The organism is Spirillospora sp. NPDC048824 (genome assembly GCF_043198455.1).
Classification (GTDB): Bacteria; Actinomycetota; Actinomycetes; order Streptosporangiales; family Streptosporangiaceae; genus Spirillospora.
Genome location: NZ_JBICUS010000001.1, coordinates 550765 through 607379, shown reverse-complemented (window position 1 = coordinate 607379; position 56615 = coordinate 550765). Strand labels below are relative to the sequence as shown.

Below are 56615 nucleotides of genomic sequence, written 5' to 3'. Positions count from 1 at the left end.
CCGTCCGCGTCCACTACAACAGCAACTACGGCGGCAAGTACCAGGACTTCAAAGCCGGCGCCAAAGGCAACCTCAACTCCAGCCTGAAGAACCAGAACGCCTCCCACAGGTTCCGGAGCTCCACGCCGCCAACCGGGTGCAAGACCGACGGCACGCACAGCAAACTGCCCACGACGATCCTGGTGTACCGGGTGTCCCTCAATCGGGTGGACCGGGTGTCGTTCAAGACCTACGTGAAGAACGTCCTGCCCAACGAGTGGGTGCCGAGCTGGCCGAGAGAGTCGCTCAGGGCCGGGGCCGTGGCCGTCAAGAGCTACGGCTGGTACTGGGCGCTGCACTCGACGCGCAAGACGTCGAGCGGCCAGTGCTTCGACGTCTATGACAACACGTCCAGCCAGGTGTACAAGCCCGGCTCCGCGACGGCGTCCACCAACGACGCGGTGAACGCGACGTGGGGCACCCGGATGACCCGCAGCGGGAAGATCCTGCAGGCCCACTACTGCGCCACGACCACGGCGTGCGGCGCGTGGGTCACCGGGGACTGGATGTCGCAGTACGGCTCTCGCGACAAGGCCAACGCGGGGTGGAGCCACCCCAGGATCCTGAAGGCCTACTACAGCGGGATCGTTCTCTCCTGACCCGGCGAACCGTCCGGATCTGGTTCCCCGCCGTGTCCCGCGCACGGCGGGGAACTACCCCTCGACGATGACCTGGAAATTGACCGGCCGGCTTCCGGGGAAGGCGACCTTTCCCGAAGCGTCCACCATCTTGAACCGCACGTAGCACAGGCCCGGCCTTCTGGGCGTGGTGATGTCGGTACGGATGTCGACCATCTCGCCGGGTCGCGTCTCGTCGATCGGCACGTCCGAGATGGTCTGGCATTGGTCGGCGCGCTGCGGAACGTCGAGGCGACGCAGCGAATATCCCTCCCACGACACTTTCCCGGCGTTCTTGAGCCGCCATATCTTGGTCGTGGTCTTGCCGGCGCCGACGCGCGTGCAGTCGGGGAGCGTGATGTCCGCGATGAACACGGCGGCGTCGCCCTTGTGCGCCGGCGGGGCGGGCGGCGGGTTGGACGCGTGCACCGGGCAGTCGGCCGGGGTCAGCGCGGCCTTCGACCGGCTGCCGGAAGGCTTCAGTCCGTCCTCGCCGGAACCGGAGTCGCGATTGCCGGCGCCCACGATGAGGACCACCGTCCCGATACCGACGGCCCCTGCCACCAGCGCGACCGCGGCCGGGCGGGCCGGCCGGATTCGCCTTCGGCTCCCCGGCGCGGGGATGGCCGGCTGGACATCGTCCGCGATCTCGTCGGACGGAGGCGTCGACGTGGGCACGGATGCCGAGGTCTCGCCGGGTGACAGTGGCGCCGGCGCCGGCGGACCAGCGGCGATGTCCCTGGTGTCGCGTTCTGCGGCGCTCGTGGCGGAGGCTGTGAGTTCACCGGGCGGGCGGGCGCCGGAGCTCGCGGGCTCGGCGGCGTTCGCCGATCTGACCGCCCGGTTCGCCGTCTCCCAGCGTTCGCGGTAGGCGGCCGGGTCCGCGCCGCACGCCTTGACGAACTCGGCGGTGGTACCCCAGCTCGGGAGTCGGTTGCCCTTCGTGGCCTCGTACAACGTCGTGTGCGAGATCGCCCCGGACCGGCCGGACATCTCCCGAAAGGGCGGGTTACCGGCCGATCTGCGCAGGTCTCGCAGAACCATCACGAAGTCCGCGATCGCCTCCGCTTGTGCACGCATCTCGTCCACCGGCTGAAACTAACAGCGCCCATGGTCTCCACTCAAGCCGTACCCGATATCGGCGGACGAGGCGGGGCGAGCGCGGACTTCGGGACCGCGAAACCTTTGACCAGCCGGCCGATTATCCAGGGGGCCTCAGCATATTTCGCGGAGAATTCACCGACTTCGAGTGGGGCGTTCACGTGTGCCCCCAGGTCCGCGGCCCGCCCCGCCGATGCAACACCCGTGAGCCCGGTCGGGTCGACCTCGTGACCGTCGATGGCGAATGAGCGCTCGGGTTCCGGTCAGCTCCCGCCGCACGACGATCGGCTTCTGCACTCAGTCACGGCTCGTGCCGCACTCCAGCCCTGTGCCGCGACGGTCAACTACCCCTACCTCGTATCGGCCTCCCTGCTTCTAAGGCCAGCTCTGTCGTCCTGACTCTGACCTCGCACGTGCTGGTGGATTCGGACGGCATGGGGGTTGCCGTTTCAGCCCTACCCCCGTAGGGTATGCAGCCTCCGCTGATACCCCCCTGGTGTATAGGAAGTGACGATCATGTCTCGTGCAACAGCTCCCCCGGCGTCGCGTCGCTGGTGGGCGCTCGCCCTCATCGCCCTCGCCCAGTTCATGGTGATCATGGACACGTCGATCATCGGGGTGGCCCTCCCCCGCATCCAGGAGGACCTCGGGTTCTCCCAAGAGAACCTGTCGTGGGTGTTCAACGCCTACGTCATCGCTCTGGGCGGCCTGCTGCTGCTCGGCGGCCGCCTGTCGGACCTGTTCGGCGCCCGGAAGATGTTCGGGACCGGCTGGCTCATCCTGCTCGCCGGTTCCGCCATGGCCGGGGCCGCCGGCGACGTGGGCGTCGAACTCGCCGGACGCGCCGTCCAGGGCGCGGGCGCGGCGCTCATCGCACCGGCGGCGCTGACGCTGCTGATGATGCTGTTCGGGTCCGAGCCCCGCGAGCTCACCAAAGCCCTGGCCCTGTACGGCGCCGCCGCCCCCGCCGGCGGAACCGCCGGCGTCTTCCTCGGCGGCGCCATCACCGAGTACGCCTCCTGGCCCTGGGTCTTCTACGTCAACATCCCCATCGCCGTCATCGCGCTGGCCGCCGCGCCGTTCCTCATGCCCGGCGGTGGCAGGGCGCGTGGCTCGGTCGACCTCGTCGGCGCCGTCACCGTCACCCTTGGGCTCGGCACCACCGTGTACGCGATCGTTCGCGCTCCCGAGGTCGGCTGGGGCTCGGTCGAGACCTGGGCGGTGATCGCGGCCGGGATCGTCCTGCTCGCGGCGTTCCTGTGGATCCAGTCCGCGCGCCGCGCACCGCTGATGCCGTTGTCGATCTTCCGTGCACCGAACCTGGGCGCGGCCAACCTGGCCCAGTTGCTGCTCGGCGCCGCGTGGATCCCGATGTGGTTCTTCCTCAACCTCTACCTGCAGCAGGTCCTGGACTACAGCGCCTTCCCGTCCGGAGCCGCCCTGCTGCCGATGACCGTGCTGATCATGATCGGGATGGTCGTCCTGGCCCCGCGCGTCATCAACCGGTTCGGCCCCAAGGCCGTCACCGTCACCGGGCTGGCCGTGCTGGCCATCGGCATGGGCTGGCTGTCACTGATCCGTCCCGACGGCTCGTTCTGGATCGACGTACTGCCCGCCTCGCTGGTCGCCGCGCTGGGCATGTCGCTGGCCTTCATCCCCTCGCTGGGCACGGCGATCTCCGCCGCCCGCCCCGAGGAGGGCGGTCTGGCGTCCGGCATCGTCAACACCGGCTACCAGGTCGGCTCCGCGCTCGGCTTGGCCGCCATGACCGCCATCGCCACCGCCAACGGCGCCGACCGCCTCGGCGACCTGCCCGCACTCACCGACGGCTTCTCCGCCGCCTTCATGGGCGCCGGCCTGATCGCCCTCACCGGAGCCGTCCTGGCCGCCGCCACTCTGCGGTCCGCCCGCCCGGAGCCGAGAACTGCGGCCCCGGCCGAACGGAGCGACGCGCGGGAGACGACCCTCGGACTCTGAGACGAACCACCACCACAAACGAATGACACCGACCTTCGAAGAAATTGCGTGCGGCGCCGCCGAACGTCCCACCCGGCGGCGCCGCCGCTACACCCTGCAGACCGCATCCGAACAGAATCCAAGGCAACGCCATGCGAAATCTGCGCACACTCACCCCCGCCGACGCCGCACCAGGCTGCGGCGCCCGTTGAGCGAGAAACTCTCCCTCGCGGCACAGAAATGGATCGGTTGCGGCACATGCCTGGCGCCCGCCGACGCCGCACGATCGGCCGGCCTGACCGAGACCGACATCGCCCTCGCCCCCAGGGCACCTCGACCGACCTGGTCGGGAATGGCTCCGAGGCTCATGTTGGCCATGGTTCCGGCGATACCGGCGGCCCGGTCCGAGGCGACGAACGTGACGACCTCAACCACTTCATGGAGGCTCGGCAGGCGTTTGCGGTGTGTCCGCTCGGCAACCATGGCCTGGAACTTTCTCGCCCGCTTTGGACTCCCAGCGCCGCCGGCCTGTCCGCACATCATGAGCAGCCGGAGCCGACCAGCCTTCGCTGGCCGTAGTCGTGCTCGGCCAGAGCTGGGACAGGCGCCGGCCCGCCGGGAGCCCGTCGACGGCCGCGTCGGCGTGCGGGTGCGCTCGCGGCGGGCCTGCCACAGCCGCTGCCCGGTCACGCCTTGGTCACGCTGCCCACCAGGGTCGTGCGCTGCCACCGCAGCACGTCGTCATCGTCGGTGGGCCGATCCCGCCCGCTGACCGGCGGTCGCCGATCAGATGTTCGGTTGTACCGGTGAGCGTCCGCCGCCTCTCCACGCCGCCCGGGGCCGCACTCGTGGTTGCGACCAGCCTGTATGCACGCACTGTCATCTCTGGAGCCGTGGATCACGTGCGGCCAGGTAAGACGGGAGCAAGAGATGCCAGACGCGGGGCAGCCGCCGAGAGTTCGACGGCACATCGTGACGGGGGTCGCCGTCCTCGGAACACTCGTCGCGGGGTGCGGCACCAGTGACGCCGGCGGGGACGGGCAGAAGGCTCCGGCCTCACCGAGTCGCCCGGCCACGGTCGCCGCGGTGACCGAGGCGCAGGCGAAGGCCATCTTCGCCCGGCACCAGAAGGTCAACAACAAGGCGAACGCGCAGGTCTCCGACGAGCTGCTGCGCTCCAACGAGACCGGTCCCATGCTCGAAGCCGATCTGGCGGGCAACAAGCGCATCCGCGGTAAGCACGAGGAGAAGATTCCCGCGTTCTTCTACCGGGATCCCCAGTTCTATATCCCGCGCACCACGGGCCCCGCGTGGTTCGCCGTCACGGCGGCGGAGACCGAGAACGGAAACACCGAGCTGCTCGTATTCGTGGATACCGGAGGCGGATCCTACAAGGCGGCCGTCGGCGTGTGGCTGGCGAAGGGCAAGAAGTTCCCGGCGATCGCCCGCAATGCCGACGGCTCGGCGACGGCCGTGACGGACGGGGCCGCCCTCGGAGTCGGCGCCAAGGTCTCCGACTACCTGACTACCGCGGCGCGCGGCAAGCAGTCCGCCACCGGGCTCGTACCCGGCCCGCTCACCTCGCAGCTCGGCAAGAGCTGGGCCAAGACGGTGAGGAGGATCAACGACGGGCTTCGCTGGGCGGGGGGCACGTCCTGGAAGGCTCGCCCCCAACCGGTCTACGCGCTCAAAACGGCCGATGGCGGAACCCTGGTCATGAGCGTCTCCGACCAGTCGCAGACCTATACGGCGCTACGTGAGAATGTCTGGTACCAGCCTGACCAGGTCTACTTCGGGCTGGGGCCCAAGCGCTACTACACGCGTTTCTCGGGTGAACGCCTGTGGCAGTTCGCCACCCACGTCCCGTCCAGTGGCCCCGCGGACGTCCTTGCCCGGTCCACCCACGCGGTATCGGCGTCCGGCTCGTAAGACCTGCTTTGTCGTAGCGGCGGGAAAACCTGTCGGAACCGCCCCCGCGATGCGGCGGTCAGGCGTCGGTGCCGGATATCGAAGTTGCGGCGCCGGCGCAGTTCGCCGCTGAGACCGCACGCTGACTCGTCGTCGCGCGACCTGCCGGCAGGGCACGGGCAGTCCAAGCTGCGCCGGAGCTACGGGAGTCGCGGAGAGGTGAGACCTGTTTTGCCGGGGTGTGTCATCTGGTGCCGGTTGGTCTTGATGACATTTCGACGACAAACGATCAGGGGCCTGATCGGACATTGCTCCGATCAGGCCCCTGACCTGCGAATCCTTGGTGGAGCTGAGGGGATTTGAACCCCTGACCCCCTCGATGCGAACGAGGTGCGCTACCGGACTGCGCCACAGCCCCGAGGACTCCGTAAGGCTAGCAAACATCCGGGGGTGTTCGCGCACCGGTTATTCGCCGACGGCGCGGCGGTCGTCGGCGTATTGGTCGAAGACCTCCTCGGGGGTGAGGAGCTCGATGACCTCGGCCGGTTCGGCCGTTTCGGCGGCGCGGCGGGCCTCGCGGGCCTTGGCGAGGGCGAGGGCGCGGGCGTGTGCGGCGGCCTGGCGGCGGGCGGTGTCCATGCCGACGGCGACGCGGAGGAGCGCCAGGTGGCCCGCCAGGAGGGCGGTCGGGGGCGCGGTGATCCACCAGGGCGCGAGGCCGGACGCGACGACGGCCGAGGTGGTGAGGAGCAGGGCCGTGAGGCCCGTGGTGCGGCGCCGGCGCCGGGCGATGACGGTGGCGCGGCTCGTCCGGCGGTGGGGCCGGGGCTCCGGGATCTCCTCGGGGACCTCTTCGTCGTCTTCGACGAGAATTTCCTCGGAACGTTTGTGGAGGAGCCGGGTGATTCCGGTCGTCTCGATGTCGCGGCGCAGCCACATGGGCACGAGGACGATCGCCCAGACGGCGACGATGGCGAGATAAAGAACGGCGCTGCTCACCGGCCCCACCGCCCCAGGGCACGCTCAACAGGCGAGCCGACATTCGGCGCGCGAACGTGCATTGGGAGCAGGGTCACGCCCCGCACGGTACGAGGGGGTGTCAGAGGTTGACGAGCATAAGGGACGGTGTGTCGCGAGATCGATCTCGGCGTTACTCTCCGTTTGCCTGGGCTTCTCGATCGCAGGATTCTTACAGCGGGAAAGTCACAGCGGACTCAAGTGCGCCGGGGAAATGCCTGTTTGCGCTCGGCCAGCCAGCGTGCGCGCAGGCCACCGGGCACGTCCTCGACGGTCAGGGCGTAGCAGATGTGGTCGCGCCAGGCTCCGTCGATGTGCAGATGGCGGCGGCGAATTCCCTCTTCCCGGAATCCGAGCTTTTCGACGACACGGCGGCTTGCCGCGTTCTCCGGACGGATATTCGCCTCCAGGCGGTGGAGGCCGACGGTGAAGAAACAGTGGTCGACGGCCAGGGCGACCGCGGTGGGAATGACGCCGCGGCCGGCGACCTGCTTGTCGACCCAGTAGCCGATCTGGGCGGAACGGGCCGAGCCCCAGACGACCGCGCCGATGGTGAGCTGCCCGGCGAACTCGCCCTCGTGGGTGACGACCCAGGGCAGGGCGAGGCCTTGGCGGGCCTCGCGGCGCATGGTGTGGACCATGCTGAGGTACGGGCCGAGGCCGCTGCGGAACAGCGGTGTCTCGGGGTTGGTGGGCTCCCAGGGGCGGAGCCAGTCGGCGTTGCGGACCCGCAGTTCACGCCAGACGGCGGCGTCGCGGTGCCGGAGCGGGCGCAGCCCGACAGGACCCTCGGTCAGGGTGGCAGGCCATCCCCGCAAACGTTCCACGGCTCCATGATTCCCTGGTCGGACGTCCGGACGCCATCAATTGTCGCCGAGAAACGGTCACCCGGGCCGTTCCGGGGCCGTTTTCACAGGCGGGCGGCGGTGCTTCGCCATCCGGGCGGCGTGGAGGTCGCCGCTCCTAACCGGCGCCGGGGCGGGGGTGGTCGCCACCCTTGATCTGGTCGAGCGCGTGGGTGAGGACCCGGCCGAGGACGGTCATGCCGTCGCGGACGCCGCCCGTCGAGCCCGGCAGGTTGACGATGAGGGTGCCGCCCGCGACGCCGGCGAGCCCGCGGGACAGGATCGCGGCGGGGACCTTGTCGCGGCCTTCCAGCCGGATGGCCTCCGCGATGCCCGGTATCTCCCATTCGATGATCTGCCGGGTCATCTCGGGGGTCTGGTCGGTCGGGGTGAGGCCGGTCCCGCCGGAGGTGACGACGACGTCGTAGCCGGTGGCGACCGCGTCCCGGAGGGTATCGGCGACCGGTTCCCCGTCCGGGATGACGACCGGGCCGTCCACCTGGCAGCCGAGTTCCGCCAGCATCTCGGCGAGGACGGGGCCGGATCTGTCCGCGTAGACGCCCGCGGCGGCCCGGTTCGACACGGTGACCGCCATCGCCCTGATCATCGGCGCCACACGCCCGTCTTGCCGCCGGTCTTCTCCTCGACCCGCACGTCGGTGATCACGGCGGCGGGGTCGACGGCCTTGACCATGTCGACCAGTGCGAGCGCGGCGACGCTGACGGACGTCAGCGCCTCCATCTCCACGCCGGTGCGGTCGGCGGTGCGGGTGACGACGGTGATCGCGACGCCCTCGTCCCGGATCTCCAGGTCGACGGTGACTCCGTGGAGCGCGATCGGGTGGCACAGCGGGACGAGGTCGGGGACGCGCTTGGCCCCCATGATCCCCGCGATGCGGGCGACGGACAGGGCGTCGCCCTTGGGGATGTCGCCCGCGCGCAGCAGGGCGACGCACTCGGCCGAGAGGTGGACGAGGCCCGTGGCGGTCGCGGTACGGGCCGAGACGTCCTTGGCCGACACGTCGACCATGCGTGCCGCGCCCGCGTCGTCCAGGTGGGTGAATTCGGGGCCTGTGGCACTCAAGACGGCAACCTCATGACGTCGACGTGGGATCCGGCGGGGAGCGCTTCGGCATCCTCCGGCAGAACGATGAGCGCGTTCGCGGACGCGAGCGAGCCGAGCTGGTGCGAGCCCTGCACTTCGGCCGCCGTGACGGAGTAGGAGCCGCGGTGGAACGACAGCCCGCCGCGCAGGAAGTGGCGGAGCCCGGCGGGTGACTTGACGTCTTCGGCCAGGACGGCGCTCACCGTGGGCAGCGGGTCGGGTTCCAGTCCTTGCATGGCGCGCAGGGCGGGACGTACGAACACCTGGAACGACACGTACGCGCTTACCGGGTTGCCGGGGAGGGTGAAGACCGGCGTGTCCTCAAGGAGGCCGAACCCTTGAGGCTTCCCGGGACGCATGCGCACCTTGTGGAAGCCCACAGTGCCCGTGCCGGAAAGTACTTCCTTGACCACGTCCTTGGTGCCCATGGAGACGCCGCCGGTGGTGACGATGGCATCGGCGCGGACGAGCTGGTCTTCGAACATCTCCAGCACCTTGGCGGGCTCGTCCACCACGGTGGCCTGCCGGAAGCCCACCCCGCCCGCCTCGACGACGGCGGCGGTGAGCATGTAGCTGTTGGACTCCCAGATCTGGCCGTGCCCGAGCGGGGAGCCCGGCTCGCGGAGCTCGTCCCCGGTGGCCACGACCACGACACGGGGCCTCGGCCGCACCGTCACCCGGGAGCGTCCCACCGCGGCGATCATGCCGATCTGCGGGGCGCCGAGGCGCGTGCCCGCGTCCACGACGACCTGCCCGGCGACGACGTCCTCGCCCGCGCGGCGGATGTAGTTGCCCGCCGGCGCGGCGCGCGAGACCCGGACGGTGGCGTTGCCGCCGTCCGTCCACTCGACGGGGATCACGGCGTCGGCGCCGGCCGGCAGCGGCGCGCCCGTCATGATCCGGGCGGTCAGGCCGGGTCTGATCGCCGACACGCCGGTGTCGCCCGCGACGATGTCCCCGACGACGGGCAGCGTGACCGGGGCGGACTCGGTGGCCGCCGCGATGTCGGCGGCGACGACCGCGTAGCCGTCCATCGCGGAGTTGTCGAACGGCGGCAGCGGGACGGGCGCGGACACGGGCTCGGCGAGCACCGTCCCCTGCGCCTCCAGCAGCGCCAGGTCGAGCGGCGGCAGCGCCGCGACGCTGCCGAGGATGTCCGTCAGATGCTCATCGACCGATCTCATGCCCACGGCCCCAGTGTGACGTGTCGTCACGAGTCCCCGGAGCCGCCCACGCCGCCGGACGCGTCGTACTCGCGCACGAACTCACGCAGCCACGGGATGAACTCCGGCGCCAGGTCGGGGCGTTCCGAGGCGAACTGGACGACCGTCCGCAGGTATTCGAGCTTGTTGCCCGTGTCGTAGCGGCGTCCCCGGAACTTGACCCCGTAGACGCCGCCGCCCTGGTCGGCGGGCGTGTCGGCGAGGGTGCGCAGGGCGTCGGTCAGCTGGATCTCGCCGCCGCGTCCCGGCGGGGTCTTCTCCAGGACGTCGAACACCGCGGGGTCGCAGACGTACCGGCCGATGATGATCCAGTTGCTCGGCGCCTCCTCGGCGGAGGGCTTCTCGACGAGGTCGGAGATCCGGACGACGTCGTCCTCGCCGGTCGCCTCGATGGCCGCGCACCCGTACGAGGAGACCTGGTCGGGCTCGACCTCCATCAGCGCGACCACGCTGCCGCCGTACCGCCCCCGCACTTCGATCATGCGCCGCAGCAGGTTGTCGCGCGCGTCGATCATGTCGTCGCCGAGCAGCACCGCGAAGGGCTCGTGGCCGACGTGCTGGCGGGCGCAGTGCACCGCGTGCCCGAGCCCGCGTGGCTCGCCCTGCCGCACATAATGCATGATGGCCAGGTCACTGGACGCATGGACGGCGTTGAGGCGCTCGTCGTCGCCCTTGGCGCGCAGTGCCTCCTCCAGCTCGTACGCCCGGTCGAAGTGGTCCTCGATGGACCGCTTGCTGCGGCCGGTGACCATCAGGACGTCGCTGAGACCCGCGTCCACCGCCTCCTCGACGACGTACTGGATCGCAGGTTTGTCGACGATGGGCAGCATTTCCTTGGGAGTCGCCTTGGTGGCGGGCAAGAATCGGGTACCGAGACCGGCCGCCGGGACGACCGCCTTGAGCACAGGTGCAGTGTCGGCCATGTAATGACCCTAGCCACCCACGAGGACGGCAGCGTGCAGGACATCGTTTCGAAGAGCGACCTACGAGCCGAACTGATCGGCAGACGTGCGGCGATGCCGCCCGAAGCCCGCGCGGCGGCCGGGAGATCGATCCGGGACGCGCTGCTGCCGGTCCCCGAGGTCGAGATGGCGGGGACCGTCGCGGCGTACGTCTCGATCGGCACCGAACCGGACACCCGCGGGCTGCTGTTCGCGCTGTGGAAGCGCGGCACCTACGTGCTGCTCCCCCGGCTGCTCCCGGACGGCGATCTCGACTGGGCGTCCTATGAGGGCCCCGACTCGCTCGTCCCAGGGCCGGGCGGATGCCCGGAGCCGTCCGAGCCGCCCCGCGGGCCCGGCGCGGTGGCCAGCGCTGACGTCGTTCTCGTCCCGGCGCTCGCCGCCGACCGCACCGGGATGCGCCTCGGCCGCGGCGGCGGGTCTTACGACCGGGCGCTCGCCCGGGTCGGCCCGGCGATCCTGACCGTGGCGCTGCTGTACGACCAGGAGCTTCTGCAGACCGTGCCGGCCGAACCGCACGACCAGCGCGTCCGCGCGGCCGTGACGCCGTCGCAGGGCCTCGTCCGCCTCGGCTGACGAGCGGGCCGGCGACCCGGGCCGGGCGGGTCGTCCGCGGGGCTCATTAGAGTGAGGAAGGCAAGATCGCGGTAGCGGTCGGGCGGGGGAGGAACGGGAGGTTCCAGATGACGGCGCCGTGGCGGATCCTGTCCCTGCCCCCGATCGACCAGCACGTCGTCCGGCGGCTGTTCGAACCGCTCGGGGACGCCGCGGAGGTGATGTTCCCGCAGGCCAGGGAGCGCGCCGCGATGCTGTCCGCGCTTCCCGGCGCCGACATCGTGATCGCCGACTTCAGCGGACGGCTGGCCATGGACGCCGAAGCCGTACGGGCCGCGCCGCGCCTGGCGTTCGTCCAGATGCCCGCCGTCGGGACGGACAGCATCGACATCGCCGCGCTCACCGCCGCGGACGTGCCCGCGGCGAACGCGGCGGGCTTCAACGCGCGCGGGGTCGCCGAGTGGGCGGTGGGTGCGTCGTTCGCGCTGTGCCGCCATCTCGCCTGGGCCGACCGGGGCGTCCGCGCGGGCGGGTGGCCGCAGATGGAGGTGGTCGCCCGGCGGCCCCGCGAGATCCACACCCAGCGCGTAGGCATCGTCGGATTCGGCGCGATCGGCGCCGAGGCGGCGCGGCTGTTCGCGGCGCTCGGCTGCGCCGTCTCCTACTGGACGAGGCGTCCTCGTCCAGAGGCCGCGGCCAGGTTCAGGGAGCTGGACGACCTGCTGGCCACGTCCGACATCGTCGTCCTCGCCCTGCCGCTGACGGACGAGACCCGCGGGCTGATCGGTCCCGAACGTCTCGCCCTGCTGCCGGACGACGCGCTGCTGGTGAACGTGGCGCGCGGGGGCATCGTGCCGGACGACGCCATCGTCGCGGCCTTGGAGTCGGGACGGCTGGCGGGCGCGGCCCTGGACGTGTTCGACGAGGAGCCCCTTGGAGCGGACCATCCGCTCCGCACCCACGAGGACGTGCTGGTGTCTCCGCACGCGGCCGGGACGTCCGTGCAGTCACAGTTGAACCTCGTGGCGGCCGTGCGCGACAACGTCACCGCGGCCGTCGAGGGACGCGAGGTGCAGAATGTGGTCAACGGTGTGAACCCGCACGTCAGACGGCGATAACGGGGATCCCCGGCATGCCATCCCTCAACCGCAAATATGCGATCGGCCCGTGAATCTGTAGGATTCCTAAACGATCAACTTTGACGACCCCGAAGGGTGGGATGTGCATCTCGACATCTGGCTACTCCTCGGGGCCACGCTCGTACTCAGCGCCATCGTCGCGGTCAGGCTGTCCCATCGGGCCGGCCTGCCGTCCCTCCTGGCGTACATGGGCCTCGGCCTTTTCATCGGCGAGTCCGGCCCCCTCCACATCAACTTCGACGACGTCGAGCTGGCTCATACGCTCGGCTTCGCCGCGCTCGTCCTGATCCTCGCCGAGGGCGGTGTCACCACCAGCTGGCGGCACGTGCGGCCCTCGGTGCCCGCCGCCATCGCGGTGTCCACGATCGGCACGCTGATCAGCATCGTCGTGGTGGCGCTGTCCGCGATGTGGCTGGTCGACATGGACTGGCGGCCGGCGTTCCTGCTCGGCGCCGTGCTCGCCCCGACCGACGCGGCCGCCGTGTTCTCCGTGCTGCGGCGGCTACCGCTGCCGTCCCGGCTGTCCGGGCTGCTGGAGGCCGAGTCCGGCTTCAACGACGCGCCCGTCGTGATCATCGTGATCGCGCTCAGCACCCACACCAGCGCACCCCACCTCGGCGAGCTGTTCGGCCTGATGGTGTACGAGCTGGCCGCCGGCGCCCTCATCGGCATCGGCATCGCCTGGCTCGGTGCGCAGGGGCTGCGCCGCCTCGCGCTGCCCGCCTCCGGCCTCTACCCGATCGCGGTGCTGTCGCTGGCCATCGGCGCCTACGCCGTCGCGTCGCTGCTGCACGCCAGCGGGTTCCTCGCCGTTTACGTCGCCGGTGTCGTCCTCGGCAACGCCCGGCTCCCGCACCGGCCCGCCACCCGCGGCTTCGCCGAGGGCATCGCCTGGCTGGCCCAGATCGGGGTGTTCGTGATGCTGGGCCTGCTGGCCTCCCCCGGCGAACTGCCCGGCCAGATCGTGCCCGCGCTGCTGATCGGGTTCGTGCTGCTGCTGATCGCGCGTCCCGTGTCGATCGTGCTGTCCACGATCGGGTTCAAGATGTCGTGGGGCGAGAAGATGTTCGCGTCCTGGGCCGGGCTGCGCGGCGCCGTCCCGATCGTGCTCGCCACCATCCCGATGGCGCAGGGGGTCGAGTCGTCCGGCCGGATCTTCTCGATCGTCTTCACCATCGTGGTGGTCTTCACTCTGCTCCAGGGGCCCACACTGCCGCTGGCGGCGCGCTGGTGCCGGCTGGAGAGCGACGAGCAGACCCGGGAACTGGACGTGGAGGCGGCGCCGCTGGAGGAATTGCACGCCGACCTGCTGGAGGTCCGGATCCCGGCGGACTCGATGCTGAACGGCGTGGAGATCTTCGAGCTGCGGCTGCCGCCCGGCGCGTCCGTCACGCTCATCGTGCGGAACGGGTCCAGCTTCGTCCCGGAACCCACCACGCCTCTGCAAGCGGGTGACACCCTCCTGGTCGTGACCACCGACGCCGTGCGTGAGGCCACGGAACGCCGTCTGCGCGCGGTCAGCCGGAAGGGCAGGCTGGCCGGCTGGTTCGGTGAGAAGGGCATCTGACCGGTCAGAAGCAGACCAGGCCGGTCAGGAACAGACCAGGGGCGAATCCTGTTTCCGCTACCGGGTAGCATTAGCAGTCGTTCACAGTGAGTGCCAGCCCGGGTTGAGCCGGGCTGAGTCAGCGAGGAGGAACCGTGCCGACGTATCAGTACGTTTGCACCGAGTGCGCCGAGCCTCTGGAGGTCGTGCAGAAGTTCAGCGACGACGCGCTGACCGAATGCCCGGCTTGCCAGGGCAGGCTGCGCAAGGTCTTCTCGGCGGCGGGGATCATCTTCAAGGGGTCGGGCTTCTACCGCACCGACAGCCGCGGTTCCGGCAAGACCTCGACCGCGGGCGTCTCGTCCAACGGCTCCGCCTCGAACGGCGACTCGTCGTCGTCCGACTCCTCCAAGTCGGAGAAGTCGGAGAAGTCTTCGTCGTCTTCCTCCTCGTCCTCTGGTAGCGACTCCTCCTCGTCCTCCGGTACGGCGTCGTCCTCCTCCTCGTCCTCCGAAAAGGTCGCCTGACGCCTTTCGGAGCTCCTCCGGGCCCCGCGCACTGCAAGCCGGGAGATCCGCCGCCCCTCTGGTGCGGCCGGCGGATCTCCCGGCTTTCGCCATGCCCGGGCAGCCGCATGTCCTGCACATCCTCGGTGGCGGTCGCACTGGAAGTACCGCACCGGAGATAATCGGGGATACCCTCCGGTTATTTCCTCCTGGCCATGGTGCGGACTACATCTCAGGTGGTAGCCGCGGTGGCGGCACGTGCCCCAGACGACGTAGCCCAGGTCCAATCTCACGCCGGAGGCGCCGGCGGTGCCATCCGACGACGATCTAGGGGATGAGGGTCGACCGGCAGGCCGGCTCTCTTTTCGGAAAGTGCACAGGAGAGGAACCATGAGCACACAGAGCCCGGCTCCCCCCAGAACGTGGGCGCACCGTCTGGCCGGACTGATCGCCGGCAGGCGCACCAAGTGGGCAGTCCTGGCCCTGTGGGTCGTCCTGCTCGTCGCCCTCGGCCCCCTGGCCGGCAAGCTCGGCGACGTCGAGGAGAACGACGCGGCGTCCTGGCTCCCCGCCGGAGCCGAATCGACCCAGGTCGTCGAACTGGAAGAACAGTTCCGCAAGGACGAGACGATGCTCGCGGTCGTCGTCTACGAACGCGCCGGGGGAATCACCGCCGAGGACCGCGCGAAGGCCGCCTCGGACGTCTCCGCATTGCAGAACCTGCCCGGCGCACAGAAGGTACAGGGCCCGATCCCGTCCGAGGACGGGAAAGCGCTGCAGACCCTCGTGCCCCTCACGGACGAGGACCTGACCGGCGCCGTCGACGGGGCGCGTGAACTCGCCGAGCGCGGACCTCCCGGGCTGGCCTCGCACGTCACCGGCCCCGCCGGAAGCGGCGCCGACCAGTTCGAGGTCTTCGAGACCATCGACGGGTTCCTGCTCATGGCCGCGGGCTCCGTCGTCATCGTCCTTCTGCTCATCATCTACCGCAGCCCGATGCTCTGGTTCGTGCCGGTGCTGAGCGCCCTCTTCGCCCTCGGGCTGGCCCAATCACTGGTGTATCTGCTGGCCAAGTACGGGGACCTCACCGTCAACGGCCAGAGCGCCGGAATCCTGACCGTCCTCGTCTTCGGCGTCGCCACCGACTACGCACTGCTGCTCGTCGCCCGTTATCGGGAGGAACTGCACCGCCACGAGGACCGGCACGAGGCCATGGCCTACGCGCTGCACCGCGCCGGACCCGCCATCATCGCGTCCGCCGCCACCGTCGCGGTCGGCCTGCTGTGCCTGCTGCTCGCCGAGATGAACTCCACCGCGGGCATGGGTCCCGTGGCCGCCGCGGGCGTCCTGACCGCCCTCGCCGCGATGACGACCCTCCTGCCGGCGCTGCTCGTCATCTGCGGACGGTGGCTGTTCTGGCCGCTGATCCCCCGCTACGACGTCAAGTACCTGGAGCCGGAGGCGTACGAGTCGGAGCACGGCATCTGGAGCCGGGTGGCCGGTCTCATCCGCAAGCGCCCGCGCGCGCTCTGGGCCGCCACCATGCTCGGCCTGATCGTCCTCAGCCTCGGCCTGGGCACGCTCAAGGCCGACGGCCTCTCGGACGCGGGGATGTTCACCGGACGCCCCGACTCCGTCCAGGGCACGGAGGCCGTCGCCCGGCACTACCCCGCCGGCTCGGGTTCCCCGGCCGTCGTCATCGGCTCCGCATCGGCGTCCGACAAGATCGCCGAGACCGTCCGCGGTACGTCCGGCGTCGCCCAGATCGGCGCACCGGCCACGGTGAACGGGCTGGTCAAATACGAGGCGACGCTGAAGGACGCGGCGGACGGCGAGGCCGCCCGCGCGACCATCGACCGGCTGCGCGCCGCCGTGCACGACGTCCCGTCCGCGAACGCCAAGGTCGGCGGCATGACCGCGACGTCCCTGGACATCCAGCGGGCCTCGTCCCGCGACAACAAGGTGATCATCCCGATCGTGCTGGCCGTGGTGTTCCTGATCCTCGTCGCACTGCTGCGCGCCCTCATCGCGCCGCTGCTGATGATGGGCACCGTGGTCCTGTCGTTCCTGGCCTCGCTCGGCGCCTGTGCGGTGATCTTCGAGTACGGGTTCGGGTTCGAGGGGACCGACTCCGGCTTCCCGCTGCTGGCCTTCATCTTCCTGGTCGCACTGGGCGTCGACTACAACATCTTCCTGATGCACCGCGTCCGGGAGGAATCGCAGGCCCTCGGCACCCGCCGCGGCATCCAGCGCGGCCTCACCGTCACCGGCGGTGTGATCACCTCGGCGGGCCTGGTCCTGGCGGCCACGTTCGCCTCCATGGTCACGCTGCCGCTGGTGTTCATGGTCGAGATGGGCTTCGCGGTCGCGTTCGGGGTTCTGCTCGACACCCTCATCGTCCGGTCCCTGCTGCTTCCCGCGCTGTCGTACGACATCGGGCGGCGGATCTGGGCGCCGGGCCGCCTCGCCAAGCGCGAGCCGGTCGCCGACCCGCCCAAGGTGCTCGACCCGGTCGGCTGACGCCGCCACCGACCCCGGCTCCGGCCGGGACGGGAAGGGAAGGGGGCCCGGCTTCGGCCGGGCCCCCTTCGGCTCTTCCGGTCCTGTCGGCTCTTCCGGCTTTGGACGCGGAGTTATCCACAATCGGCGGACGGCCTCCCGGGCGCCTGCGCGAGGTGGCTAATGTCGGCGCATGTCCACTCAGCCTTCCGCCGCACCGCCAGCCGCCGAGATCGGGGTCATCGGCGGCTCCGGGTTCTACTCGTTCCTCCACGACGTCGAGGAGGTGCGGGTCGAGACCCCGTACGGCCCTCCCAGCGACCCCATCGCCGTCGGCGAGCTGGCGGGCCGCCGCGTCGCGTTCGTCCCCCGGCACGGCCGCGACCACCGGTTCCCGCCGCACAAGATCCCGTACCGGGCCAACATGTGGGCGCTGCGCTCACTCGGCGTCCGGCAGGTCCTGGCGCCGAGCGCGGTCGGCTCCCTCACCCCCGGCCACGGCCCGGGCACGCTCGCCATCCCCGACCAGCTCGCCGATCGCACGTCCGGGCGCGAGCAGACCTACTACGAGGCGGGCGCCGCCGTGCACGTGTCGTTCTCCGACCCGTACTGCCCGGCGGGCCGCCGCGCCGCCGCGGAGTCCGCGCGGACGGCCGGCTGGGCCCCCGTCGACCGCGGCACCCTCGTCGTCATCGAGGGGCCGCGCTTCTCGACCCGGGCGGAATCGCAGTGGTTCGCCTCCCAGGGCTGGACGCTCATCGGGATGACCGGCCACCCCGAGGCCGTCCTCGCCCGGGAACTCGCCCTCTGCTACACGTCCCTGTGCCTCGTCACAGACCTCGACGCGGGCATCGAGGAGGGTGAGGGCGTCACCATGGAGGAGGTCCTCCGCGTCTTCGGCGAGAACATCGACCGTCTCCGCACACTCGTGGCCGACGTCGTCAAGACGCTGCCCACCGAGCGCGCCTGCCCCTGCCCGGACGTCCTGGAGGGCATGAAGCTCCCCCTGGAGCTGCCGTGAACGCCCGCTTAGCCGGCCTGCGACGGCCGCTCGCGGCACTGCTCGCCGCGGCCGCCGCCGGCCTCGCCTTCATGGCGCTGCGCCCGGCCCCGCCGCCGTCCGTCCGCGTCCTCGCCGCCGCCCGCGACCTCCCGGCCGGAGCCACCCTCGCCCCATCCGACGTGCACCACGTGGACCTGCCGCCCGCCGCCGTCCCGTCCGGCACCCTCCGCTCCGGCACCGGCCGCGTCCTCGCCGCCCCCATGCGCGAAGGCGAACCCCTCACCGACGCCCGCGTCGTCGGCGACGGCCTGCTCCGCGCCTACGGCCCCGGCACGGTCGCCACCCCGGTCCGCATCGCCGACGGCGACGCCGTCCGCCTCCTCCACCCCGGCGACCACATCGACGTCCTGACCGGCCCGGCACCGCCCGCCTTGCCCGACGCCACCGCGGGCCGGCTACGAGGCGACGCCCGGGTAGTGGTGTCATCGGTGTCCGTCATCACCGTCCCCGCACCGAACGAAGCCGGCGGCCGGCAGGGCGCCCTGATAGTCCTCGCGACCGACAGAGCCCAGGCCCTCGCCCTCGCGGCCGCCCCCGCTCCCCTGACCCTGACGATCGCCCCCCGTCAAGGCGACCCCGTCCCCTGACGACCCGGCCGGCAACGAGTCCGCTTGGCATGTCTCGCCAGGTTTCATTACTATCCGTGGCCGTTCCTGCGCTCCCGTTCCCCCGGCGGGCGCACCCCCGATTCCCCGGAGCCGGCATGAGTGGTTTCAAAAAGTTCCTCCTGCGCGGAAACCTCGTCGAACTCGCGGTCGCGTTCGTCGTCGGAGCAGCGTTCGCCAGCCTCGTGAAGGACTTCGCGAGTTCCTTCATCACACCGCTGATCGCGTTGATCGGCGGCGAGCCCGACTACACGGCCCTGGCCGTGACGATCAACGGCACCAAGTTCCCTTATGGAATCTTCGTGACCTCGGCGATCGCGTTCGTCATCACGGCGGCGATCGTCTACTTCCTCGTGGTGCTGCCGACGGCCAAGCTGATCGAGCGCATGGACCGGGGTAAGGAGGCCACCGAGCACGAGTGCCCGCAGTGCCTCAGCGACATCCCCGTGAAGGCCCGCCGCTGCCGCTACTGCACCGCCGAGGTCGTCCCCGCCACCGAGGTCCCCTACCAGGGCGGCTCCGCCTAGCCTCGGTACGCCCGTGCCGTGTGTCGCCCTCGGGCGATGTCCGAAGGCGACACCCCGCGCGCAGACGGCCATGGAAGGGGCGATTCGGTCCGGGTCATTCGTTCTCGGTGCCGAACTCCCAGTGCCACGGCTCGAACGGGCTGCTGTAGGCCCACGCCGGGTGGATCCATCCGAACTTCCCTGCGTTGGCCTCCATCCAGTTGAACTGGACGGAGCCCGAGCGCTGAATGCCGCCGCAGAGGTCGAGCGCCTGGCCCTTGCCGTGGTTGCTCGTCCCGGGGACGGCCGCGAAACCGGGCCTCCGCGCGTAGACCGAGTGCTGCTCCGACAGGCTCCGGTACGCGTCCGTGACGCACATGTCGCGGCCGAACCGGCGCTTGTACGACGCGTTCAGCTTGTAGAAGCCCAGTGCCGCGTCCGCCCGCAGCTTGTGCCCCTTCTGCGGCAGGGCACAGAGATACTTCGCCGGGATCAGCCCGTTGGGGAACTGCTTGGCGTCGGCGGCGAGGCTCTCGTCGCATTTGAGCTGCAGACGCTTCAGCCTGCTCACCGCCAGCTTGTCGAGCATCGTGTTGAGCTGCTCGGTGAGCTGCGCCGACTTGCTCTTCAACCCGTCCACCTCCTGCTGGAGGCGGGTCTGCTCGACCGCGTTGCGCGACTGCAGTTCCTGGGCGGTCGACGCGAGCCGTTTCCGCCGCGACTGCAGGTCGTCGGCACGGTCCACAAGCGCCTGCTGCGACCTGGCGAGCAACGTCACGTCCGCCGTCGAACGAAGCGCCTGGCTCGGATCGCCCCCACCGAAGATCGCCATGGACCCGACGGATCCGCTCTGCTTGTACGACGAGTTCGCCAGCCTGGCCAGCGGCTCCCGGATCTTGTTCAGCTCCGCCTCGGCCACCGCGAGGTCCTTCAGGGTGCCCCGCAGCTTGACCTGCGAGGCGTCCAGATCCTTCTTCCGGCCCTTCATCTGCTTCGTGGCCTTCTCCAGCTCGTCGCGAGCCTTCGACGCCTCACGGCGCAACGACTCCAGGGTGTCCCCTTCGGCCGCGCCTGCGGCGCCAAGCGGTGAGAGCGTCGTCATCACCAGGAAGACCGCGGTCAGCGCCGCCGACCGGGGGTAAGGCACGGTGGTTTTCCTCCTGATGCCCAAATACGGAACAGCGGCAGAACGGTACTACACGTTCTACGATGACCTGTGCGTAATCGGTTCAGCGGCCACGGTGACCGTCACGATCATCGCGCTGCTCGCACCACCGGCGCATCCACCAGACGTCCTCCCACCCCGGCGGGCACGGCCTCCTGGTCGACGGCGACGGCGACGGCGACGTGGGGCGCCTCGTCCGCCGCGGTGTGGCCCTGGGAGCGGGCGCCCGCCTCGGCGCCTTCGTCGCCGCCTGCGGCTCCTGCTCGGGCGGTATGTACTTCCCGTACGTCGGCTCTCCCGCGGGGGCGGGCGCCACCTTCTGCGCGGAGGTCCCCACCGTCCCCGGAAGGTCCCCCGGCGGCTCTTCACGCGACCCGAACACGATCAACGTGACCAGCACGACGGGCACCACGACGGCACCGGCGGCGACGCCGATCCATTTGCCCCGGGACGAACTCTCGTCCACCTCGTCTTCGGCGGCCTTGCCACCCGGCTGCCCGCGATGCCGACCCGTCACGGCACCGAAGCGTACCCACAGCGGCCCCAGCAGGCCTAGGGCCCCAGGGCGCCACATAAGAGGGAGCGGGCAACGCGCCCCTTCCCCTACCCTGTAGGTGCCGTCCGCTACGCTCTTGCCGCGAGCGACGACATGCCTCCGTAGCTCAGGGGATAGAGCACCGCTCTCCTAAAGCGGGTGCCGCAGGTTCGAATCCTGCCGGAGGCGCACAGCATCCAAGGCGTCTTCGCCGGCCCGGTTTCCAGCGATCCGATGGCAGGAGGACCGAGGGTCAGGTGTCAGATCATGTGCTCGCCGGCCGCTACCGCCTGGGGGAACGGCTCGGCAGCGGGGGAATGGGCACGGTGTGGGCCGCCGTGGACGTGACGCTGCGCCGCACCGTGGCGATCAAGGAGATCGTCTTCCCGGACGTTCTCACGGCGGAGGAGCGCCGGGTGGCGACCGGCCGGGCACAGCGAGAGGCGCGGGCTGCGGCGCTGATCGACCACCCCGGCGTCATCACCGTGCACGACGTGGTGATCGAGGACGAGCGGCCGTGGATCGTCATGGAGTTGGTGAGCGGCGCGTCCCTTGAGGAGGTGCTCCTGCGGGACGGCCCGCGCCCGCCCCCGGTGGCCGCGCAGATCGGCCTGGAGGTGCTGGACGCGCTTGAGGCCGCACACGCCAAGGGCATCGTGCACCGGGACGTCAAGCCCAGCAACGTGCTGCTCGCCGAGGACGGCCGGGTCGTCCTGACCGACTTCGGCATCGCGAGAATCGACGCCGACCCGGCCCTCACTCGCACCGGGACGTTCGTCGGTTCCCCCGGGTACATCGCCCCGGAGCGGCTGCGGGAGCAGCCGGGCGGTCCCGAGTCCGACCTCTGGTCACTGGCCGCCACCCTCTATACGGCGGTTGAAGGAAGGCCGCCGTTCAGGCGGGACAGTCCGATGGCGGTCCTGGGGGCCGTTCTGGCGGAGGAGCCGGCGCCGCCTCGGCAGGCCGGGTCCCTTGCGCCGCTGCTGTGGTATCTGCTGCGAAAGGACCCGTCCGCGCGGCCGAAGACCGAGGACGTGCGGCGGGTTCTGCGGAATGTGTCCGCGGGGAGGCCGTCGGGGCTGCCCGGCCCGGCTCCGGTCCCGTGGCCCGCTCCCCCGCGGAGAGGGCCCCGGTGGGTGGCGGTTCCCATCGCGGCGGGCGTCGCCGTGGTCACGGTCGGCGCCGTGGCCGTCGGAGCCGTGGCCCTCAACGCCTCCGACGGCGAGGCCCGGGTGACGCCCGAGTCGGCGTCGGCGTCCACCCCTCGGGCGGCGCCTTCCGCGTCGCCGTCCCCGAGTACGTCCGCCCTGCTCGACCTGTGCGGTCTGCTCACCCGGCAGCAGGTGAGCCGGCTGCTGGCCAAGGGCGAGCCCCGGGTCGAGGAGGACGAGGAGTCCTGCGGATGGGCCGCCTCCAAACGCGGATTCCTGATCAGCGACCTCGGCCGCACCACCGGGCGACCGCCTCCGCAGTCGCCCGCCGAGGCGCACAACACGTACGTGAGCACCAAGAACGCGGCCACACCCGGGATCCATTACTGGGGATGGCCCGAGATCAACGTTGACCATGTGAAGGCGCGGGAGACCCGGGCGCGCAAAATCGCCGGGATAGGCGACGAAGCCTTCACCTACACGTCCACGGGTCTGTCGAAGCCCATGGACATATCCGCCGTCGTGCTCCGGGTGAAGAGCACGGTGCTGAGGATCGAGCATTTCTACGAGCGCGGCACCGCGTCCCCGGGTGAGGCCCGCGAAGCGGCACGCTGGGTCGCGCGGGCGGCGGCGAGGTCATGACCGCGCCGCCCCGGACGCTCGCCGGACGGTACACGCTCGTCCGGCGCCTCGGTGAGGGCGGCATGGGCGTGGTGTGGCGTGCCCGCGACGACCTGCTCGGCCGGGACGTGGCGGTCAAGGAGCTTCTGCTCCCCGAACGTCTGAGCCCCGAGCAGCGCGACCTGGCGGCCCAGCGCGCCCTGCGCGAGGCGAGGGCGGCCGCCCTGCTCCGGCACAGGTCGATCGTCACCGTGCACGATGTCGTCGTCGAGGACGGCGGGCCGTGCATCGTCATGGACCTGCTTCCCGGCCGTTCCCTGGACGCGGTGCTCGCCGACGACGGCCCCCTGCCGCCCGATCTGGTGGCGCGCATCGGCTTGGAGATCCTCGGGGCGCTCCGTGCCGCCCACGCCGAAGGGGTCCTGCACAGGGACGTCAAGCCCGCCAACATCTTCCTGCGCGAGGATGGGGCCGCCGTCCTCACCGACTTCGGCATCGCCGCGCTGGAGGGCGAGGCGACGCTGACGCGGCCGGGCTCGCTGATCGGGTCCCCGGCCTATATGGCGCCCGAACGGGTGCGGTACGACTTCGGCGGTGCCGCGTCCGATCTCTGGTCCCTGGGCGCGACGCTCTACGCCCTGACCGAGGGCCGTCCGCCTTTCGCCCGGGGCTCATTGATGGGCACGCTCGGGGCCGTCCTCGCCGACGAGCCGGATCCGCCCCGCGCCGCCGGGCCGCTGGGCCCGCTGCTGGAGCGGCTGCTGGCCAAGGATCCGGCGGCGCGTCTCAGCGCGGAAGCGGCCGAGGCGTACCTGCGCGCCCTGGTGACGGGCGAGCGGACCGTTCCTCCTCCGGCGGCGCTGCCGCCGTCGCCGCGTCTCGCCCATACCGGACGTCCCACCATTCCCGCGCGGTCTCCGAGGACCGGCCGTGCCTGGATCCTCGCCGCCGTCGCCGTCGCCGTGGCGACGGTCGTCGTCATCGGGACCGTCGTGGTCATCGCCACCCGCGATCCGGCCGACCCGCCACCTCCGGTGTCCCGGGCGGAGCCGTCCTCCCGCGCGGCCGAACCGGCCCCTTTCGCGACCGCGCCCTCCCCGTGCGGTCTCATCAGCGCGGAGCAGGCGGGCAGGCTGGTACGCACCTTCCACAATCACGGCGACCAGAGTCCCGACTCGTCCACGGGACGGCCGAGCCGGGACTGCGTCTGGCAGACCTCCGCGCTCGCGGAGGGAGACGAGCGGCTCAGGCTCACGCTCCGCACCGCGACGAGCACGGCCGCGGCCCGCGGCCTGCTCGCCGAGGAGCGGGCCAAGGCCACCGGACGGGTCACGCCGCTCCCCGACCTCGGCGAGGCCGCCTACGCCGCGCCCGGCCCGGTCGGCGATTCCGTGGTCCTCTTCCGTGTCGGCAACCTGGTCGCCGAGATCCAGTACGGCACCGGCCGCGACGGGCAGGACGAACTCGCCCGCCAGGCGGCACGATGGGCCCGCGCATCCCTCGAACGCTCCTAGCCGCTGCAACGACCCGGGTGCCCGGACCGGGAACCCGTGTGAGCCGGAGCGCGACGAGTCGACCCGCGCCCGGGGGGCGGCCGGGCGCGGGTCGAGGTTCGCGGTCCGTCGGGTGCCGGGTTCCTCAGCAGGTCAGGTTGCCGCCGGTGGGCACGCCGAGGATCTGAGTGAACCTCTGGTAGGCGTTCACGCGGCTCTGCACCTGGGCCGGGTTCCGTCCGTCAGTCGCCGCCCGTGTCGGCGAACGCGGGGAAGGAGCCCATGGCCGCGGTCAGGCCGCTGTAGGTGTAGAAGGAGTTGCGGCTCGGGAACATCTGCTGGAACTGCGCCTGGCTCACCACGAAGCCGCCGGGATCGCCGGGGTCTCCCGGGTCGCCGGGCCCGTCGCAGGTGTGCGGGTCCCAGAACCAGTGGCTGATGACGGGGTCGTAGCCGGGGTTCTCATGTACCGCGATGTAGTGGTTGCCGTCGGTGTACCGGACGATGCTGCCCACCGGGTACCACTGCCCGGCCACCCAGTCGGGGGCGTTGCAGGCCGCCGCGGCGGTCGCCGGTGCCGCCGGGATGACGAACAGCGTCGTCATCGCGAGAAGTGCGGCGCCGAGGAGCGTCAGGACGCGCCGCCGCATCACCTGACCTCCAGGTCGATGCAGGCGTAGAACGCGTTGGCGGTGTCGGCGATGTTCCAGATCGCCAGTACCTTCTGGCGGCCGCTGACTCCGCCGAGGTCGACGGTGTGGGACACGCTGGAGGGGGGCTGCTGGTCGTGGCCGTCGACCACCGCGACGCGCCGGCCGCCGACGTAGTACTCGTAGTTGAGCGTGCGGTGCCGGGCGGTGAACGTCCAGGTGAAGGTCACCGTGTTGCCGACGGAGGCGGCCCGCCAGCCCTTGCCGTCATCGTCGAGTTCGCGGAAGCGCGCGTTCCCGCCGCTGCAGCTGCGCAGGCCCTTCGGACCTTCGACGCTCTGCGGCTCCCACCGGATGGCGCCGCACTGGACGACGCCCGCCGCACACTGGGCCTGCCGGCTCATCGGCGCGGAGACGTAGCCGTGGGCGTAGGCGGTGGACGCCGGCAGGATCACGGCGACGAGGGGTGCGACGATGGCCACGCTAACCCCGCGTCCGGAAGCGGACAAGACCCCCGAGTTGATCACTGATTTCACCGTGATATGACCAGCGCAGGCCGGAAACCGAACCACCCGCCGAGCCGGACAAGTTCGTCACTGTTTCGGGTGAACAGACGTGGCGACTGGCAATTCATGCCAATCGGAGTCGGTTCCCCGGAGCCGGTGTAATTGCGGAATGATGGACGATCTCCGCCGTCCGGAGGGAACAAGTGTGATGTCGAACGAACCGCGACCGGAGATCGACACGAGCGTGCCGCACTCGGCGCGGATCTGGGATTACTGGCTCGGCGGCAAGGACAACTACCCCGTTGACCGCGAAGCCGGTGACGCCGTCCTGCGGGTGCTGCCGGGGATCGCCGTTTCCGCCAAACAGGACCGGGCCTTCCTCGGCCGCGCGGTGCGATTCCTTGTCTCGCAGGGAGTGCGGCAGTTCCTCGATCTCGGGACGGGTCTGCCCACGGTCGACAACACCCACGAGGTCGCGCAGCGCGTCGCCCCGTCGTCCCGGATCGTCTACGTCGACAATGACCCGCTGGTCCTCGCACACGCCCGGGCCCTGCTGCAAAGCGCTCCCGATGGTGCCTGCGACTACATCGAGGCCGACATCCGCGACACGGAGACGGTCCTGGCCGGTGCGGCCGGCACGCTGGACTTCGACCGTCCGATCGGGCTGATGCTGCTCGGGGTCCTGAACCACATCCTCGACGACGACGAGGCGCAGCGACTCGTCGCGGACCTGGTGCGCGGGCTCGCCCCGGGCAGCCACCTGGTCATCTCCCACACCTGCGACGCCACGACCGACGAGCTGGACGGCGAGGCGATGCGGCAGGCGGTGCGGGAGGTCATGGACCGAGGCGGGACGCCGATCTGCGCCCGGTCCCCGGAACGGATCGAGAGGCTCTTCGCGGGGACGCGCCTTGTGGAGCCCGGGGTGGTGTCGTGCTCGCGATGGCGTCCCGACCCTTCGCCCTGGACCGAGCCGGAGGTCCCGCACTTCAGCGGCGTCGGCGTCGTCGGCGACTCCTGAGACACCGGCCGTATCGGGTTTCGCTTCCGGCACGGCAGAATGGGGCTGTGGCGAAGAAGTGTCCTTGCGGTGCCGGCTCCCGGTATCGGGATTGTTGCGGACGGCTGCATCGGGGTGAGGCGCGGGCGGAGACGGCCGCGGAGTTGATGCGGTCGCGGTTCAGCGCTTTCGCGGAGCGGGACGAGGCGTATCTGCTGAAGAGCTGGCATCCCGCGACGCGGCCTGAACGGGTCGGTTTCGACGCCATGACGCGGTGGACGCGGCTGGAAATCGTCCGGGAGGAAGGCGGCGGGCCCGGGGACGGCAAGGGGACGGTCGAGTTCCGCGCCCATTACCTGGAGGGTTCGGCGCCTGGGGAATTGCACGAGGTCAGCCGGTTCGTCAGGCATGACGGCGACTGGGTTTACGTCCGGGGCAAGGTGAGCTGACATTCCGGCCGGTCGCATGGCCGCGGCACGTTCGGGAATGGCCGGCGGTCACGACGCCGGTGCCGTCCTCAGCCGCCATCCGCAGCGGGCGAGGAGGGTCAGCAGCAGGACGGGAGCGACGAACACGGCGAATGTCCCGCGCGCTCGGCCGCCCCGCGCCCGCCGACCCGCGCACGGCGGCCGGGGAGATCATCGCGTCGGCGGCGTCCGACCCGGGGGCCCGGGCCGCCGACGCCGCGTTCAACGTCCTGCTCACCGAAGAGGGCCTGGACGCCTGGTCACGCGCCTAAGCCTGGCGCCACTCCGGTACCGCGCCGGCCTCGTGCAGGCAGAAGTCGGGTGCGCCCTCCAGCGCCTTCTCCTCCCCGCCCGGCGTGTACGTGACGATCAGCCGCAGCGGTCGCCACGTCGTGTTGTGCGTGGAATGCCAGACGCCCTTGGGAATATGGACGGCGTCGCCCTCGCGGATCGCGAAGGGCCTGCCGTCGTCCACCATCTGCGTCGCCTCACCGGAGATCACGTAGATGACCTCCTCGGCGTTCGGATGGTTGTGCCGCGCGTGCCCCTGACCGGGGTTGACGATCACCTCGCCCAGCGTGCTGCTCGCACCGGGCACCGACGACGGCGTGACGAACCATTTGATCGACCCCCAGTCGAAGGTCATCGTCGTGACGTCTCCGGGGTTCACCAGCATCAGATCTCCAGATTCTTGAAGGCGGCCACCTGCTGAGTGATGGCCCGCTCGGTCGGCAGCCGCTCGACCGAGGAGGCCCCGAAGAAGCCCACGACGCCCTCGGTCCGCGAGAGCACGTAGGCGGCGTCGTCCGGTTCGGCGATCGGGCCGCCGTGGCAGAGGACGAGGACGTCCGGGCGGACGGCGAAGGCGGCGTCCCGCATGGCCTGCACCCGCTCGACCGCCTCGTCCAGCGTCAGGGCGGTGCCCGCGCCGATGCTGCCCTTGGTGGTGAGCCCGACGTGCGGGACGAGGACGTCGGCGCCCGCCTCCGCCATCGCCCGCGCCTGGTCCTCGTCGAACACGTACGGGGCGGTGACCATGTCGCGCTCGTGCGCGAGCCGTACCATCTCGACTTCCAGGTCGTAGCCCATGCCGGTCTCTTCGATGTTCTGCCGGAACACCCCGTCGTACAACCCGACCGTCGGGAAGTTCTGGACGCCCGCGAACCCCATGGCCTTGAGCCGGTCGAGGAAGACCGGCATCACCCGGAACGGGTCGGTGCCGCACACCCCGGCCAGCACGGCCGTGTCCTTCACGACGGGCAGCACCTCGGAGGCCATCTCCACCACGATCTGGTTCGCGTCCCCGTACGGGAGCAGCCCGGCGAGCGACCCGCGTCCCGCCATCCGGTAGCGCCCCGAGTTGTAGATGATGATCAGATCGACACCGCCGGCCTCCGCGCATTTGGCGGACAGCCCGGTGCCCGCACCCGCGCCGATGACGGGCTTGCCCTCCGCGACGGCACGCCGCAGCCGCTCCAGGACGGTCCCCCGCTTCATTCCGCTCCCCCCGAGATCATCTGGTGCAGCCGGCCGGCCATCGCGCGGCCGAACGACGGGTCGTTGATGTTCACGTCGAGCCTTTCGGTCTCCACCGCGCCCTCCATGGCCGCGAAGCACGCCTCGTCCGCGGCCGGGTCGTGGAAGGGCATCCCCGGCGCGTCCAGCGCCGACACACCCCCGAGCGGGAGGAACAGGACGGTCGGCCCGGTCGCCTCGGCCAGTTTGGCCGCCACCAGCCGTCCCAGCTCCGCCATCTCCTCACGTGTCGTCCGCATCAGCGTCACGGTCGGGTTGTGGACGTAGAGGTTGCGGCCCTCGAACCGCTCGGGGACGGTCTCACGCGGCCCGAAGTTGACCATGTCCAGCGCCCCCGGCGCCACGACCTGCGGAACCCCATGCCGTCCGGCCGCCGTGAGCCGCTCGGGCCCGGCCGACAGGACACCGCCGACGAGGTCGTCCGCCAGCTCGGTCGTGGTCAGATCGAGCACCCCCGCCAGCAGCCCGCTCTCCACAAGCCCCTCAAGGGCCTGGCCCCCGGCCCCGGTCGCGTGGAACACGAGGACCTCGTAGCCGAGCTCGTCCAGCCGCTCCCGCGCCGCGTCCACCGCCGGCGTCGTCACCCCGAACATCGAGGCCGCGACGAGAGGACGCTCGTCCACCTCCGGCGCGGACCGCGCGGCCTCGTGGGCCTTCGCCATCCCGGCCGCCGCTGCCGCCGCGTTCCCGAGGATCAGCCGCGACACCCGGTTCACGCCCGCGATGTCGACGACGCTGTACATCATCGTGACGTCCTTCGCGCCCACGTACGGCGTCACGTCCCCGGACGCCATCGTGGACACGATCAGCTTCGGCAGCCCGATCGGCAGATCCCGGACGGCCCGCGCCGCGATCGACGACCCGCCGCTCCCGCCGACGGCGAGCACGGCGTCCACCCGTTCCAGCCCGGCGACCACGGCCGCCGCGCCCTCACCCATCGCCGTGACGGCCGCACCCCGGTCCCCCGCGTCCCGCAACGCCGCAAGCGACGCGCCCCCGGCCTCCGCGACCCGCTCGGCACCTACATCGGCCTCCACATCGGACGCCCCGACCCCCACGTCGACCAGCACCACATCGCAGCCCAGCTCCCGCACCCGATCACGAAGCCACACATACTCGGCCCCCTTGGTATCGAGCGTCCCCACCAACACCACAGTCGCCATGGAAGACGCATTCCCCACCACCCCACCCCGCAACCGGCACCGGACGGGACGAAGCGGAAGGGGTGGCGCAGCCGGGATTGGGGGGCATCTCAACCGGCGGCGCCACCCCGGCTCTAGGGAGACCCAGCTGAGTTCCGCGTCCTGGCCGCCAGGATGGCCCGGCCGAGTTGTTCCGGGCATCGGGCCCCGACGAGCAGGCGGCCGTCGACAAGCGCCCACCATTCCCGCGTGTGATGGCCGAACCACGCGATGACGCCGTGCCGCTGCGCGAGCGCTCGGGCTGTGTCCTCCCGGATCGGCCGCACGTCAATCACCGCGGTGTCCTCCAGCGGTCCCAGGCTCACGACTCGGCGCTCCAGGTGAGTTCCGCCCACGTGGTCTGGCCGTCCTCGGTGACGTCGTGGCCGATCTTGTCGGCGGTGTGGTAGACGATCAGCAGGCCGCGTCCGTGGTCGTCCTCGTCCGGCGGGACGCCGGGGAGCGGCTGCCAATCGCCGGCCCCGGCGTCGCGGACGGTGATGCGCGCGTGACCGGGCTCGACCTCGACGGTGACGGTGACCTCACCGCCGTCACCGGACGCTGTGTGCCGCAGGGAGTTGCCGACCAGTTCGGAGGCGATGAGCTCGGCGTCGCGCCCGCGAGGGCTGTCGGCGAGCATTCCGCGGACGAAGGCCCTGGCCGCTGGCACCATGCAGGGGCGGCCGGGATAAGTCTGGCTCCACTTCATGGCACCTCCTACGGACGGTGATCGCACTGTCACAGAAAAGCTGTGCGCACAGCTTGCAAGCGGTGCGCACAGCTTGTCAAGCTGTGTCCGAACATTGGCACCCGGCAATCGGAGACACCGTGCCCCAGCCCGCCTATCAGCGCATCGCCGATGATCTACGGAGCCAGATCATCGGCGGGCGGCTCTCAGCAGGCGACAAGGTCCCCTCGCGCGCTCGGCTCCGCGAGCAGTACGACGTCTCCGACCAGGTCGCGATCCAGGCCGTGCGGCTCCTGATCTCCGAAGGCTTCCTGGAGGCCCGCTCGGGATCGGGCACCTACGTCAGGCGCAAGCCCACGCTGAAGCGTCTTGCCCGTTCCTGGTACGGCGAGAGCGGCCGCACCAGTTCCCCGTTCCGCACGGAGATGGCCAGTCAGGGCCGGGCCGGCGACTGGCGGGTCTCGTCACAGACCGCCGCGGCGAGCCCACCGGTCGCGGAGCGGCTCGGCATCGCGGCGGGCGACCCCGTGATGGAGAGCCGGTACATCTTCCTCGCCGACGACGAGCCGGTGATGCTGTCCACGTCGTGGGAGCCGCTGGAGATCACACAGGGCACGCCGGTGATGTTCCCGGAGGAGGGCCCGCACGCGGGCGCCGGGGTCGTCGCGCGGATGCGGGAGATCGGCCGGCACATCGAGACCGCACAGGAAGTCGTCACCGCCCGCCCGGTCCTGGCGGCCGAGGCGGACCGGCTCGGCGAGGCGCTCGGGTCGGTGGTCATGGTGATCACACGGACCTACGCCACGGCGGACCGGCCGGTCGAGACCGCGGACATCGTGGTACCGGTCGACCGTTATGAGTTGGCGTACGTCATTCCTGTCGAGTGACCGGTGGCCGGCGTCGGCCGGGGGTTGGGACGGGGGTTTCGGTGATGACGCCGTCCTCCAGGGTGAGGACTCGGTCGGCTTCGGTGAGGAGGGCCTGGTCGTGGGTGGCGACCAGGACGGTGACGCCTTCGCCGGAGACGACCGCGCGGAGGAGGGGCATGATCGTGGCGGCGGTTTCGGAGTCGAGTTGGCCGGTGGGCTCGTCGGCGAGGAGCAGACGGGGGCGGTTGGCGAGGGCGCGGGCGATCGCCACGCGCTGGCGCTGGCCGCCGGAGAGTTCGTAGGGGCGCTGGGCCGCGTGGTCGGCGAGGCCGACCAGGGAGAGCAGGACGCGGACGCGCTCGTCGCGTTCGGCAGGGGCCGTGCGGACGAGGCGGAGCGGCACCTCGACGTTCTCGGCGGCGGACAGGACGGGGATCAGGCCGTGGGACTGGAAGACGAAGCCGATATCGTCGCGGCGGAGGGCGAGGAGGTCGTTCTCGGGGAGTGTCCCGACGTCGCGGCCGTTGACGCGGACGGCGCCGCCGTCGGGGGTGTCCAGGCCGCCGATCAGGTTGAGGAGGGTCGTCTTGCCCGAGCCGGAGCGGCCCTTGATGGCGACGAGTTCGCCGGGGGCGACCTCGAAGCTCGCGCCGCGCAGGGCCGGGACCTCGACCCTGCCGGTGCGGTAGGTGCGGGTGAGCGCCTCGACGGCGACCATCGGCTCGGTCACGCGGTCTCCTCCCGGTCCGGCCAGACGCCGACGTGGTCGTTCTCCAGGTTGAGCCGCACGCGGTCGCGCATGTCGAGGGCCTCGGTGAACGCCGCGGGGAGCTGGACGCGGCCGGCGCGGTCGAGGACGGCGTACTCCTCGGCGGTCCGGGCCCCGTCGCCGCCGGAGCGGCGGCGGACCTCGCTGCTGGTGCGGCCGTCGCGGATGCCGACCGTCCGGTCGACGTGCTCGGAGATCTGCGCGTCGTGGGTGACGACGACGGTGGTGGTGCCGAGTTCCTCGTTGACCTGGCGGAGCGCGGCGAAGACCTCGGAGGCCGTGGTGGTGTCGAGTTCGCCGGTGGGTTCGTCGGCGAGGACGACGCGGGGTTCGTTGGCGACGGCGACGGCGATCGCGATGCGCTGCTGCTGACCGCCGGACAGCTCGTCGGGACGGCGGCCCGCGCAGTCGCCGACGCCGAGCATGCCGAGCAGTTCGGCGGCGCGGGTGGCGCGTGCGCGGCGGGAGCGTCCGGCGAACCGCATCGGCAGTTCGACGTTCTGCGCGGCGGTCAGGTACGGGAGGAGGTTGCGGGACGTCTGCTGCCAGATGAACCCGACCTGCTCGCGCCGGAACGTCAGCCGTTCCTTGGACGCCATCGTGAGCAGGTCGGAGCCGGCGACGCGGGCGACGCCGGCGGTGGGCACGTCCAGGCCGGACAGGATGTTCAGCAGCGTCGACTTGCCCGAACCGGACGCGCCGACGATGGCGACCAGCTCGCCGGGGTCGACGAGCAGGTCGAGGCCCTGGAGGGCGACGACCTCGACACCGTCGGTCTTGTAGATGCGCACGAGGTTGTCGCAGACGATGTGGGCGCCCTCGCCGTAGACGGGGCCGCGTTCGGCGGCGCGGCGTTCCAGTTCGGCGAGGTCGGGTGCGTCGGTCATTATTCCCCCGTTCTCAGGGCGGTTCCGGGGCGGGTGTCGAAGGCGCGGTCGACGGCGACGGCAGCGGCGGCGGCGAGCAGCAGGGCCGCGGCGAGGCCGAGCAGCGCCGGGACGCCGGGGACGTGGGCCGTGGCGGCGAAGCCCCCGGTGTAGGGGCGCAGGTCGACGACGGGGCCGGTGATCTCGGGCAGCAGGAGGCCGAGCGCCCATCCGGCCCCGACCGCGCAGAGGAGCACGGGCGCGATCTCGACGAGCGCGAGGCCGCGGCTCTGCCGCCGGCTCAGTCCAAGGGCGCGGAGGCGGGCGACGGTGCGGCCCCGGGCGCGGGCGCCGACGACGAGGACGAGCAGCACGGCGAGGAGTCCGTAGGCGCCGCCGATGAGCGCGCCGTCCCGGAACGTGCCGTGGACGACGGACACCAGCGGCTTGCCGGTCATGCCGTCCAGCACGTCCTCCCGCATCCGGATGTCGCGGCCGGGGGCGGCGGCGCGCAGGGCTTCGGCGTCCGGGTCGTGCCCGGCGACGAAGACCTCGGACGGGAAGCCCTCCGCGTCGGCGAGCAGCTTGTACGGGACGACGACGAACGCGGAGCCGGCGTCCAGCCCGGGGAAGCGTTCGATCCGGCCGGACGGCGTGACGCGCAGCGGTGCGAGGCCGGGGCGGCTCAGTGTCACGGCCCCCGAACCGAGAAGGCGGGAGGCGGACGCGGAGACCCACACCCCGGACGAGTCCGGAATGCCGGGCACATCGGGGGCGAGCTCGCGGTAGGCGTCCAGGTCCACGCCGACCACGGTCATCGGCGCCGGGTTCGCCTGGGACGTCACGGTCGTGACGACCCGCACCGGGACCGCCCCGGTCACACCGCGCACCGCGCGGATGCGGTCGAGCGCGGGGGCGTCCAGCGGCCCGGCTTCGATGAAGGCGTCGGCGCCCACCTCGGACCAGGACGCGCGTTCCTGCCCGTCCCGCAGCCCGGTGTCGACGGTCGCGGCGAAACCCGCGACGGCTGTGGCGATCAGCAGGACGACCAGCGGCAGCGTCCCGATGAGGTTCTGCCGGGCGGCGCGGGCGAGGCCGAGGAACGCGACGGCCCCGCGACGCCGGCGCAGGGACGGCCCGGCGGCGCGCAGCAGGTACGGGTAGCCGCGCAGGACGAGCACGCCGAGCGCCGCGCCGAGCAGCACCGGCACGGCGGCGATCAGCGGGTCGGTCCCGGCGGACCCGCCGCGGCGGCGCAGCAGCACGGCGCCGATCACGGCGAGGGCCACCAGGAGGAGGTCGAGGACGAGCCGCCGCCGGGACGGCCGTGCCGCGGCGACGTCGTCCCGCCGGTCCGCCGTCGATTCGAGGCCGCCGCCGCGTTCCCGCGCGAGCATCGCGGCGGACAAGGCCAGGACCGCGGCGACCGGCACGGCGGTCGCGTACACCGATGCCGTCTGCGGCGGCCCCGCGTCCAGCAGCCGTCCCGCCGCATGGCCGAGCCCGGCGGACGGGACGACGGCGAGCGCGGTCAGCCCGCAGGCGGGGGCGGCGAGCTGCCGCAGCGCGGCGCCGCGTGCCCGCATCGTCCCGAGGACGGGCCTGAGCCGGTCGCCGAGCAGCCCGGCGGCCAGCAGCAGCACCCCGGCGGCGACGGCGGCGAGCCCGCCGAGCGCCAGCCCGAGAACGGACCGGGCGGTGTGGAGCCGGTCCGAGTATCCCCGCAGCCGCCCGTCCAGGACGGTCACCACCTGGCAGGAGAACAGGCCGGGGCGGCCCTGCACCGCGGACCGGTAGGCGTCCAGGTCGGCCGCCATGGCGGTGACGGCGGCGGAGTCGACGGCGTCGCGGCGGATCGGGAAGCGCCAGCTGTAGGTGAGCCGCCGGTCCGGGTCGCGGGTGAGCATCGTGTAGCCGCCGACGTCCATCAGGGCGGTGCCCAGATCGGCCTGGACGCCGTCGCCGACCGACGCCTTCGTCGCCCGCAGCATGCTGGGGCGCGCCCGCCAGTACGGATCGGCGGCGTTGACCGGTTCGTACAGGCCGGAGATCCGGACCCGCACAGGCCGGGGCACGTCCCTCTCGCCGAGGGAGAGCCGGTCGCCGGGCTTGTAGCCCATCGCGTCGGCGTACTTCCTGGCGACGATGACCTGGATCTCGGTGTCCTCGCCGCCCGTGCCGGACGGCCGGTTGACCGGCGGGCCGCCGGCGACGAGGCGGATGCGCTCGACGGTGCCCTCGGCCCAGCTGAGGTAGAGCAGCCGCGGAGCCGGCGCGTCCCCCGCGATCGACATGCGGCCGGAGGTGACGGACGGCTCCGGTTCGCCGGCGACGCCGCGCAGGGACGCCGGAAGCAGATCCTGCCAGGCGAGGGAGCCGGCCGTCATCGCCGCCATGTTGGGGATCAGCCGCGCCGCCGTGTCGCCTCCGGAAGTGCCCTCCACGCGCACGTCCGCGCCGGTGCCCACCGCGGCGGCGGCGGCGCGGTCGTACCCGGCGGCGACCCTGGCCGGCAGGACGACGGCGAGCAGCGCGGACACCGCCGTCAGCACGGCCAGCGCCACGAGCGGCGCCCACTGCGCGCGGGCCAGCCGCACGACCGGACCCCTCATCGCTCCTCCCCCGCACGCAGGCCGGCGCCGAGGTCCCGGCGGCGCAGCACCCGGATCACCGGCGCCAGCACAAGGCCGAGCACCACCGCCACCCCGGCGAGCATGCCGAGCACCACGGGCCACCGGACGACGAGTCCGGCGGGCGGGTACGGCTGTGCGGCCTGCACGTTCAGCACCACGTGCGGGACCACCAGCCGCGCCACGACCAGCCCGAGGACCGTCCCGCCCAGCAGGCCGAGCACGACCAGGTACGCCTGCTCGATCGCGAGCATCCCGGCGACCTGCCGGGGATGGACGCCGAGCGCCCGCAGCACCGCGAACTCGCGGGACCGCTCGCCGGCCGTCACCGCCGCGTTCACCACGAACGCGATGACGGCGAACGCGAGCGCCGCGCCGAATCCCAGGACCAGCGCCCCCTGGAGCGCGGCGCCGAGCGGCGCGTCCCGCATCCGCGAGCGCAGCGCGACGCGGTCCCCGGCGACCTCGCCCCAGGCGGGGTGGCCGTTGAGGGCGCGGACGGCGGGGGCGGTGCGGCCGGCCCGCACCGAGGCCCACCACTCCCCGGGCGCGATGCTTCCGGTGTTCGACCCGCCGACGGCGAGCCGGGTCTGGGTGAGCGTCGGCAGGTCCACCAGGACGCCCGGCGTGCCGGGAGGCACGCTCGGCAGTGCGGGCGCCACTCCCACGACCTTGACGGGCTGGTCGCCGTCGACGGTGCTCAGCGTGACGGTGCCGCCCACGCCGGTCTTGGCCAGGCGTGCCGTCTCGCCGGTGATGACGCCCGGCACGGCCGGCAGGAGCTCGGTGTTCCGGACGCCGTGGGACGGCGGCGTGGACGTCCCGAGCACCGCGTCGACCTCCCCGAGCGGGGCACTGCTCGTGCCCCACCCGATGTCCTCCAGCTTGGGCGCGGGGATGGAAAGCCTCCCGAGCGTGCCCTCGGCGTCCTTCATGGTCGGTGCGGTCCGCGCCGTCGGGTCCGGCGGGAAGGCGAACGCGTCCCATCGGGAACCGGCCGGGCGGGCCGCCTCCCCGGTGCCATCGCCCCGCACCCGCAGGATCTCCAGTTCGAGCGGCCCCGCGATGGGGTTGTCGTCGTAGGAGTAGTGGACGCTCCGTACCGCCAGCGGGTAGGACAGCGCGCCGCCCGGCCCGGCAAGGTCGTCCAGTGCGAGGGTGTGCTCGGCGCCGTCGGGGGCGAGGCCGGGAAGGGTCACCCTGCGGGCCAGCCCCTGCCCGTCCACGACCGTCACGGCGATCTTGTAGGCCGGGCCGTCCGGTGGCCGCAGGTCACCCGGCGCCGGTCCGGCGCGGCTGAGCCGCAGGTCGAACAGCAGCCGCTCCGGCCGTCCCGGGACGGTCAGGACCGGCGCGGGAGGACGCAGCCGGGCCAGCTCGTCCAGCCGCAATTCCCGCCGCAGGTCCGGCTGGACGCGCAGCAGCGGGCCGAGCGCCTCCGCGTCCGCGCCGAGCACGACCGACGGCCGCGTGCCGAGGTCGGCGTCCGCGCGCAGCACCGGTGTCGCGGCCGTGACGCCGGGCAGTGCGGCGAACCGCCCGCCCTGCCCGAGCGGCGCCGGGCCTCCGTCGCGCGCGGAGGGGACGAGCCGCAGGTCGGCGCCGCTCTGGAAGTCGGCCTGGTCGATGTGGGATCGGCGCCAGGTCGCCATCGTCGTCACCGAGAGGATCCCGACCGCCATCGCCATGACCAGCAGCAGCACCGGCCCGGTGTAGCGCAGGCGCCGGCGCCCGACCTGCCGGGTGCCGAGGACGGGCGCCAGCCCCCGCCCCCGTGTCGCGACCCGTTCGGCGGCGCGCGACAGCAGCGGCACCGCCCGGAGCAGCAGTACCCCGCCGGCGAGCAGCGCCAGCGCCGGGCCGGACACGATGAACGGGTCCACACCGCCGGGACCGCCGCCCGGACCGCCGCCCGCGCCGTCCACCCCGTACCGGGTGAGCTGCCAGATCGCAAGGCCGGCGACGAGGAGCAGCGCCAGGTCGACGCCCGATCCGAGCGCGCCGCCCCGCGCCGGGCGGCCGATGCCGGCCTGCGCCTCCACGAACGTGCGGTTCGCGCCGCGCAGGGTCGGGACGGTCAGCACGACCGCGCAGGCCAGTGCCGTCAGCACCGAGACGGTCCACAGCGACGCGGACGGCCCCGAGTCCAGCCGCAGCCCCGACGCGCGCACCGCCGGGGCGAACCCGGCGAGCCGCAGCAGGGGCCCGGCCAGCAGCGGGCCGAGCAGCGCGGCGGGCAGGACGATCAGCAGCCCCTCGGCGAGGCCGGCGGCGGCGAGCTGCCGCATTCCCATGCCGCGGGTCCGCAGCAGCGCGACCTCGCCGCGCCGGTGGTCGGCCAGCAGCCGGGCGACCAGCAGCCACGCGCACCCGGCCAGCAGGACGAGCTGGATCACCGGGATGAGCATGGTGGAGCGGGCGACCTGGACGGCGTCGCGCAGCTGCCCGGCCAGGTCCGGCAGCTTCGTCACGACGGCGAACTGCGTCCCGTCTCCGGCCTTCCGGAATGTCTCCTCGCCGGCGGCCACCCGGTCGGCGAGCGGCCCGAGGTCGCCGGTGCCCACGTCGCGCAGGTCGGGCATGACGGTGAAGCGGACGTCGGAGCCGGTGCCGGTGAAGCGTTCCGCGAACACCTCGGGACGCACCACGAGCGGCCCGTACGTCGTGTAGTCGAGGCGTTGGACGCCGGTCGTGATGAGCCGGTCGCCCTGCCAGAAGTAGTGCGCGGGGTCCGGAACGTCGAACAGCCCGACGACCCGGACTTTCACGACCGACTCCTTGTCGACGCGTCCCGTCAGGGTGAAGGCGTCGTCCACGCCGACGTGCATGGCGCCGGCCGCGGCACGCGGCAGGACCGCCTCCACCTCACCGGAACCCGGGGCGGGACCCGGGGCGGCGCCGGGCCAGCGTCCTTCGGTGAGGCGCGCGTGCTTCTCGATCCCGGTGTGGGTCGCGAACGCGGTCAGCTCGGGATGGTCGCCGTCCTCCTGCCCCGGCATCGTGTACGAGTCGCTGCGCGCGCTCATGGAGACCGACAGCGGCACGTCTCCGTAGATCCTGCCGAGCGCGCGGCCGACCTGGTCCCGCACGTCACCGAGCCCACCGGGGCGGACGTGCGTGCCGATCGTCGTCCCGGCCGTCTCGAACGTCGCCTCGGCGAGGGTGCGCCGCACCCCTTCGCGGGTCACCGGCCCGGTGTAGCCGGCCAGGGCCGCGAGGACGGTGGTGGCGAACAGCGCGGTCGCGCCGGCGGCCAGCACCAGCGTCCGGTCGCCGGCCATCCGCCCGATGATGAACCCCCGCCGCCCCATGGCGCTGATGATCATCTGTGTGCGGTGCGTGTCACAAGGGGTCGCAATGATTCTTTGACAAATCGCGACAATCTCGCAATCCGCGACAAATCACTTGGCGGCGGCGCGCCAGATCGAGACGCCTTCCGGCGGGGCGCCCTCCGCGCGCCGCAGAATCTCCTCCGGGTCGAGGGCGGCCCCGGCGTCGAAGGCGTCCCCCGCGTCACCGATCCGCCCGGTGGCGCGGTCGATGTCGTCCTGCTCGGCCGGGCCGGGCGGCAGCCCCGCCTCCTCGCGGATGGCGGCCGCCTTCCCGAGCGTCTCCGCCGCGTCCCGGCGGCGTCCGGCCAGGCCGAACGCGCCCGCCAGCCCCTCCAGCGAGAACGCCAGGTCGCGCGGCGCCTCCAGCCGGATCGCGACGGCCAGCGCGTCCCGCTGGTAGGCGAGGGCCTTCACCGCGTCGCCGCGCGCCTCCGCCGCATACCCGAGCCCGGTCAGGACGAGCGGCAGGTAGAGCGGCGGGAACTCCTCCGGGGAGGAGGCCGCCAGCATGCGCCGCAGCCGGTCCTCCGCGTCGTCGAGGCGTCCTTCGCGACGCGCCACCAGACCGAGGCCGAGGTCGGCGAACGCCACGGCCTGCGCGAACCCCTGCTCCACGGCCACCCGGTGCGCGCGGCCGAACAGCCGCCGGGCGGACGCGTAGTCGCGCCGCAGGTGGGCGACCCAGCCCCGCCACGCCATCCGCACCGCCACGTCCGGCCACAGGCGCAGTTCCTCGGCCATCCGCTGCCCGTCGTGCTGGAGCCGCTCGGCGCGGTCGTAGTCGGCGGTCAGCTCGGCCAGACCGCCGAGCCACTCCACCGCCTGGAGCCGGCCCCAGCGGTCGCCGACCTCGGCGAACAGGGCGGCGGCCCGCTCGGCGTCGCGTTCCAGTGCGGCCGGGTCGCCGTGGGCGTGGGCGTGCTTGGCCCGCAGGATCAGCGCGGCCGCCTCGCCCCAGCGGTCGCCGGACGCCTGGAACGAGGTCAGCGCCTCCTCCAGGGGCGCCGCGCCCGCCCCGACGTCCTCGACCTCGAACTGGGCGAACATCAGGAACCACCGCGCCCAGGCGCCCAGGTGCTCGTCCCCCGCCTCCGCCACGAGGCGGAGCGCCTCGTCCCGCAGCACGGGCCAGTCTCCGCGGGTGCCCTTGAGGACGGACATGCCGGCCCGCCACGTCAGCGTCCGCGCGCGGACGGCGGGTGGACCGTCATGGGCGAGCGCGGCGTCCAGGGAGCGCAGCGCCTCGGTCAGCCTGCCGCGCAGGAACCAGTACCAGGCGAGCGCGTTGGCCAGCCGCAACGCGTCCTCGCCGGTGGCGGCGTCGAGCGCGACACGGAGATTCGCCGACTCGGTGTCGAGCCTGCGCAGCCAGCGCGCCTGCTCGGGCCCGTACAGGTGGCGTTCCGCGCGTTCGGCCAGCTCGACGTAGTGGCGGCTGTGCCGGGTGCGCGTCTCCCGGTCCTCTCCCGCCTCGGCCAGCCGTTCGGCGGCGTAGGCGGCGACCGATTCCAGCAGCCGGTACCGGGGCCCCTCCCCCGGACGTTCCGTCATGACGACCAGCGAACGGTCGACCAGCCGGACCAGCAGGTCCAGGACCTCCGGCTCGGGGACGTCCGCCCCCGCGCACACGGCCTCGGCCGACTCCACCGCGCAGCCGTCGGCGTGCACCGACAGGCGCCGCAGGACGGCCCGCTCCGGCCCGGTCAGCAGATCCCAGCTCCAGTCGATCATCGCGGTGAGGGTCCGCTGCCGGGCCGGGGCGCCCCGGTGGCCGGACGACAGCAGCCGGAACCGGTCGTCGAGCCGGTCGACCAGGCCCTCCACGCCGAGCGTCCGGACCTTGGTCGCGGCCAGTTCCAGGGCGAGGGGAATCCCGTCCAGGCGGCGGCAGACCTCCCCGGCCGGCCCGGCCGTCTGCGCGTCCAGGCGGAAACCCCGGGACGCCGCCTGCGCCCGCGCCGCGAACAGCCGGACCGCGCTCGACCCCGCGGGATCGTCGTCGCGGCCGGGCACGTCCAGCGGGGGGACGGCCCACACCACCTCGCCGGGCAGCCCGAGCGGCTCGCGGCTCGTGGCCAGCACCCGGATCCCCGGCACCCCGCGCAGCAGCCGCTCCACCAGCTCCGCCGCCTGCTCGATCACGTGCTCGCAGTTGTCCAGCACGAGCAGCAGCCGGCGTGCGCCGAGCGCCGCCGCGAGCCGGTCGAGCGCCGTCTCCGGGGCGCCGGGCGCGTCTCGGATGTCGAGGATCCCCGTCACGACCACCGCCAGGTCGGGGACGCCGGCCCGCTCGAACCCCGCCAGCTCCGCCATCCACACGCCGTCGCCGAACCGGTCCACGAGACCGGCCGCCGTCTCCACCGCCAGCCGCGTCTTGCCGACCCCGCCGTGCCCGGTGAGGGTGACGAGCCGGTCGGTGCCGATCCTCGCGCGGATCTCCCGGACGGCGTCGTCCCGCCCGATCAGCTCCGTCGGGGGGACGGGCAGGTTCGACCGCCGCGCGGACGGCGCCGGGGACGGCGGCGCGGCGGGCACGTCAAGGTCGGGGTCCTGCCGCAGGATCGCCCGCTGGAGATCGGCGAGCCCGGACCCGGGATCGAGGCCCAGCTCGCCGGCCAGCAGCGTCCGGTGGCCCTCGTAGCTCTCCAGCGCCTCGTTCTGCCGGCCCGCCCGGTACAGCGCCCGCATGTGCGCGGCCCGCAGCCGCTCACGCAGCGGATGCGCGGCGACCGCGTCACCGAGCTCCCCCGCCAGGACCCCGTGCTCCCCCAGGTCGAGCCGCACCTCGGCGTGCTCCTCCAGCGCGGTCAGCCGCAGCTCCTCCAGCCGCGCGATCGCCGGCCGCGCGAACGGCTCGTCCGCGAAGTCGGCGAACGCCGGTCCGCGCCACAGGTCCAGCGCCCCGGCGAGCAGCACCGACCGCTCCTTCGGCTCCGCGGCCTGGCGGGCGTCGTCCACCAGCCGCCGGAAGCGCCGGGCGTCGACCCGCTCGTCGCCGGCCCCCAGCAGGTAGCCGGCCGGACGCGACTCCACCAGCGCCCGCGCGCCCGGCTCCGCGTCCTCCAGCACGCGCCGCAGCTGCGACACCTTCGCCGACAGCGCGCCCATCGGGTTCCCCGGCAGATCCTCGCCCCACAGGTCGTCGATCAGCCGGTCGGCGGGCACCGGGCGGCCCTCGTGCACCAGCAGGTCCGCCAGCAGCGCCCGGACCTTCAGCCCGGGCACCGCGACGAGCCCGCCGTCGTCGGTCCACACGGCGAGCGCCCCCAGCACCCCGAAACGCACACACCGACCCTAATGCGGGCGGGTGACGGCGCCACCCGGAAATCGACCGTAAGAATCCCGTAAACGATCTGCCGCACAGTGGTTCCAGCAAGCCGGAAAGCACAGGATCGGACCGACGGAGGAAACCATGCGCAAGATCATCAACTCGACGTACGTCTCGCTCGACGGCGTCATCGAGAACCCGCAGAACTGGACCTCGGCCTACTTCCAGGACGAGGCCGCCGCCTACGCCCGCGAGCTGCTGTTCTCCTGCGACGCCCTGCTGATGGGCCGCACGACGTTCGACGGCTTCTCGCAGGCGTGGCCCGCCATGGAGGAGGCGACCGGCGACTTCGGCGTCCGGATGAACAGCCTGCCCCACTACGTCGTCTCCGACTCCCTGCAGAAGCCGGGTTGGGGCGACACCACGGCGATCCGGCGGTCGGACGCCGTCGCCGAGATCAGGAAGCTGAAGGAGCAGGACGGCCAGGACATCCTGCAGTACGGCTTCGGCGCCGTGTCGCGGACGCTCGTGGAGAACGGGCTGCTGGACGAGCTGCGGCTGTGGATCCACCCGGTGATCGTCGGCCCCGCCGACCTGAGCGAGCTGCTCGCGCCCAAGGACTTCTCGGCGTCGTTCGAGCTGGCGGGCACCGAGACGTTCAGCACCGGCGTCATCATCGCGACCTACCGTCCCACCGCGAAATAGGCCGGCGGACGGCAGGACGCGAGCATGCCGAAGCGGGCAGGGCCCCGGCCATGGTGCCGGGGCCTCGCCCGCGCTTCGACGGCCGCCCGTGCTTCGACCGAGCCGCCCGTGCTTCAGCCGAGCGGGCCGAGCCGGTCGAGGATGCTCCGCAGGAGGGCGAGCGTGCGGGTCGGCGGCTCCGCCTGGACGCCGAGCCGGTTCAGCACGTCCCGGTAGCGGATGAGGTCGGACGGCCGGTCCGGGTACAGCGCGCCGGTGAGCTGCTCCAGGTAGACCACGTCGGGCAGTTCGGGTTCGGCGAACCGCAGCAGCGTCATCGGGCCGCCCTCGGCCGCGTGGCCGCCGGCGGCGAACGGCAGGACCTGGACGGTGACGTTCGGGCGCGCCGCCATCTCGATCAGATGGCGGATCTGCTCGCGCATCGTCTCGGCGCCGCCGACCGCGCGGCGCAGCGCCGCCTCGTCGAGGACCGCCCACAGCTTCAGCGGATCGGGACGCTCGAACACGCGGCGGCGCTGCATCCGCAGCTCGACCCGCCGCTCGATCTCGTCCCCCGGCGCTTCCGGGTACCGGGCGGTGAGCAGCGAACGGGCGTAGTCGGCGGTCTGCAGCAGCTCCGGGACGTCCTGGACCTCGTACACGCGGATGACCACGGCGCCCTGCTCCAGCCCCAGATAGGGCTCGAACCAGGACGGCACCACGTCGCCGTACTCCTGCCACCAGCCGGGGACGTTCGCGTCATCGGCCAGTTCCAGCAGCGGCTCGCGAAGCCCCGGGTCGGTCACGCCGTAGTGGGTCAGCAGGTCGGTGACGTCGCGTTCCTTGAAGCCGACGCGGCCCAGCTCCATCCGGCTGATCTTGGAGTGGGACGCGCGGATCTCGTACCCGGCGTCCTCGGTGGAGATCCCGGCCGCCTCACGGAACCGGCGCAGCTGCGCCCCGACCAGCATCCGCAGCACCGTGGGGCCCGCCGCCCGGTCCCGCTGCGCGGGGACGACCGGGGCCGGTTCGTCCGGGGGTTCGCCCGCGCTCATGCCTTGCGCCCGACGGCGCAGAACTCGTCCACGTCGTCCGGCTCGCCGAACGGGCCCGGCTCGACCCGCCACCGCGACACCGGCACGACGCCCGGCTCCAGGATCTCCAGGCCCTCGAAGTACCCGGCGATCAGTTCGGGCGTGCGCAGGTGGTAGGGGGTCTCGCTCGCCTCGTTCCACATCCCGATCGCGGTACGGAACGCCTCGCCGGTGACGACGTCCGTGCCGTCGGCGACCGCGAGGTGGCTGCCGGGAGGCAGCGCGTCGAGCAGGCGCGCGACGATCGAGCGCGCCTCGTCGTGGTCGGGGATCTGGGGCTCGGACGGCACAGCGCCGCCCGCCGAATCACCCACGGTCGCCTCCTCGGACGCGCAAGAACCTTTCCACGGGACAAAGTTACTCGTAAGTGGTCAACTTGCCCACCGAAGCGGAATGTGTGGTTTCGCGGTGATCTGCGGGGATGTGTCGAGCATGCTCCCTTGGCACGACGGTGACCTGGCACGATACGGGTTCTGGAAAATCTTCCGAAGAAGTCGGGAGGGAATGTCGATCCGGTCACCCCTTCTTCGACGCGTCAGTGAAGGGCCGGAGAGACCGGCCCGGGTGAGACAGAGGAGACAGCGATGCGGTTCCTGATGATGACGACGGACACCGGCGCGGACCAGGGCCCGCCGGACGAGGCGCTGCAGATCGAGATGGGCAAGTTCATCGAGGAGATGTCCAAGTCCGGTGTGCTGCTGGCCACCGGCGGCCTGGAGCCGGGCGGCACCCGCATCACCTCGTCCGGCGGCAAGGTCACCGTCACCGACGGCCCGTTCGCCGAGGCGAAGGAGGCCGTCGTCGGCTTCGCGCTGATCGAGGTGCGCACCCGGGAGGAGGCGATCGAGATGTCCAGGCGCTTCTGGCAGATCGTCGGGGACGGCGCGGGCGTCATCAAGCAGGTCTTCGGCCCCGAGGACCCGATGCCCGGCGCGTGAGCCGCCCGGCGGGCTGAGCTTGCGCGGCGGCCGGTGCGGGTGCTCTCATCGGCAGCGTGACTGCCTCGAACGGTTCCGACGTGCGCCGATCCGGCGTGCACGCGAGCATCGACGCGGTGTGGCGGCTGGAGGCCGCCCGCATCATCGCCGGTCTCGCCCGGATGGTGCACGACATCGGGCTCGCCGAGGAACTCGCGCAGGACGCACTGGTCGCCGCGCTCGAACAGTGGCCCGAGTCGGGCGTCCCGGACAACCCGGGCGCCTGGCTCATGGCCGTCGGCAAGCGCCGCGCCATCGACCGGATCCGCCGCCGGCAGCGGCTCGAACACAAACTGGAGGAGATCGGCCGCGACCAGGAGACGCAGGCGCCGCCGGAGATCGACGTCCCCGACGACGAGCACATCGAGGACGACGTCCTGCGCCTCGTGTTCACCGCCTGCCATCCCGTCCTGTCCACGCAGGCCAGGGTCGCGCTGACGCTGCGCATGCTCGGCGGCCTGACCACCGACGAGATCGCGCGGGCGTTCCTCACATCCGAGCCGACGGTCGCGCAGCGGATCGTCCGGGCGAAGCGGACGCTGTCGGACGCGGGCGTGCCGTTCGAGGTGCCCGAGGGCCCCGACCGCGCCGCCCGGCTGTCGTCCGTCCTGGAGGTCGTCTACCTGATCTTCAACGAGGGGTACACGGCGACCGCCGGCGACGACTGGGTGCGGACGGACCTGTGCCAGGAGGCGCTGCGCCTCGGCCGGGTCCTCGCCGGCCTCGCGCCCGGCGAACCCGAGGTGCACGGCCTGGTCGCGCTGATGGAGATCCAGGCGTCCCGCATCCGGGCCCGCACGGGCCCGTCCGGCGAACCCGTCCCGCTCCTCGACCAGGACCGCGGCCGCTGGGACCGCCTCCTCATCCACCGCGGCTTCGCCGCCCTGCTCCGCGCCAAGGAGATCGGCGAGCCGCCCGGCCCCTACGTCCTGCAGGCCGCGATCGCCGCGTGCCACGCGCAGGCGCCCGCCGCCGAGGACACCGACTGGGTGCGGATCGCGTCCCTGTACGAGATCCTCGCGGGCGTCGCCCCGTCCCCCATTGTGGAACTCAACCGCGCGGTGGCCGTCGGCATGGCGCACGGGCCGGAGCGGGGCCTCGAACTCGCCGACGCGCTGGTGGACGAGCCGTCGCTGCGCGGCTACCACCTGCTGCCGAGCGTCCGCGGCGACCTGCTCGCCCGGCTCGGGCGGCCGGACGAGGCCCGCGCGCAGTTCGAGCGCGCCGCGGAACTCACCCGCAACGAGCCCGAACGCAAGATCCTGCTGGATCGCGCCGCATCCCTGGGCGGCGTCCCCCGTTAGACCCGCCCCCTCCCGTGACAGGCACCACTCGTGGTTTGGTACTGATGGGGGCCGGAGACGGAGAGGAATCCCAGTGATCGTTCATTCGGACGTCGCCGCCGCCGCGGTGCGCGTCGAGGACCATGTCCGGCGGACGCCGCTGCTCGCGGTCGACCCCGCCCCGCTCGCGCCCGCGGCACGGATGTGGCTGAAGCTCGAACTGACCCAGCACACCGGGTCGTTCAAGGCGCGCGGCGCGTTCAACCACGTCCTGGCCGCGCGGGACTCGGGACGGCTGCCGGACATCGGGATCGTCGCCGCCTCCGGAGGCAACGCGGGTCTCGCGTTCGCGTACGCGGCGTCGCGGGCGGGCGTCCCCGCCGAGGTGTTCGTCCCCGAGACCGCGCCCGCGGTGAAGGTCGCCCGGCTCCGCGCGCTCGGCGCCGCCGTCACCCAGGTCGGCACCCGGTACGCGGAGGCGCAGGACGCCGCCACCAAGCACGCCGCCGACACCGGGGCGCTGGTCTGCCACGCCTACGACCTGCCCGACGTGTGCGCGGGCCAGGGCACGCTCGGCCTGGAGATCCTGGACCAGACCGGCGGCGAGGCCGACACCGTCCTGCTCGCGGTCGGCGGCGGGGGGCTGATGGCGGGCGTCGCCGCCGCCCTCGACGGCCGCGCCCGCGTCGTCGGCGTCGAACCCGAGCGGATCCCGACCCTCGAACGCGCCCTCCACGCGGGCCGCCCGGTCGACGTGGACGTCTCCGGTGTCGCCGCCGACTCCCTCGGCGCCAGCCGGCTCGGCGAGATCGCGTTCACGGTCGCGTCCCGCACCGGCGTGCTCCCCGTCCTGGTCACCGAGGAGGCGATCGTCGAGGCCCGCCGGTTCGTCTGGGACGAGTACCGCCTGGCCGTGGAGCACGGGACCGCCGCCGCCGTCGCCGCCCTCCGCTCCGGCGCCTACCGCCCGTCCCCCGGCGAACGCGTCGTGGTCGTCCTGTGCGGCGCCAACACCGACCCGTCCGACCTGATCTGACGCGCCCGCGGCGGCGCCCCGCGCCGGACCGGTGCCCGTGAGCCGCACCGCCGTCCGAAACGCCTCGTCATCGCCCTCTGCTCTCCCGCCGTCCGACTCGTCAGGAGAGAGTCTGCTCGCAGATCGTCCGCGATGTCATCCCACCGCGAGATGAGCTCCGTCTCGTTCTCGCGGCGGGACGAGCGGCCCGCGGGTCAGCCGAGCAGGTCGGCGAGGGTCTCCCGGCGGGACGGGTGACGCAGCTTGTGCATCCCCTTCGACTCGATCTGCCGGATGCGCTCGCGCGTTACCCCGTAGACCTTGCCGACCTCTTCGAGGGTCTTGGGCTCGCCGCCGGACAGGCCGAACCGCAGCGAGATCACGCCCGCCTCCCGTTCGGTGAGCGTCTCCAGCACCGCGTCGAGGCGTCCGCGCAGCATCGAGGACGCGACGACGTCGGCGGGGTCGCCGCCGTCCGGGTCCTCGATGACGTCGCCGAGTTCGCCGTCGCCGTCCTCGCCGAGGGGGGTGTGCAGGGACAGCGGCTCGCGGGCCTGCCGCCGCAGCCATTCGACCTTCTCCGCGGTGACGTCCAGTTCGACGGCCAGTTCCCGCGACGTCGGCTCGCGGCCGAACTCCTGCAGCATCCGCCGCCTGACCCGCGTCATCCGGTTGAGCACCTCGACGACGTGCACGGGGATGCGGATGGTGCGGCTCTGATCGGCCAGCGCGCGGCTGATCGCCTGCTTGATCCACCAGACGGCGTAGGTGGAGAACTTCAGGCCGCGGCGGTACTCGAACTTCTCGACGGCGCGGATGAGCCCGAGGTTGCCCTCCTGGACGAGGTCGTTGAGCGCCAGGCCGTGGCCCATGTAGCGCTTGGCGAGCGAGACGACGAGGCGGAGGTTCGCCTCCACCATGTGCGTCTTGGCTCGGATTCCGTCGGCGGCGATCCACTCCAGGTCCCTGCGGTCCTGGAGGCTGAGCTCGTCACCGAGTGTTTCGAGGCGCTCGCGGGCGAACAGGCCGGCCTCGATGCGCTTGGCCAGTTCGACCTCCTGCTCGGCGGTGAGCAGCGCGGTGCGCCCGATGCGGGAGAGGTAGTCCTTCATCGGGTCGACGAGGTTCACGGTGGCGCGGGGGGATGCGCTCTTCGCGTGGCTGGCGTTCAGGGCGGTGTCCTTTGCTCGTCCGGTTGCTCGTCCGGCCGGGAGGGAACGGGTCACGCGATCTCGGTACCCGGCAGCCTTGCGACATAAACTTAGATCCGACCTACTTTTGTGTCAACTATAAATTTAGGTCGAGCCTTGAGAGGATGGCCGCATGGGACTGCGGGAGATGAAGAAGCAGCAGACGCGGGAGAACATCTCGCACCAGGCGACACGCCTCTTCCTGCGCAACGGCTTCGACCGGGTCACGATCGCCGACGTCGCCGCGGCGGCGCAGGTGGCCAAGATGACGGTCACCAACTACTTCCCGCGCAAGGAGGACCTGGCGCTCGACCTCCATGAGATCTTCGTCTCAGGGCCGGCCCGGACCGTCGCCGAACGCGCCCCCGGCGACTCGGCGCTCGCCGCGCTGCGCCGGGGTCTCCTCGACGCGGTCGACCGGCACGACCCCGTGGCCGGCTTCTCCGGCGCCGAGTTCGCCCGCATGATCACCGACAGCCCCGCGCTCGTGGCGCGGCTGCGGGAGTTCCACGAGGAGCGTGAGGCCGCCCTGGCCGCCGTCCTCGCCGAGGAGACCGGCGCCCGGCCGGGCGACGTCCTCCCCCGCGTGGTGGCCGCGCAACTGGGCGGCGTTCTCCGCGTCCTCTTCCAGGAGATCCTCCACCGGACGCTGGAAGGCGAGGACAACGACACCATCGCGGCGGCCGTGGCAGAGTCCGCCCGCCAGGCGTTCGACCTCCTGGAACCGTCCCTGGCCACCTACGCGATACGCCCGGTGACCCGATCCGGCCGCGCGGCCGCCTCCCGTTGAGCCGGTCGGTCAGGTGACCACCAGGAGGAGGTCGCCGGCCTGGACCGGGGTCGTCTGCGGGACGGCCAGGCGGGTGACCGTCCCGGCGACGGGGGCGGTGATGGCGGCCTCCATCTTCATCGCCTCGATGGTGGCGACGACGTCCCCGGCGGCGACCTCGTCGCCCTTGGACACGCGCAGCGTCACCGAGCCGTCGAACGGGGCGGCGACATGGCCGGGCTCCCCCGGGTCGGCGCGCTCGACGGGCGGCGCGTCCGACACGACGGACTTGTCGCGGACGGAGAGCGTGCGGAGCTGGCCGTTCACGGTGCAGATGACCTGCCGGACACCCGCCTCGTCGACGGCGCCGACCGCTTCCAGGCCGGCCAGGACGCGCACCCCCGGTTCGAGGTCGAACGCGACCTCGTGTCCTGTGCGGAGCCCGTAGAGGAACGGGCTCGTGGGCAGGACGGAGAGGTCGCCGTAAGCCGCACGGGTCTCGCGGTAGTCCTTGGCGGGGCCGGGGAAGAGGAGCCGGTCTAGTGTGTCGCGCACCTCGGGTCCGGCCAGGGCCTTCTCCTCCGCGCCGTTGAGTTCGGCTCGTACACCGTGCCCTTGCCGGGGGGTTTGGGGGGGCGTCCCCCCAGAATGAAGCGTCGTGTGATGGCGTCCGGCGAGGGCCTTGGTGCGGAACGGCTCGGGCCAGCCGCCGGGCGGGTCGCCCAGTTCGCCGTTCAGGAACCCGATGACGCTGTCGGGGATGTCGTAGCGCTCCGGGTTCTCGGCGAAGTCGCCGGGGTCGGCGCCGGCGGCGACCAGGTGCAGGGCCAGGTCGCCGACGACCTTGCTGGACGGGGTGACCTTCACCAGGCGCCCGAGGATCGCGTCGGCCGCCGCGTACAGGCGCTCGATCTCCTCGAACCGGTCGCCGAGCCCGAGCGCCACGGCCTGCTGCCGCAGGTTGGACAGCTGCCCGCCCGGGATCTCGTGCCGGTAGACGCGCCCGGTCGGCGATGGGAGGCCCATCTCGAACGGGGCATAGAGCTTCCGGACGGCCTCCCAGTACGGCTCCATGACGGTCAGCGAGTCCAGGTCGATGCCGGTGGCGTGATCGGTGAAATCGGTCGCGGCGACGATCGCCTGAAGGGGCGGCTGGCTGGTGGTCCCCGAGAGCGGCGCGGCGGCTCCGTCGACGGCGTCGACACCGGCTTCGATGGCGGCGACGTAGGTGCCGATCTGGCCGCCGGCCGTGTCGTGGGTGTGCAGGTGGACGGGGAGGTCGAAACGCTCGCGGAGAGCGGTGACCAGGGTGCGGGCGGCAGGGGCTCGGAGCAGACCGGCCATGTCCTTGATGCACAGGATGTGGACACCCGCGTCGACCAGCTCCTCTGCGAGGCGCAGGTAGTAGTCGAGGGTGTAGAGCCGCTCGTCCGGGGACGAGAGGTCGCCGGTGTAGCAGAGGGTTCCCTCGACGAGCGCGTGCGTCTGGAGCGCCGCGTCGATGGCGGGACGCATGCGCTCCACGTCGTTGAGCGCGTCGAACACCCGGAAGACGTCCACACCCGTACTGGCGGCCTCGCGCACGAACGCGCGGGCGACCGAATCGGGGTACGGCGTGTATCCGACGGTGTTGCGCCCGCGCAGAAGCATCTGGATGCACAGGTTCGGGGCGGCCTCGCGTATCGCGGCCAGCCTGTCCCAGGGGGATTCGCCCAGGAAGCGGAGCGCGACGTCGTACGTCGCCCCGCCCCACGCCTCCACGGAGAGGAGCTGGGGGGTCATGCGCGCGAGATACGGCGCGGCGGCGAGCAGGTCGTAGGTACGTACTCGCGTGGCGAGGAGGGACTGATGCGCGTCCCGGAACGTGGTGTCGGTGACGGCCAGAGCGCTCTGGTTCCGGAGTTGCTCGGCGAACGCGCGCGCGCCGAGAGTCAGTAGCCGGTCACGGGATCCCTGCGGGAACGGGCCGTCCATGGCCAGCGGCGGCAGCTTCGTCGCCGGGTCGAGGTCGGTGGGCGCCTCGCCGTGCGGCTTGTTGACGGTCACGTCCGCCAGGTACCGGACGAGCCGTGTCGCGCGGTCACCGCTCGACCGGGCCGTGAGCAGCTCGGGGTGCTCGCCGATGTAGGCCGTCGTGACGCCGCCCGCGCGGAAGTCCGGCTCGTCCAGCAGCGCCTGGAGGAACGGGATGTTGGACGCGACGCCCCGGATGCGGAACTCGGCGACGGCCCGGCGCGCCCGCCGCGTCGCCTCCTCGAACGTCCGGCCGCGGCAGGTCAGCTTGACCAGCAGCGAGTCGAAGTGGGGGCTGACGATCGCGCCCCCGTAGGCCGTCCCGGTGTCGAGGCGCACGCCGGCGCCGCCCGGAGACCGGTAGGCCGAGATCTTGCCGGTGTCGGGCCGGAAGTCGTTCGCGGGGTCCTCGGTCGTGATGCGGCACTGGACGGCGAAGCCGCTGACCGTCACCTCGTCCTGCGCGATGCCGAGTCCGGGGAGCGTCTCGCCGCCCGCGATGCGCAGCTGGCTCTGCACCAGGTCGATGCCGGTGACCTCCTCGGTCACGGTGTGCTCGACCTGGATGCGCGGGTTCATCTCGATGAAGACGTGCTCGCCCCGGTCGTTGACGAGGAACTCCACGGTGCCCGCGTTCTCGTATCCGACCTCGCGGGCGAACTTCACCGCGTCCTCGCAGAGCCGCCGCGCGACGTCCGGGTCCAGCTCCGGGGCGGGCGCGATCTCCACGACCTTCTGGTGGCGGCGCTGCACCGAGCAGTCACGTTCGCGCAGGTGGACGACGTGCCCGGCGCCGTCGGCGAGGACCTGCACCTCGATGTGGCGGGGCCGGTCCACCGCCCGCTCCAGGAACACCGCCGGGTCGCCGAACGCGCTCTGCGCCTCGCGGCGCGCCGCGTCCACGGCGGCCTCCAGGTCCTCGCGGTCGTCGACGCGGCGCAGCCCGCGCCCGCCGCCTCCGGCCGCGGCCTTCACGAACAGGGGGAACCCGATCTCATCGGCCGCCACCAGCTCCGCGCCCACCTCGGGCGTCGCCGAGCCGAGCACCGGCAGGCCCGCGCGCCGCGCCGCCGCGACCGCCTCGATCTTGTTGCCCGCCAGGTTCAGCACGGCCGACGGCGGGCCGACGAACTTGATCCCGTTGCGCTCGCACGCCTCCGCCAGTTCCGGGCTCTCCGACAGGAACCCGTAGCCGGGGTAGACGGCGTCGGCCCCGACCCGCAGCGCGGTCTCCACGATCCCGTCCACGTCCAGGTAGGCCCGGACGGGGTGGCCGCGCTCGCCGATCTCGTACGCCTCGTCCGCCTTCTGGCGGTGCAGGGAGAACCGGTCCTCGTGCGCGTAGACGGCCACGCTGGCGATGCCGAGCTCGTAGGCGGCGCGCAGCGCCCGCACGGCGATCTCGCCGCGGTTGGCGACGAGCAGCTTTGTGATCAACGTTCTCTCCCGGGAGGACGGCTCGGGCACGGCCGCCCGGATACCTACCCAGTTGAGCGGCTGGGGCAGCCTCCCGCGCCACCTCAAAGGTGTGAACAAAGTTACAGGACGCGCCTTGTGGGAAAAATGGGCCGTTATTCTCCATGGCCCCGCGTTGGTCGGTCCCCGTCGTTAGGCTGTTCGACCGCGTTGGTGTGCTTTACCGGCGTTGGTGTGCCTTACCGGGTTTGGTGTGCTCCCAGGGGGAAACTGTGCGGCTGCCGGAACATCTGGAACTTCTCGTGTCCGACGACACGGTCATCGATCTGTACGCGTCCGGGCCATGGCGCGTCCCGGACGGACTGTACGACGAGATCCGGAACCGTATCGACACCCTCGTCAAGGATCCGCGCTGCGTCCCGCTGACCACCGGCCAGCACGGCATGATGACCAGCCCCGCCCCGCTGGTCGCCGCCGAGATGATCAGTCTCCTCGCCTACCTGCCGGGCGCCGCGGCCCTCTACTCCGGTCCATTCAACGACCTGTACCAGGAGTTCTTCGGGCGCTACCTGAGCAAGCCGAAGAAGACCGCGAAGCGCAAGCCGGGCACCTGGAGCGCCCTGTCGGGCGAGTTCCGGGCATTCGAATGGCTGGAGGACTGCGGTGACCAGGAGCTGGCGCTCACCCTGGGCCGCGAGTCGCTCGGCGTCTTCGAGGGCCTGGAGCCGTTCGAACGCCGTCGCCGGGCCCTGCTGAAGCTGTACGAGAACCCCCCGGCCGGAAACTGGCTCGGCCTCTCGTTGAAGCGGCGGCGGGACCTGTGGGCGGCGCAGGCCGACGACGACATCATCGCCGCCCTGCCCGAACTCGCCGGGCCCATCAGCCACCTGGAATGGGTGTGCTCGGGCCTGCTTCCCGTCCACGAGCACCTGCGCGAGATCGCGCCGCACGACGAGACCGCCGACGAACTGCTCATCCACCTGCTGCTCCAGGCCGGCCTGGAGCAGGTGCCCGCCGAACTGTCCGTCGTCCTCACCGAGGACCGGTACGGGGAACTGCTCGCACGGTTCGGCGACAAGAGCGGCTCGTTCGACGTGGACGCGTGGTCGCTGACCGAGTGGGCCTGGCTCGCACGCGGCCTCGGCGCCGGAGCCATCGACGCCTGCCGCGGCTGGCTCGACATGGCGATGCGCTTCACCGCCAGCGTCAAGGGGCTCCCGGACGTGCCGTCCAGCCCCGAGCGCGTGTGGATCCCGATCGCCAGGTTCCAGGAGGACGTCCAGCGGCTGTTCGCGCCGCGCCGCCGGATCGCCAACCCGCTCGCCGCGAGCCTCGGCAAGGCCGAGTCCCGCCCGCGCGGCGCCCGCGCCGCCGCGAAGGTGGAGACCGACCTGGTCGGCCAGCCGGACGTCGCCGCCGCGCTGGAGGAGATCGCCACCGGGCCGGGCCCGGTCCGGCTGATGATCGTCGGCCCGGACGGCACCGGCAAGCGCGACGCGGCCCAGGAGATCGTCCGGCTCGTCCAGCGGCACGGCCTCGCCGACCCGCCGCTGTGGCTGGCGGGCGACTTCTTCGCCGGCAAGGACGTCTCGGGCGCCACCATGCACATCTACAACGACGCACGCGACAGCGCGGGCGTGCGGCTCATGGTCATCGACGGCCTCGACGACATGTCCAAGGACGAACGGAGCGGCGAGGCCATCATCGAGCAGTTGCACCGGGCCCTGGACGTCCACGACGACCTGCACATCGTCGCCTTGTGCGAGCCCGGTGGCGACGACCGGATCCGCGAGGTCAACCCCGCGCTCGCATTGCGGTTCCAGGTCGTCCGCACGCATCCGTTCACCGCCGAAGGCCACGCGGAGCTGTTCAACCGGGCCGTCCAGCAGCGCGGGGCGCGCGCGCACAAGCGCGCCCTGACGGCCGCAGGGCAACTGCTCGCCGGCACTCGGCCCGTCCGGAACCTGCGGAACGCCCGCCTCGCACAGCGCCTCGCCGACATCGTCGTGGAATCCGTCCGCGAACGGACGGAGCCCGGTGAGGAACTCGTCGTCAAGCGTCCCGACGTGCCCGACTCGTTCGACTCCCCCGGCGCCGACCCCATGGCGGAACTCGCCGCCCTGACCGGCCTCGGCAGCGTCAAACAGGAGATCGAGCTGCTCATCGCCGGCGCGAAGGCCACGAAGATGCGCCGCGACGCCGGGGTGCCCGTCCCCGCCGCACCCGCCAGGCACACGGTGTTCACCGGAAACCCCGGTACCGGCAAGACGGTCGTCGCACGGCTGTTCGCCCGTGTCCTCAAGGACCTCGGCGTGCTGACGTCCGGGCACCTCGTCGAAGCGACCCGTTCGACCCTCATCGGCACCTACATCGGCGAGACCGCCGTGAAGACGCGCAACGTCGCGCGGCGCGCCGTCGGCGGCGTCCTGTTCATCGACGAGGCGTACTCGCTGATCCAGGAGGGCGTGGAGGAGGACTACGGGCCCGAGGCCATCGCCGAGCTCCTGAAGTTCATGGAGAACCACCGCGACGACCTCGTCGTCATCGTCGCCGGCTACGAGCGCGAGATGCGGCGGTTCATCGCGTCCGACCCCGGTCTCGCGTCCCGCTTCCCCAGCACGGTCCGCTTCCCCGACTTCACCGACGCCGAGCTCATCGAGATCTTCGACGCGCAGGTGGCGTCCGCCGGCCTGGAACTGGAATCCGGGGCCCGCGACAGGGTGGCCGACCTCCTGCGCCGCGCCCCGCGCGGCCGCTCTTTCGGCAACGCCCGCGCCATGCGCAACCTGTGCGAACGCGCCACCGCCCTGCAGGCCCGCCGCGTGACCGCCCTGCGCAAGCCCACCCCGGACGACCTGACCGCCCTGCTCGCCGAGGACATCCCGGACACCCTCTCCGGCGCCACCCGCGCCCGGCCCGTCACCGACCCGCTCGCCGAACTCGACGCCCTCATCGGGCTCGCGGACGTCAAGAAGGAGGTGCACCGCCTCGCCGCCGAGGCCCGCGCCGCCGACCTCCGCCGCGCCGCCGGCCACACGGCCGGCGTGCCGACCCGGCACATGGTGTTCACCGGCAACCCGGGCACCGCCAAGACGACGGTCGCCCGCCTCGTCGCCTCCGTCTACGCCGACCTCGGGCTGCTGTCGTCCGGGCACCTCGTCGAGGTCTCCCGCGCCGACCTCATCGGCTCCTACATCGGCCAGACCGCCCCGCGCGTGCGGGCCGCCGTCGAGCAGGCCCTCGGCGGCGTCCTGTTCATCGACGAGGCGTACTCGCTGGCCGGCGACTCCTACACCCAGGAGGCCGTCTCCACGCTCGTCCAGCTCATGGAGGAGTACCGCGGCGACCTGGTCGTCATCGCCGCGGGCTACGAGCGGGAGATGGAGGCCTTCCTCGCCGGCAACTCCGGGCTCCAATCGCGCTTCCCGAAGCGCCTCGCCTTCCCCGACTACTCCGACGACGAACTCGTCGAGATCTTCGCGCATCTCGCCGCCGCCGAGGGGCTCCAGCTGTCCCCGGACGTCCCGGCGCGCGTGCGCCGCCTGCTCGGCGACGTTCCCCGCGGGCACTCGTTCGGCAACGGGCGGCTCATGCGCAACCTCCTCGACGGCGCCGTCGCCGTCCAGGCCGAACGCCTCACGGCCTCGTCGGACGCGTCCGAACTGTCCACCCTGTCCGCCGCCGACCTCCAGCCGGTCAAGCCGGACTCGTCCGGCGACGGACCGGGCCTGTACCTCTGAGTTCCGGATCCGGCCATAAACGGAACGATCACTCGGAATAAGTCAAAAGATCTTGCGGTTGCAACTACCGTGCGAACGCCCGTGATCCGGGTAGCACCCCCTGTCCACCGACACACGGAGGAGCACCGTGCCGAGCAGCATCCCCACAACCCGTACCGGCCGTGCACGTGAACATGTGAAGACCACGTCGCTGCGGGCCCTCGCGGTCGCGGCGCAGCTGGAACGCAATCACGCCCAGGAGGGTCCGCCGGGCAACGCGAACGGCCGGGTGGAGCGCGACGCAGAGCGTCGGACGCCCGACCCGGCCTGACACCGTTTCGTCCAGCCGGACCCCCGGCCGGACATCCGAGGCCCCCGTGACACCACGGGGGCTTCGGCTTTTCTCAGGGTCTCGCCACGTCGAAGAGCTTGTGGACGGAGGCGCGCGCGCGTTCCGCACCCACGCTGTCGGCCATCGCGGTGAGGTGTTCCGCGCTGAGGACGGCCAGCAGCGCGTGCGCCAGCGCGTCCCCATCG

At 72.1% G+C, this 56615-nt stretch carries 49 protein-coding genes, 2 tRNA genes and 1 pseudogene (2 of these 52 only partly in view); 25 read left to right on the top strand and 27 right to left on the bottom strand.

Going from position 1 to position 56615, the window contains the following annotated elements; translation table 11 throughout:
• Positions 1-638, top strand: the 3' portion of a protein-coding gene (locus ACGFIS_RS02730; protein ID WP_392910329.1) for a SpoIID/LytB domain-containing protein. 307 nt of this gene lie to the left of the window's left edge; the window shows 638 of its 945 coding nt (coding positions 308-945); its start codon lies off the left edge, out of view; the stop codon is at positions 636-638.
• A gap of 54 nt (positions 639-692) precedes the next feature.
• On the opposite strand, the gene ACGFIS_RS02725 is transcribed toward ACGFIS_RS02730, so the two are convergent.
• On the bottom strand, positions 693-1736 hold the full coding sequence (locus ACGFIS_RS02725) for an NBR1-Ig-like domain-containing protein (RefSeq protein ID WP_392969311.1): 1044 nt from the start codon (positions 1734-1736) through the stop codon (positions 693-695).
• 537 nt (positions 1737-2273) lie between these two features.
• Here ACGFIS_RS02725 and ACGFIS_RS02720 point away from each other — a divergent pair.
• A complete protein-coding gene (locus tag ACGFIS_RS02720) occupies positions 2274-3734 on the top strand; it encodes an MFS transporter (RefSeq protein ID WP_392910331.1) in 1461 nt (486 codons plus the stop codon).
• 150 nt (positions 3735-3884) lie between these two features.
• Here ACGFIS_RS02720 and ACGFIS_RS02715 read toward each other — a convergent pair whose 3' ends face one another.
• On the bottom strand, positions 3885-4196 hold the full coding sequence (locus ACGFIS_RS02715; RefSeq protein ID WP_392969162.1) for a hypothetical protein: 312 nt from the start codon (positions 4194-4196) through the stop codon (positions 3885-3887).
• Positions 4197-4643: 447 nt separating this feature from the next.
• Here ACGFIS_RS02715 and ACGFIS_RS02710 point away from each other — a divergent pair, with 447 nt between their 5' ends.
• Positions 4644-5642 carry a hypothetical protein gene (locus ACGFIS_RS02710; RefSeq protein WP_392969159.1) on the top strand — a complete coding sequence of 333 codons (999 nt, stop codon included), beginning with the start codon at positions 4644-4646 and terminating at the stop codon, positions 5640-5642.
• 320 nt (positions 5643-5962) lie between these two features.
• On the opposite strand, the gene ACGFIS_RS02705 is transcribed toward ACGFIS_RS02710, so the two are convergent.
• The 7 genes from ACGFIS_RS02705 to galU all read right to left on the bottom strand — a co-directional run bounded on the left by ACGFIS_RS02705 (position 5963) and on the right by galU (position 10733).
• Positions 5963-6039, bottom strand: a tRNA-Ala gene (locus ACGFIS_RS02705).
• A 47-nt stretch (positions 6040-6086) separates the two neighbouring features.
• Positions 6087-6620 carry a hypothetical protein gene (locus ACGFIS_RS02700; protein WP_392910338.1) on the bottom strand — a complete coding sequence of 178 codons (534 nt, stop codon included), beginning with the start codon at positions 6618-6620 and terminating at the stop codon, positions 6087-6089.
• A gap of 215 nt (positions 6621-6835) precedes the next feature.
• A complete protein-coding gene (locus ACGFIS_RS02695; RefSeq protein ID WP_392910686.1) occupies positions 6836-7456 on the bottom strand; it encodes a GNAT family N-acetyltransferase in 621 nt (206 codons plus the stop codon).
• Between the two features lie 145 nt (positions 7457-7601).
• Positions 7602-8078, bottom strand: coding sequence for a molybdenum cofactor biosynthesis protein B (locus ACGFIS_RS02690; protein WP_392910341.1), 477 nt, complete (start codon positions 8076-8078; stop codon positions 7602-7604).
• Positions 8079-8086: 8 nt separating this feature from the next.
• Positions 8087-8566, bottom strand: coding sequence for a cyclic pyranopterin monophosphate synthase MoaC (gene moaC, locus ACGFIS_RS02685; protein ID WP_392910344.1), 480 nt, complete (start codon positions 8564-8566; stop codon positions 8087-8089).
• The gene (glp, locus tag ACGFIS_RS02680) at positions 8563-9771 is read right to left on the bottom strand and encodes a gephyrin-like molybdotransferase Glp (RefSeq protein ID WP_392910346.1); all 1209 of its coding nucleotides are present in this window, start codon (positions 9769-9771) and stop codon (positions 8563-8565) included. Before glp ends, moaC begins: the two co-directional genes overlap by 4 nt.
• A 26-nt stretch (positions 9772-9797) precedes the next feature.
• Positions 9798-10733 (bottom strand): UTP--glucose-1-phosphate uridylyltransferase GalU, encoded by a 936-nt coding sequence (gene galU, locus ACGFIS_RS02675; RefSeq protein WP_392910349.1) that lies wholly within the window; start codon positions 10731-10733, stop codon positions 9798-9800.
• Between the two features lie 33 nt (positions 10734-10766).
• On the opposite strand from galU, the gene ACGFIS_RS02670 reads away from it, so the two are divergent.
• The 8 genes from ACGFIS_RS02670 to mscL all read left to right on the top strand — a co-directional run bounded on the left by ACGFIS_RS02670 (position 10767) and on the right by mscL (position 19212).
• A complete protein-coding gene (locus ACGFIS_RS02670) occupies positions 10767-11348 on the top strand; it encodes a 5-formyltetrahydrofolate cyclo-ligase (RefSeq protein ID WP_392969156.1) in 582 nt (193 codons plus the stop codon).
• 107 nt (positions 11349-11455) lie between these two features.
• Entirely contained in the window at positions 11456-12445 is a 990-nt protein-coding gene (locus ACGFIS_RS02665) for an NAD(P)-dependent oxidoreductase (protein WP_392910353.1), read from the top strand.
• A gap of 103 nt (positions 12446-12548) precedes the next feature.
• Positions 12549-14033, top strand: coding sequence for a potassium/proton antiporter (locus tag ACGFIS_RS02660; RefSeq protein WP_392969153.1), 1485 nt, complete (start codon positions 12549-12551; stop codon positions 14031-14033).
• 134 nt (positions 14034-14167) lie between these two features.
• A complete protein-coding gene (locus ACGFIS_RS02655; RefSeq protein ID WP_392910357.1) occupies positions 14168-14539 on the top strand; it encodes an FmdB family zinc ribbon protein in 372 nt (123 codons plus the stop codon).
• Positions 14540-14908: 369 nt separating this feature from the next.
• Positions 14909-17038: an MMPL family transporter gene (locus tag ACGFIS_RS02650; protein ID WP_392910359.1), complete on the top strand. Its 2130-nt coding sequence runs from the start codon at positions 14909-14911 to the stop codon at positions 17036-17038.
• Between the two features lie 172 nt (positions 17039-17210).
• Entirely contained in the window at positions 17211-18038 is an 828-nt protein-coding gene (locus ACGFIS_RS02645) for an S-methyl-5'-thioadenosine phosphorylase (RefSeq protein ID WP_392910361.1), read from the top strand.
• Positions 18035-18667, top strand: coding sequence for an SAF domain-containing protein (locus ACGFIS_RS02640; protein ID WP_392910363.1), 633 nt, complete (start codon positions 18035-18037; stop codon positions 18665-18667). Before ACGFIS_RS02645 ends, ACGFIS_RS02640 begins: the two co-directional genes overlap by 4 nt.
• Before the next feature lie 116 nt (positions 18668-18783).
• Positions 18784-19212 carry a large conductance mechanosensitive channel protein MscL gene (gene mscL, locus ACGFIS_RS02635; protein ID WP_392910366.1) on the top strand — a complete coding sequence of 143 codons (429 nt, stop codon included), beginning with the start codon at positions 18784-18786 and terminating at the stop codon, positions 19210-19212.
• A 94-nt stretch (positions 19213-19306) separates the two neighbouring features.
• Here the strand turns inward: mscL and ACGFIS_RS02630 are convergent, their stop codons facing one another.
• Together ACGFIS_RS02630 and ACGFIS_RS02625 are read right to left on the bottom strand one after the other, a co-directional pair.
• Positions 19307-20338 carry a D-alanyl-D-alanine carboxypeptidase family protein gene (locus ACGFIS_RS02630; RefSeq protein ID WP_392910369.1) on the bottom strand — a complete coding sequence of 344 codons (1032 nt, stop codon included), beginning with the start codon at positions 20336-20338 and terminating at the stop codon, positions 19307-19309.
• Between the two features lie 82 nt (positions 20339-20420).
• A complete protein-coding gene (locus tag ACGFIS_RS02625) occupies positions 20421-20873 on the bottom strand; it encodes a hypothetical protein (RefSeq protein ID WP_392910371.1) in 453 nt (150 codons plus the stop codon).
• 134 nt (positions 20874-21007) lie between these two features.
• Between ACGFIS_RS02625 and ACGFIS_RS02620 the strand changes: the two genes are divergently transcribed.
• The 3 genes from ACGFIS_RS02620 to ACGFIS_RS02610 all read left to right on the top strand — a co-directional run bounded on the left by ACGFIS_RS02620 (position 21008) and on the right by ACGFIS_RS02610 (position 24177).
• Positions 21008-21080: transfer RNA gene (locus tag ACGFIS_RS02620), tRNA-Arg, on the top strand.
• Positions 21081-21148: 68 nt separating this feature from the next.
• A complete protein-coding gene (locus ACGFIS_RS02615; protein WP_392969150.1) occupies positions 21149-22684 on the top strand; it encodes a serine/threonine-protein kinase in 1536 nt (511 codons plus the stop codon).
• Positions 22681-24177, top strand: coding sequence for a serine/threonine-protein kinase (locus ACGFIS_RS02610; RefSeq protein ID WP_392910375.1), 1497 nt, complete (start codon positions 22681-22683; stop codon positions 24175-24177). Before ACGFIS_RS02615 ends, ACGFIS_RS02610 begins: the two co-directional genes overlap by 4 nt.
• Before the next feature lie 221 nt (positions 24178-24398).
• Here ACGFIS_RS02610 and ACGFIS_RS02605 read toward each other — a convergent pair whose 3' ends face one another.
• Both ACGFIS_RS02605 and ACGFIS_RS02600 read right to left on the bottom strand, forming a co-directional pair.
• Positions 24399-24806 carry a hypothetical protein gene (locus tag ACGFIS_RS02605; protein WP_392910377.1) on the bottom strand — a complete coding sequence of 136 codons (408 nt, stop codon included), beginning with the start codon at positions 24804-24806 and terminating at the stop codon, positions 24399-24401.
• Entirely contained in the window at positions 24806-25288 is a 483-nt protein-coding gene (locus tag ACGFIS_RS02600) for a lytic polysaccharide monooxygenase auxiliary activity family 9 protein (protein ID WP_392969147.1), read from the bottom strand. Before ACGFIS_RS02600 ends, ACGFIS_RS02605 begins: the two co-directional genes overlap by 1 nt.
• Positions 25289-25520: 232 nt before the next feature.
• On the opposite strand from ACGFIS_RS02600, the gene ACGFIS_RS02595 reads away from it, so the two are divergent.
• The 3 genes from ACGFIS_RS02595 (at position 25521) to ACGFIS_RS02585 (ending at position 27051) form a co-directional block, all read left to right on the top strand.
• Positions 25521-26333: an SAM-dependent methyltransferase gene (locus ACGFIS_RS02595; RefSeq protein WP_392910379.1), complete on the top strand. Its 813-nt coding sequence runs from the start codon at positions 25521-25523 to the stop codon at positions 26331-26333.
• A 47-nt stretch (positions 26334-26380) separates the two neighbouring features.
• Positions 26381-26761, top strand: a complete 381-nt coding sequence (locus tag ACGFIS_RS02590) for a YchJ family protein (RefSeq protein WP_392910383.1) — start codon at positions 26381-26383, stop codon at positions 26759-26761.
• A gap of 131 nt (positions 26762-26892) precedes the next feature.
• Positions 26893-27051, top strand: a complete 159-nt coding sequence (locus ACGFIS_RS02585; RefSeq protein ID WP_392910385.1) for a hypothetical protein — start codon at positions 26893-26895, stop codon at positions 27049-27051.
• Here ACGFIS_RS02585 and ACGFIS_RS02580 read toward each other — a convergent pair.
• The 4 genes from ACGFIS_RS02580 to ACGFIS_RS02565 all read right to left on the bottom strand — a co-directional run bounded on the left by ACGFIS_RS02580 (position 27048) and on the right by ACGFIS_RS02565 (position 30205).
• Entirely contained in the window at positions 27048-27455 is a 408-nt protein-coding gene (locus tag ACGFIS_RS02580; RefSeq protein WP_392910387.1) for a cupin domain-containing protein, read from the bottom strand. The two genes, ACGFIS_RS02585 and ACGFIS_RS02580, sit on opposite strands and share 4 nt — an antisense overlap.
• Positions 27455-28276 (bottom strand): phosphoenolpyruvate hydrolase family protein, encoded by an 822-nt coding sequence (locus ACGFIS_RS02575; RefSeq protein ID WP_392910389.1) that lies wholly within the window; start codon positions 28274-28276, stop codon positions 27455-27457. Before ACGFIS_RS02575 ends, ACGFIS_RS02580 begins: the two co-directional genes overlap by 1 nt.
• Entirely contained in the window at positions 28273-29478 is a 1206-nt protein-coding gene (locus ACGFIS_RS02570; RefSeq protein ID WP_392910391.1) for a Tm-1-like ATP-binding domain-containing protein, read from the bottom strand. Before ACGFIS_RS02570 ends, ACGFIS_RS02575 begins: the two co-directional genes overlap by 4 nt.
• Before the next feature lie 340 nt (positions 29479-29818).
• Positions 29819-30205 carry an ATP-binding protein gene (locus ACGFIS_RS02565; protein WP_392910393.1) on the bottom strand — a complete coding sequence of 129 codons (387 nt, stop codon included), beginning with the start codon at positions 30203-30205 and terminating at the stop codon, positions 29819-29821.
• Positions 30206-30324: 119 nt separating this feature from the next.
• Here ACGFIS_RS02565 and ACGFIS_RS02560 point away from each other — a divergent pair, with 119 nt between their 5' ends.
• Complete coding sequence (locus ACGFIS_RS02560; RefSeq protein WP_392910395.1) at positions 30325-31071, top strand: GntR family transcriptional regulator; 747 nt, start codon at positions 30325-30327, stop codon at positions 31069-31071.
• On the opposite strand, the gene ACGFIS_RS02555 is transcribed toward ACGFIS_RS02560, so the two are convergent.
• The 5 genes from ACGFIS_RS02555 to ACGFIS_RS02535 form a co-directional block, all read right to left on the bottom strand.
• Positions 31055-31783 carry an ABC transporter ATP-binding protein gene (locus tag ACGFIS_RS02555; protein WP_392910398.1) on the bottom strand — a complete coding sequence of 243 codons (729 nt, stop codon included), beginning with the start codon at positions 31781-31783 and terminating at the stop codon, positions 31055-31057. The two genes, ACGFIS_RS02560 and ACGFIS_RS02555, sit on opposite strands and share 17 nt — an antisense overlap.
• Positions 31780-32709 carry an ABC transporter ATP-binding protein gene (locus ACGFIS_RS02550; protein ID WP_392910400.1) on the bottom strand — a complete coding sequence of 310 codons (930 nt, stop codon included), beginning with the start codon at positions 32707-32709 and terminating at the stop codon, positions 31780-31782. Before ACGFIS_RS02550 ends, ACGFIS_RS02555 begins: the two co-directional genes overlap by 4 nt.
• Complete coding sequence (locus ACGFIS_RS02545) at positions 32709-35300, bottom strand: FtsX-like permease family protein (protein ID WP_392910402.1); 2592 nt, start codon at positions 35298-35300, stop codon at positions 32709-32711. Before ACGFIS_RS02545 ends, ACGFIS_RS02550 begins: the two co-directional genes overlap by 1 nt.
• Positions 35297-38644, bottom strand: coding sequence for an FtsX-like permease family protein (locus ACGFIS_RS02540; protein WP_392910405.1), 3348 nt, complete (start codon positions 38642-38644; stop codon positions 35297-35299). Before ACGFIS_RS02540 ends, ACGFIS_RS02545 begins: the two co-directional genes overlap by 4 nt.
• Before the next feature lie 75 nt (positions 38645-38719).
• Positions 38720-41935, bottom strand: coding sequence for a BTAD domain-containing putative transcriptional regulator (locus tag ACGFIS_RS02535; RefSeq protein ID WP_392910407.1), 3216 nt, complete (start codon positions 41933-41935; stop codon positions 38720-38722).
• 127 nt (positions 41936-42062) lie between these two features.
• Here ACGFIS_RS02535 and ACGFIS_RS02530 point away from each other — a divergent pair, with 127 nt between their 5' ends.
• Complete coding sequence (locus ACGFIS_RS02530) at positions 42063-42623, top strand: dihydrofolate reductase family protein (RefSeq protein ID WP_392910409.1); 561 nt, start codon at positions 42063-42065, stop codon at positions 42621-42623.
• Between the two features lie 113 nt (positions 42624-42736).
• On the opposite strand, the gene ACGFIS_RS02525 is transcribed toward ACGFIS_RS02530, so the two are convergent.
• Positions 42737-43657 carry a helix-turn-helix domain-containing protein gene (locus tag ACGFIS_RS02525; RefSeq protein ID WP_392910411.1) on the bottom strand — a complete coding sequence of 307 codons (921 nt, stop codon included), beginning with the start codon at positions 43655-43657 and terminating at the stop codon, positions 42737-42739.
• On the bottom strand, positions 43654-44010 hold the full coding sequence (locus ACGFIS_RS02520; RefSeq protein WP_392969144.1) for an SAM-dependent methyltransferase: 357 nt from the start codon (positions 44008-44010) through the stop codon (positions 43654-43656). Before ACGFIS_RS02520 ends, ACGFIS_RS02525 begins: the two co-directional genes overlap by 4 nt.
• 270 nt (positions 44011-44280) lie before the next feature.
• Between ACGFIS_RS02520 and ACGFIS_RS02515 the strand changes: the two genes are divergently transcribed.
• The 3 genes from ACGFIS_RS02515 (at position 44281) to ACGFIS_RS02505 (ending at position 46992) form a co-directional block, all read left to right on the top strand.
• Positions 44281-44634, top strand: a complete 354-nt coding sequence (locus ACGFIS_RS02515; protein ID WP_392910416.1) for a YciI family protein — start codon at positions 44281-44283, stop codon at positions 44632-44634.
• A gap of 161 nt (positions 44635-44795) precedes the next feature.
• Positions 44796-45977, top strand: coding sequence for an RNA polymerase sigma factor (locus ACGFIS_RS02510; RefSeq protein WP_392910688.1), 1182 nt, complete (start codon positions 44796-44798; stop codon positions 45975-45977).
• A gap of 73 nt (positions 45978-46050) precedes the next feature.
• Positions 46051-46992 (top strand): threonine/serine dehydratase, encoded by a 942-nt coding sequence (locus ACGFIS_RS02505; RefSeq protein ID WP_392969141.1) that lies wholly within the window; start codon positions 46051-46053, stop codon positions 46990-46992.
• A 194-nt stretch (positions 46993-47186) separates the two neighbouring features.
• Here ACGFIS_RS02505 and ACGFIS_RS02500 read toward each other — a convergent pair.
• Positions 47187-48128: pseudogene (locus ACGFIS_RS02500) on the bottom strand (RNA polymerase sigma factor); the annotation flags it as partial.
• A gap of 166 nt (positions 48129-48294) precedes the next feature.
• On the opposite strand from ACGFIS_RS02500, the gene ACGFIS_RS02495 reads away from it, so the two are divergent.
• Positions 48295-48951 (top strand): TetR/AcrR family transcriptional regulator, encoded by a 657-nt coding sequence (locus tag ACGFIS_RS02495; protein WP_392910421.1) that lies wholly within the window; start codon positions 48295-48297, stop codon positions 48949-48951.
• Positions 48952-48960: 9 nt separating this feature from the next.
• On the opposite strand, the gene ACGFIS_RS02490 is transcribed toward ACGFIS_RS02495, so the two are convergent.
• A complete protein-coding gene (locus ACGFIS_RS02490) occupies positions 48961-52380 on the bottom strand; it encodes a pyruvate carboxylase (RefSeq protein ID WP_392969138.1) in 3420 nt (1139 codons plus the stop codon).
• A gap of 251 nt (positions 52381-52631) precedes the next feature.
• Between ACGFIS_RS02490 and ACGFIS_RS02485 the strand changes: the two genes are divergently transcribed.
• Together ACGFIS_RS02485 and ACGFIS_RS02480 are read left to right on the top strand one after the other, a co-directional pair.
• Positions 52632-56099, top strand: a complete 3468-nt coding sequence (locus tag ACGFIS_RS02485; RefSeq protein ID WP_392910427.1) for an AAA family ATPase — start codon at positions 52632-52634, stop codon at positions 56097-56099.
• Between the two features lie 127 nt (positions 56100-56226).
• Positions 56227-56409 carry a hypothetical protein gene (locus ACGFIS_RS02480; protein ID WP_392910429.1) on the top strand — a complete coding sequence of 61 codons (183 nt, stop codon included), beginning with the start codon at positions 56227-56229 and terminating at the stop codon, positions 56407-56409.
• A gap of 73 nt (positions 56410-56482) precedes the next feature.
• Here the strand turns inward: ACGFIS_RS02480 and ACGFIS_RS02475 are convergent, their stop codons facing one another.
• Positions 56483-56615, bottom strand: partial view of a TetR/AcrR family transcriptional regulator gene (locus tag ACGFIS_RS02475; RefSeq protein ID WP_392910431.1) — the final stretch only. Its footprint extends 512 nt past the window's final position; the window shows 133 of its 645 coding nt (coding positions 513-645); the start codon falls outside the window, past its right edge — the gene reads right to left on this strand; the stop codon is at positions 56483-56485.

What these genes read in the sequence shown, in the direction of transcription:
- ACGFIS_RS02645 (WP_392910361.1), top strand. Translation starts at nt 17,211, where the DNA reads ATGTCCACTCAGCCTTCCGCCGCACCGCCAGCCGCCGAGATCGGGGTC.
- ACGFIS_RS02710 (WP_392969159.1), top strand. Translation starts at nt 4,644, where the DNA reads ATGCCAGACGCGGGGCAGCCGCCGAGAGTTCGACGGCACATCGTGACG.
- ACGFIS_RS02665 (WP_392910353.1), top strand. Translation starts at nt 11,456, where the DNA reads ATGACGGCGCCGTGGCGGATCCTGTCCCTGCCCCCGATCGACCAGCAC.
- ACGFIS_RS02715 (WP_392969162.1), bottom strand. Translation starts at nt 4,196, where the DNA reads ATGGTTGCCGAGCGGACACACCGCAAACGCCTGCCGAGCCTCCATGAA.
- ACGFIS_RS02540 (WP_392910405.1), bottom strand. Translation starts at nt 38,644, where the DNA reads ATGATCATCAGCGCCATGGGGCGGCGGGGGTTCATCATCGGGCGGATG.
- ACGFIS_RS02725 (WP_392969311.1), bottom strand. Translation starts at nt 1,736, where the DNA reads ATGCGTGCACAAGCGGAGGCGATCGCGGACTTCGTGATGGTTCTGCGA.
- mscL (WP_392910366.1), top strand. Translation starts at nt 18,784, where the DNA reads ATGAGTGGTTTCAAAAAGTTCCTCCTGCGCGGAAACCTCGTCGAACTC.
- ACGFIS_RS02720 (WP_392910331.1), top strand. Translation starts at nt 2,274, where the DNA reads ATGTCTCGTGCAACAGCTCCCCCGGCGTCGCGTCGCTGGTGGGCGCTC.
- ACGFIS_RS02510 (WP_392910688.1), top strand. Translation starts at nt 44,796, where the DNA reads ATGGTGCACGACATCGGGCTCGCCGAGGAACTCGCGCAGGACGCACTG.
- ACGFIS_RS02545 (WP_392910402.1), bottom strand. Translation starts at nt 35,300, where the DNA reads ATGAGGGGTCCGGTCGTGCGGCTGGCCCGCGCGCAGTGGGCGCCGCTC.
- ACGFIS_RS02570 (WP_392910391.1), bottom strand. Translation starts at nt 29,478, where the DNA reads ATGGCGACTGTGGTGTTGGTGGGGACGCTCGATACCAAGGGGGCCGAG.
- ACGFIS_RS02580 (WP_392910387.1), bottom strand. Translation starts at nt 27,455, where the DNA reads ATGCTGGTGAACCCCGGAGACGTCACGACGATGACCTTCGACTGGGGG.
- ACGFIS_RS02650 (WP_392910359.1), top strand. Translation starts at nt 14,909, where the DNA reads ATGAGCACACAGAGCCCGGCTCCCCCCAGAACGTGGGCGCACCGTCTG.
- ACGFIS_RS02610 (WP_392910375.1), top strand. Translation starts at nt 22,681, where the DNA reads ATGACCGCGCCGCCCCGGACGCTCGCCGGACGGTACACGCTCGTCCGG.
- ACGFIS_RS02525 (WP_392910411.1), bottom strand. Translation starts at nt 43,657, where the DNA reads ATGAGCGCGGGCGAACCCCCGGACGAACCGGCCCCGGTCGTCCCCGCG.
- ACGFIS_RS02595 (WP_392910379.1), top strand. Translation starts at nt 25,521, where the DNA reads ATGTCGAACGAACCGCGACCGGAGATCGACACGAGCGTGCCGCACTCG.
- ACGFIS_RS02515 (WP_392910416.1), top strand. Translation starts at nt 44,281, where the DNA reads ATGCGGTTCCTGATGATGACGACGGACACCGGCGCGGACCAGGGCCCG.
- galU (WP_392910349.1), bottom strand. Translation starts at nt 10,733, where the DNA reads ATGGCCGACACTGCACCTGTGCTCAAGGCGGTCGTCCCGGCGGCCGGT.
- ACGFIS_RS02495 (WP_392910421.1), top strand. Translation starts at nt 48,295, where the DNA reads ATGGGACTGCGGGAGATGAAGAAGCAGCAGACGCGGGAGAACATCTCG.
- ACGFIS_RS02550 (WP_392910400.1), bottom strand. Translation starts at nt 32,709, where the DNA reads ATGACCGACGCACCCGACCTCGCCGAACTGGAACGCCGCGCCGCCGAA.
- ACGFIS_RS02605 (WP_392910377.1), bottom strand. Translation starts at nt 24,806, where the DNA reads ATGCGGCGGCGCGTCCTGACGCTCCTCGGCGCCGCACTTCTCGCGATG.
- ACGFIS_RS02530 (WP_392910409.1), top strand. Translation starts at nt 42,063, where the DNA reads ATGCGCAAGATCATCAACTCGACGTACGTCTCGCTCGACGGCGTCATC.
- ACGFIS_RS02575 (WP_392910389.1), bottom strand. Translation starts at nt 28,276, where the DNA reads ATGAAGCGGGGGACCGTCCTGGAGCGGCTGCGGCGTGCCGTCGCGGAG.
- ACGFIS_RS02690 (WP_392910341.1), bottom strand. Translation starts at nt 8,078, where the DNA reads ATGGCGGTCACCGTGTCGAACCGGGCCGCCGCGGGCGTCTACGCGGAC.
- ACGFIS_RS02565 (WP_392910393.1), bottom strand. Translation starts at nt 30,205, where the DNA reads ATGAAGTGGAGCCAGACTTATCCCGGCCGCCCCTGCATGGTGCCAGCG.
- ACGFIS_RS02585 (WP_392910385.1), top strand. Translation starts at nt 26,893, where the DNA reads ATGTCCCGCGCGCTCGGCCGCCCCGCGCCCGCCGACCCGCGCACGGCG.
- glp (WP_392910346.1), bottom strand. Translation starts at nt 9,771, where the DNA reads ATGAGATCGGTCGATGAGCATCTGACGGACATCCTCGGCAGCGTCGCG.